The organism is Pedobacter sp. (assembly GCF_046462515.1).
Taxonomy (GTDB): Bacteria; Bacteroidota; Bacteroidia; order Sphingobacteriales; family Sphingobacteriaceae; genus Pedobacter.
This window is the reverse complement of the sequence record NZ_JBKGVD010000006.1, coordinates 57,672-115,342: the sequence shown is the minus strand read 5'-3', so window position 1 is coordinate 115,342 and position 57,671 is coordinate 57,672. Positions and strand designations below refer to the sequence as shown.

50 protein-coding genes (1 of these 50 only partly in view) are annotated in these 57,671 nt (G+C 36.0%); 32 read left to right on the top strand and 18 right to left on the bottom strand.

Annotated features, from left to right (window positions below; all coding sequences use genetic code 11):
- Positions 1-532, top strand: partial view of a LysM peptidoglycan-binding domain-containing protein gene (locus tag ACLHG9_RS06270; RefSeq protein ID WP_410220640.1) — the 3' end only. It extends 1,025 nt beyond the left edge of the window; the window shows 532 of its 1,557 coding nt (coding positions 1,026-1,557); its start codon lies off the left edge, out of view; its stop codon occupies positions 530-532.
- Positions 522-1,160: a uridine kinase gene (locus ACLHG9_RS06265; protein WP_410220639.1), complete on the top strand. Its 639-nt coding sequence runs from the start codon at positions 522-524 to the stop codon at positions 1,158-1,160. The genes ACLHG9_RS06270 and ACLHG9_RS06265 overlap by 11 nt, the downstream gene beginning before the upstream one ends.
- Positions 1,161-1,250: 90 nt before the next feature.
- On the opposite strand, the gene fabF is transcribed toward ACLHG9_RS06265, so the two are convergent.
- The 4 genes from fabF to gatB form a co-directional block, all read right to left on the bottom strand.
- Complete coding sequence (fabF, locus tag ACLHG9_RS06260) at positions 1,251-2,492, bottom strand: beta-ketoacyl-ACP synthase II (RefSeq protein WP_410220638.1); 1,242 nt, start codon at positions 2,490-2,492, stop codon at positions 1,251-1,253.
- Between the two features lie 155 nt (positions 2,493-2,647).
- Positions 2,648-3,337 (bottom strand): response regulator transcription factor, encoded by a 690-nt coding sequence (locus ACLHG9_RS06255; RefSeq protein ID WP_410220637.1) that lies wholly within the window; start codon positions 3,335-3,337, stop codon positions 2,648-2,650.
- A 104-nt stretch (positions 3,338-3,441) separates the two neighbouring features.
- Complete coding sequence (locus ACLHG9_RS06250) at positions 3,442-4,551, bottom strand: redoxin domain-containing protein (protein ID WP_410220636.1); 1,110 nt, start codon at positions 4,549-4,551, stop codon at positions 3,442-3,444.
- A complete protein-coding gene (gene gatB / locus ACLHG9_RS06245) occupies positions 4,551-6,017 on the bottom strand; it encodes an Asp-tRNA(Asn)/Glu-tRNA(Gln) amidotransferase subunit GatB (RefSeq protein ID WP_410220635.1) in 1,467 nt (488 codons plus the stop codon). Before gatB ends, ACLHG9_RS06250 begins: the two co-directional genes overlap by 1 nt.
- Before the next feature lie 136 nt (positions 6,018-6,153).
- Between gatB and ACLHG9_RS06240 the strand changes: the two genes are divergently transcribed.
- The 4 genes from ACLHG9_RS06240 (at position 6,154) to ACLHG9_RS06225 (ending at position 11,001) form a co-directional block, all read left to right on the top strand.
- A complete protein-coding gene (locus ACLHG9_RS06240) occupies positions 6,154-6,573 on the top strand; it encodes a hypothetical protein (protein ID WP_410220634.1) in 420 nt (139 codons plus the stop codon).
- Between the two features lie 146 nt (positions 6,574-6,719).
- The gene (gene rnr / locus ACLHG9_RS06235) at positions 6,720-8,858 is read left to right on the top strand and encodes a ribonuclease R (protein WP_410220633.1); all 2,139 of its coding nucleotides are present in this window, start codon (positions 6,720-6,722) and stop codon (positions 8,856-8,858) included.
- Positions 8,858-10,036 carry a carboxypeptidase-like regulatory domain-containing protein gene (locus tag ACLHG9_RS06230; protein WP_410220632.1) on the top strand — a complete coding sequence of 393 codons (1,179 nt, stop codon included), beginning with the start codon at positions 8,858-8,860 and terminating at the stop codon, positions 10,034-10,036. The genes rnr and ACLHG9_RS06230 overlap by 1 nt, the downstream gene beginning before the upstream one ends.
- Positions 10,037-10,038: 2 nt before the next feature.
- Positions 10,039-11,001, top strand: coding sequence for a polyprenyl synthetase family protein (locus ACLHG9_RS06225; RefSeq protein ID WP_410220631.1), 963 nt, complete (start codon positions 10,039-10,041; stop codon positions 10,999-11,001).
- Between the two features lie 4 nt (positions 11,002-11,005).
- Here ACLHG9_RS06225 and ACLHG9_RS06220 read toward each other — a convergent pair whose 3' ends face one another.
- Entirely contained in the window at positions 11,006-11,470 is a 465-nt protein-coding gene (locus ACLHG9_RS06220) for a DUF5362 family protein (RefSeq protein WP_410220630.1), read from the bottom strand.
- A gap of 130 nt (positions 11,471-11,600) precedes the next feature.
- Here ACLHG9_RS06220 and ychF point away from each other — a divergent pair, with 130 nt between their 5' ends.
- From ychF to ACLHG9_RS06180, 8 genes are all read left to right on the top strand, one after another.
- Complete coding sequence (ychF, locus tag ACLHG9_RS06215) at positions 11,601-12,695, top strand: redox-regulated ATPase YchF (RefSeq protein ID WP_410220629.1); 1,095 nt, start codon at positions 11,601-11,603, stop codon at positions 12,693-12,695.
- 258 nt (positions 12,696-12,953) lie between these two features.
- Positions 12,954-13,832, top strand: a complete 879-nt coding sequence (locus tag ACLHG9_RS06210) for a 1-aminocyclopropane-1-carboxylate deaminase/D-cysteine desulfhydrase (RefSeq protein WP_410220628.1) — start codon at positions 12,954-12,956, stop codon at positions 13,830-13,832.
- A 159-nt stretch (positions 13,833-13,991) separates the two neighbouring features.
- Positions 13,992-15,323, top strand: a complete 1,332-nt coding sequence (gene lat / locus ACLHG9_RS06205) for an L-lysine 6-transaminase (protein ID WP_410220627.1) — start codon at positions 13,992-13,994, stop codon at positions 15,321-15,323.
- 288 nt (positions 15,324-15,611) lie between these two features.
- Positions 15,612-17,228 (top strand): CTP synthase, encoded by a 1,617-nt coding sequence (locus ACLHG9_RS06200; RefSeq protein WP_410220626.1) that lies wholly within the window; start codon positions 15,612-15,614, stop codon positions 17,226-17,228.
- 19 nt (positions 17,229-17,247) lie between these two features.
- A complete protein-coding gene (yidC, locus tag ACLHG9_RS06195; protein WP_410220625.1) occupies positions 17,248-19,044 on the top strand; it encodes a membrane protein insertase YidC in 1,797 nt (598 codons plus the stop codon).
- A 212-nt stretch (positions 19,045-19,256) separates the two neighbouring features.
- Positions 19,257-22,040 (top strand): prolyl oligopeptidase family serine peptidase, encoded by a 2,784-nt coding sequence (locus ACLHG9_RS06190; RefSeq protein ID WP_410220624.1) that lies wholly within the window; start codon positions 19,257-19,259, stop codon positions 22,038-22,040.
- Positions 22,041-22,133: 93 nt separating this feature from the next.
- Positions 22,134-23,288 (top strand): M14 family zinc carboxypeptidase, encoded by a 1,155-nt coding sequence (locus tag ACLHG9_RS06185; RefSeq protein ID WP_410220623.1) that lies wholly within the window; start codon positions 22,134-22,136, stop codon positions 23,286-23,288.
- 39 nt (positions 23,289-23,327) lie between these two features.
- A complete protein-coding gene (locus tag ACLHG9_RS06180) occupies positions 23,328-24,599 on the top strand; it encodes a nucleoside recognition domain-containing protein (RefSeq protein ID WP_410220622.1) in 1,272 nt (423 codons plus the stop codon).
- 58 nt (positions 24,600-24,657) lie between these two features.
- On the opposite strand, the gene ACLHG9_RS06175 is transcribed toward ACLHG9_RS06180, so the two are convergent.
- Entirely contained in the window at positions 24,658-26,091 is a 1,434-nt protein-coding gene (locus tag ACLHG9_RS06175) for a SusD/RagB family nutrient-binding outer membrane lipoprotein (protein ID WP_410220621.1), read from the bottom strand.
- Positions 26,092-26,101: 10 nt separating this feature from the next.
- On the bottom strand, positions 26,102-29,347 hold the full coding sequence (locus ACLHG9_RS06170) for a SusC/RagA family TonB-linked outer membrane protein (protein ID WP_410220620.1): 3,246 nt from the start codon (positions 29,345-29,347) through the stop codon (positions 26,102-26,104).
- Positions 29,348-29,638: 291 nt separating this feature from the next.
- Here ACLHG9_RS06170 and ACLHG9_RS06165 point away from each other — a divergent pair, with 291 nt between their 5' ends.
- Together ACLHG9_RS06165 and ACLHG9_RS06160 are read left to right on the top strand one after the other, a co-directional pair.
- Positions 29,639-30,148, top strand: a complete 510-nt coding sequence (locus ACLHG9_RS06165; RefSeq protein ID WP_410220619.1) for an RNA polymerase sigma factor — start codon at positions 29,639-29,641, stop codon at positions 30,146-30,148.
- Positions 30,138-30,746, top strand: coding sequence for a hypothetical protein (locus tag ACLHG9_RS06160; RefSeq protein ID WP_410220618.1), 609 nt, complete (start codon positions 30,138-30,140; stop codon positions 30,744-30,746). Before ACLHG9_RS06165 ends, ACLHG9_RS06160 begins: the two co-directional genes overlap by 11 nt.
- A gap of 8 nt (positions 30,747-30,754) precedes the next feature.
- On the opposite strand, the gene ACLHG9_RS06155 is transcribed toward ACLHG9_RS06160, so the two are convergent.
- Positions 30,755-31,366: an NUDIX hydrolase gene (locus ACLHG9_RS06155; protein ID WP_410220617.1), complete on the bottom strand. Its 612-nt coding sequence runs from the start codon at positions 31,364-31,366 to the stop codon at positions 30,755-30,757.
- Between ACLHG9_RS06155 and pyrE the strand changes: the two genes are divergently transcribed.
- The gene (gene pyrE / locus ACLHG9_RS06150) at positions 31,365-32,006 is read left to right on the top strand and encodes an orotate phosphoribosyltransferase (RefSeq protein WP_410220616.1); all 642 of its coding nucleotides are present in this window, start codon (positions 31,365-31,367) and stop codon (positions 32,004-32,006) included. The genes ACLHG9_RS06155 and pyrE overlap by 2 nt on opposite strands.
- Positions 32,007-32,030: 24 nt before the next feature.
- Positions 32,031-32,429: an SRPBCC family protein gene (locus ACLHG9_RS06145; RefSeq protein ID WP_410220615.1), complete on the top strand. Its 399-nt coding sequence runs from the start codon at positions 32,031-32,033 to the stop codon at positions 32,427-32,429.
- A gap of 224 nt (positions 32,430-32,653) precedes the next feature.
- Here ACLHG9_RS06145 and ACLHG9_RS06140 read toward each other — a convergent pair whose 3' ends face one another.
- Entirely contained in the window at positions 32,654-33,874 is a 1,221-nt protein-coding gene (locus tag ACLHG9_RS06140) for an MFS transporter (protein ID WP_410220614.1), read from the bottom strand.
- Between the two features lie 254 nt (positions 33,875-34,128).
- Here ACLHG9_RS06140 and clpB point away from each other — a divergent pair, with 254 nt between their 5' ends.
- The 4 genes from clpB (at position 34,129) to ACLHG9_RS06120 (ending at position 39,567) form a co-directional block, all read left to right on the top strand.
- Entirely contained in the window at positions 34,129-36,723 is a 2,595-nt protein-coding gene (gene clpB, locus ACLHG9_RS06135; protein WP_410220613.1) for an ATP-dependent chaperone ClpB, read from the top strand.
- 322 nt (positions 36,724-37,045) lie between these two features.
- A complete protein-coding gene (locus tag ACLHG9_RS06130) occupies positions 37,046-37,648 on the top strand; it encodes an outer membrane beta-barrel protein (RefSeq protein WP_410220612.1) in 603 nt (200 codons plus the stop codon).
- Positions 37,649-37,781: 133 nt separating this feature from the next.
- Positions 37,782-38,684 (top strand): polysaccharide deacetylase family protein, encoded by a 903-nt coding sequence (locus ACLHG9_RS06125; RefSeq protein ID WP_410220611.1) that lies wholly within the window; start codon positions 37,782-37,784, stop codon positions 38,682-38,684.
- Between the two features lie 16 nt (positions 38,685-38,700).
- Positions 38,701-39,567, top strand: coding sequence for a polysaccharide deacetylase family protein (locus ACLHG9_RS06120; RefSeq protein WP_410220610.1), 867 nt, complete (start codon positions 38,701-38,703; stop codon positions 39,565-39,567).
- Here ACLHG9_RS06120 and ACLHG9_RS06115 read toward each other — a convergent pair.
- Together ACLHG9_RS06115 and ACLHG9_RS06110 are read right to left on the bottom strand one after the other, a co-directional pair.
- Complete coding sequence (locus tag ACLHG9_RS06115; protein WP_410220609.1) at positions 39,560-40,012, bottom strand: 3-oxoacyl-ACP synthase; 453 nt, start codon at positions 40,010-40,012, stop codon at positions 39,560-39,562. The genes ACLHG9_RS06120 and ACLHG9_RS06115 overlap by 8 nt on opposite strands.
- 36 nt (positions 40,013-40,048) lie before the next feature.
- A complete protein-coding gene (locus tag ACLHG9_RS06110; protein ID WP_410220608.1) occupies positions 40,049-40,627 on the bottom strand; it encodes a nitroreductase in 579 nt (192 codons plus the stop codon).
- Between the two features lie 116 nt (positions 40,628-40,743).
- On the opposite strand from ACLHG9_RS06110, the gene ACLHG9_RS06105 reads away from it, so the two are divergent.
- Complete coding sequence (locus ACLHG9_RS06105; protein WP_410220607.1) at positions 40,744-41,115, top strand: DoxX family membrane protein; 372 nt, start codon at positions 40,744-40,746, stop codon at positions 41,113-41,115.
- 2 nt (positions 41,116-41,117) lie between these two features.
- Here ACLHG9_RS06105 and ACLHG9_RS06100 read toward each other — a convergent pair whose 3' ends face one another.
- From ACLHG9_RS06100 to ACLHG9_RS06090, 3 genes are read right to left on the bottom strand one after another with little or no spacing between them, the layout of a single operon-like run.
- Positions 41,118-41,666, bottom strand: coding sequence for a hypothetical protein (locus tag ACLHG9_RS06100; protein WP_410220606.1), 549 nt, complete (start codon positions 41,664-41,666; stop codon positions 41,118-41,120).
- Between the two features lie 12 nt (positions 41,667-41,678).
- Complete coding sequence (locus ACLHG9_RS06095; protein WP_410220605.1) at positions 41,679-42,137, bottom strand: MaoC family dehydratase; 459 nt, start codon at positions 42,135-42,137, stop codon at positions 41,679-41,681.
- Between the two features lie 25 nt (positions 42,138-42,162).
- A complete protein-coding gene (locus tag ACLHG9_RS06090; RefSeq protein ID WP_410220604.1) occupies positions 42,163-42,630 on the bottom strand; it encodes a hypothetical protein in 468 nt (155 codons plus the stop codon).
- Positions 42,631-42,822: 192 nt separating this feature from the next.
- Between ACLHG9_RS06090 and sucC the strand changes: the two genes are divergently transcribed.
- Positions 42,823-44,013 (top strand): ADP-forming succinate--CoA ligase subunit beta, encoded by a 1,191-nt coding sequence (sucC, locus tag ACLHG9_RS06085; protein WP_410220603.1) that lies wholly within the window; start codon positions 42,823-42,825, stop codon positions 44,011-44,013.
- Between the two features lie 99 nt (positions 44,014-44,112).
- Here sucC and ACLHG9_RS06080 read toward each other — a convergent pair whose 3' ends face one another.
- Complete coding sequence (locus ACLHG9_RS06080; RefSeq protein ID WP_410220602.1) at positions 44,113-45,450, bottom strand: sensor histidine kinase; 1,338 nt, start codon at positions 45,448-45,450, stop codon at positions 44,113-44,115.
- Between the two features lie 139 nt (positions 45,451-45,589).
- On the opposite strand from ACLHG9_RS06080, the gene asnS reads away from it, so the two are divergent.
- Positions 45,590-47,026 (top strand): asparagine--tRNA ligase, encoded by a 1,437-nt coding sequence (gene asnS / locus ACLHG9_RS06075; RefSeq protein ID WP_410220601.1) that lies wholly within the window; start codon positions 45,590-45,592, stop codon positions 47,024-47,026.
- A gap of 80 nt (positions 47,027-47,106) precedes the next feature.
- Here asnS and ACLHG9_RS06070 read toward each other — a convergent pair whose 3' ends face one another.
- Positions 47,107-48,753: an FMN-binding glutamate synthase family protein gene (locus ACLHG9_RS06070; RefSeq protein ID WP_410220600.1), complete on the bottom strand. Its 1,647-nt coding sequence runs from the start codon at positions 48,751-48,753 to the stop codon at positions 47,107-47,109.
- Positions 48,754-48,851: 98 nt separating this feature from the next.
- Here ACLHG9_RS06070 and ACLHG9_RS06065 point away from each other — a divergent pair, with 98 nt between their 5' ends.
- The 6 genes from ACLHG9_RS06065 (at position 48,852) to coaD (ending at position 55,598) form a co-directional block, all read left to right on the top strand.
- Entirely contained in the window at positions 48,852-49,472 is a 621-nt protein-coding gene (locus tag ACLHG9_RS06065) for an L-threonylcarbamoyladenylate synthase (RefSeq protein WP_410220599.1), read from the top strand.
- A 91-nt stretch (positions 49,473-49,563) separates the two neighbouring features.
- A complete protein-coding gene (locus tag ACLHG9_RS06060; RefSeq protein WP_410220598.1) occupies positions 49,564-52,938 on the top strand; it encodes a T9SS type A sorting domain-containing protein in 3,375 nt (1,124 codons plus the stop codon).
- An 84-nt stretch (positions 52,939-53,022) separates the two neighbouring features.
- Positions 53,023-54,213, top strand: coding sequence for a Na+/H+ antiporter NhaA (gene nhaA, locus ACLHG9_RS06055; protein ID WP_410220597.1), 1,191 nt, complete (start codon positions 53,023-53,025; stop codon positions 54,211-54,213).
- A 94-nt stretch (positions 54,214-54,307) separates the two neighbouring features.
- Positions 54,308-54,508: a hypothetical protein gene (locus ACLHG9_RS06050; protein ID WP_410220596.1), complete on the top strand. Its 201-nt coding sequence runs from the start codon at positions 54,308-54,310 to the stop codon at positions 54,506-54,508.
- Positions 54,509-54,587: 79 nt separating this feature from the next.
- Positions 54,588-55,115: a hypothetical protein gene (locus ACLHG9_RS06045; protein ID WP_410220595.1), complete on the top strand. Its 528-nt coding sequence runs from the start codon at positions 54,588-54,590 to the stop codon at positions 55,113-55,115.
- A gap of 15 nt (positions 55,116-55,130) precedes the next feature.
- On the top strand, positions 55,131-55,598 hold the full coding sequence (gene coaD, locus ACLHG9_RS06040) for a pantetheine-phosphate adenylyltransferase (RefSeq protein ID WP_410220594.1): 468 nt from the start codon (positions 55,131-55,133) through the stop codon (positions 55,596-55,598).
- Here coaD and ACLHG9_RS06035 read toward each other — a convergent pair.
- The gene (locus ACLHG9_RS06035; RefSeq protein ID WP_410220593.1) at positions 55,595-56,038 is read right to left on the bottom strand and encodes a PaaI family thioesterase; all 444 of its coding nucleotides are present in this window, start codon (positions 56,036-56,038) and stop codon (positions 55,595-55,597) included. The two genes, coaD and ACLHG9_RS06035, sit on opposite strands and share 4 nt — an antisense overlap.
- Before the next feature lie 24 nt (positions 56,039-56,062).
- Between ACLHG9_RS06035 and ACLHG9_RS06030 the strand changes: the two genes are divergently transcribed.
- A complete protein-coding gene (locus tag ACLHG9_RS06030) occupies positions 56,063-56,461 on the top strand; it encodes an OsmC family protein (protein WP_410220592.1) in 399 nt (132 codons plus the stop codon).
- Positions 56,462-56,590: 129 nt separating this feature from the next.
- Here ACLHG9_RS06030 and ACLHG9_RS06025 read toward each other — a convergent pair whose 3' ends face one another.
- Positions 56,591-57,586: an LLM class flavin-dependent oxidoreductase gene (locus tag ACLHG9_RS06025; RefSeq protein WP_410220591.1), complete on the bottom strand. Its 996-nt coding sequence runs from the start codon at positions 57,584-57,586 to the stop codon at positions 56,591-56,593.
- Positions 57,587-57,671: the final 85 nt, after the last annotated feature.

The window sequence follows — 57,671 nt, the reverse complement described above, 5'->3', positions numbered from 1 at the left end:
ACATACTGTAAAGGCCGGAGAAACTATCTATGCCATAGCTTCTAAATATGGTCTAACCACCTACCAAGTAAAACAAGCTAATAATTTAACGGATAACGAGCTCAAAATTGGACAGAAACTTATCATTAAAGGTGATAAAATAGCTCATGCTGTAAATGAGGGTGAAGAAAATAATGATACAGATTCTTCTCCATCTACTCTAGTTACCCCCGCGTTAAAACGATCGGCCGCTACTTATGGATTAAATCAGGTAGAAGAAAAAGGTACGGGAGTTTGGATAGCTGATCCTGACCTGGATCCTGCTAAGATGTTAATCTTACATAAAACTGCGCCGGTTGGCACCATTATAAAAATAACTAATCCTATGACTAACCGTTCTACTTTTGCAAAAGTAGTTGGAAAGTTTACTGAAAATGAAACCACCAAAGATGTGATTATTGTAATGACCAAAGCCGTTGCCGATGCAGTTGGTGCTTTAGACAAAAGATTTTTCTGCCATTTAACTTACGGACCTCAAGATAATGACCAATAACAAACCTTTAATAATTGGTATTGCCGGTGGAAGCGGATCAGGCAAAACCTTCTTTTTAAATACTTTTCTTCACCATTTTAAAACCGATGAGGTGACCTTGGTTTCGCAGGATGATTATTATATTCCAGCTGGAGAAATGACCCAGGAAGAAAATAAATTATACAATTTTGACTTGCCGAGTACTATTGATGACCAGCAATTTCTGCTAGATATTAAAAAACTCATCAATGGCGAAACTGTTTACAAAAAGGAATATAATTTTAATAATCCTTTGGCAGTAACTAAAATATTAGAGATTAGTCCTGCTCCCATTTTAATTGTTGAAGGCTTGTTTATCTTACATTTTAAAGAAATCTCTGACCTGTTAGATACCAGAATATTTATTGAAGCAGACGAAGAAGTAGCGCTACAACGCAGAATTAAACGTGATGGTTTAGAACGAGGCTATCCTGAAGACGATGTATTGTACAAATGGCATAATCATGTTGTACCTGCTTACAAACAATATTTAGCTCCTTTTAAAGATACCTGTGAAATCATAGTGGTCAATAATGTAGATGTTCCTGAGGTAATTATTGCAAAAACCGAAGAAATCTCAAACGAGATTAAGACAAAATATAATTTATAGCCTTAATAGGTTCAGTTTATTAAGAATCTTACGATAGCCGTTAGCGTGTTAAATTCGCTAACGGCTTTTTTTATACTGATATTTTTGGTTTTAAACCAGCTCTTTAAAAACAACGGTACTGTTATGGCCGCCAAAACCAAAAGCATTGCTCATAGCGGTTTTTACTTCTTTATGCAGTGCTTTATTAAATACCAGTTGCATACCTGCTGGTATTTCAGGATCAGGTTCTGAAACATTAATAGTTGGAGGTACAACATTATCATTAATGCTCTTAATGGCAATGATTGCCTCTATCGCTGCTGCTGCGCCTAACAAGTGCCCAGTCATAGATTTGGTAGAACTGATATGCAATTTTTTTGAAGCACCAAAAACTAAATTAGCTGCATTAATTTCTGCAAGATCTCCAACTGGTGTAGAAGTAGCATGAAGATTTAGATAGTCTAATTCTTCTGGTTTAACACCTCCTTCTTCTAAAGCCAAAGCCATTGCTTTAGCAGCTCCAATTCCTTCAGGGTGTGGCGAAGTAATATGATAAGCATCGGCAGTCATGGCAGCTCCAACAACTTCAGCATAGATTTTAGCCCCACGAGCTTTCGCATGCTCATATTCTTCTAAAATCAATGCCCCTGCACCTTCTCCCATTACAAAGCCATCTCGGTTTTTATCGAATGGTCTGCTTGCAGTTTGCGGATCATCATTTCTATGCGACATAGCCTTTAAAGCTGCGAAACCACCAAAAGATGCAGGTGTAATTCCGGCTTCTGAACCTCCGGTAACAAATAACTTTGCCTTGCCCATTTTGATGTAGTTAAAAGCATCCATAATGGCATTGTTACCCGTAGCGCAAGCCGATACAGGCGTATAGTTTATACCCTGTAAGCCAAACTTCATTGAAATTAAACCCGAAGCCATATTTACCAATAGTTTTGGTATGAAGAAAGGGCTAAAACGTGGATTATAGTCGCCCTTTACATAATTTTCTACTTCTGTTTCAAAAGTTTGCATTCCACCCTGCCCGCTTCCCCAGATTACGCCGAAATCGAAAGGGTCAATCGTACTTAAATCTATTCCTGAATCTTCCATCGCCTGCGAAGCAGCATACAGAGCATATTGAGTAAATAAATCAGTACGCTTAATTTCGTTTCTATCTAAATGCTCGGCAGGATTAAAGTCTTTAACTTCGCAAGCCATCTGCGAACGAAAACGTGATACATCGAAACGTGTAACATGTTCACCTGCGCTCTTCCCAGATATAATATTATTCCAGAAATCTGCTATGTTATGACCTAAGGGATTAATGGTTCCTAAACCGGTAACTACAACTCTTTTCATTTGCCTGTGTTTTTGAAACTGCAAATTTCGCATTCGTTAGGGTGTGAATTGTCGTTTTTTTCTAATTATTTTAGTTTTAGAGTCATATAGAGTCTTGAATTCATAAAAAAAGCCACTCTATCAAGAATGGCTTTACTATAAAATTTTAATCAATTTTAAGATAGTTCAAACTTGTATCCTACTCCTTTTACAGTAGAAACATAGTTTTCGCCTAGTTTTTCTCTTAATTTTCTGATGTGTACATCAATGGTTCTGTTGGTAACCACTACCGAATCTTCCCAGATGTTTTTCAATATCGATTCACGGGTATAAACTTTGCCAGGTTTAGAAGCTAGCAGATAAAGCAATTCAAATTCTTTTTTAGCCAAGATTACTTTTTCCCCATTTTGGTAAACCAGATATGCTTCTCTGTCGATCACCAGATCTCCTATTTCTAATTTATTTTCAGAAACTTCGTCATTGCTTGCATTGCGACGCAAAATAGCATTAATGCGACTTACTAAAGCTCTTGGTTTAATGGGCTTGGCAATGTAATCATCTGCTCCAACATTAAAACCCGCTATTTCAGAATACTCTTCGCTTCTGGCTGTTAAAAACACCATAAAAGTATTTTTAAACTCAGGAATAGCCCTCATTAAACGACAAGCTTCTATACCATCCATTTTAGGCATCATGATATCTAATATAATCAGATCGGGCTGAACTTTTTTCGCTACGTTAATCCCTTCCTGACCATTACTAGCCAAAAACACCTGATAGCCTTCTTTTTTGAGATTGTATTCTATCAGTTCAAGAATATCCGGCTCGTCATCAACAATTAATATCTTCTGCTTAGCTGTACTCATCGTTGTTTTATTTGTTACGAAAGTAAGTATACAATTGCAACATTTGATTAATTCAAAGTTAATAAATTGTTAATAACCCAGATTAACTTAACATTTACGAAAAATTACTTTAAGGTTTTGCTTAAAAACTGATCCAGTTCTTCGCCCCTAAGGTCTCTGGCAACGATTTTACCATTAGGATCCAACAAGAACGAGCTCGGTATAGCTTCTATCTGGTATAACCTTACTACTTCTCCTTCAAAGTCTTTAAGTTCACCTGCATGATCCCAGACTAAACCATCTTGTTTAATAGCACCTTGCCATGCCTGTTTATCTTTATCTAAAGAAATTCCAAGAATGGTAAAATTCTTGTCTTTAAATTTATGGTAGGCTTTTACTACATTAGGGTTCTCTTCGCGACATGGCCCACACCACGAAGCCCAGAAATCAATCAGCAAATATTTACCCCTGTAATCTGATAACTTAATAGTTTTACCATCTATGGATGGAATACTAAAATCAGGCGCAGTTTCACCTACCTGAACAGCTTTCAGTTTTTCTACTTTACTCACAAAATTGGCTACCATTGGGTTTTTCTTCAATTTTGGATCTACTTTAGCTGCATAATCTACCATAGCTTTTTCATTACCCGCCGGATTAATTAAGCTGATGGCATAAAAACTAACCAGTGAACTGGTGTTACTATTGGCAAAATTGATCATTTGCTGGTTAAGCTCATTTAGAGCTTTGGTAAAAACAGGTGTAAGCTCCTGAATAATCTGTTCCCTTTTGTCAGGTGCTTCTCCAACCCTTTTTTCAAAGTCGGCCTTGATATCTTCTATCTTAGTCTGATATTTAAATTTCAGTGCATTAAACTCTGTAAGCTTATCAGCATCTTCTGCTCCTGTAATTTTATAGCTATGATTTTTATCATTGATATCAGCCGTTAATTTAACCACTTCACCATTTTTAGCCAGAATGATATATTCATTTGTACCAAAATTTACCCTATAAAAATCACTTTCAGGAGCAGAACGTGAAAAGGTAAATTCACCTTTTTCTGATAAGGTGGTTGAATCTATCACGTTCATACCGTTATTTTCCATACCGTACAGGTACACTTTTTTTTCTGCACCGGGATTTTCAAATTTCCCATCGATGATGAATTTAGTTTTGTCTTTACAGGCAAACAGAAACGTTGCTGCAACTAATGCTAATCCAATTTTTTTGTTCATTACTTCAATTTTTCTAAAATTATATCGTTAACTTTTTTTGCGTCGGCCTTACCTTTTGAGGCTTTCATTACTTCGCCTACAAATAATCCTAAAACGCCTTTTTTACCTTTTTTATATGCCTCTACCTGTTGTCCGTATTTATTCAGCACTTCTTCTATAGTAGCCAACAAAGTATCTTGATCTTCGCTGATCAATAGGTTAAGTTTTTCTGCTAAAGTGAATACATTTTCATCTGTATGCTGCTCTAAAGCAGGCAACAAATATTGCAATGCATTTTGCTGGCTTATTTGTTTATCATCTACCAGATTAACAAGCACTGCAAATCTGGACGGAGATACAGGATAAGTGTTAATATCGCATTGCTGAGTATTAAGTACTGCTCTTAAATTACCGATAAGCCAATTGATCAGACTTTTTTCATTTTTAACAATATGCCTGGCCTTATTAAAGTAACTATATAGTGCTTTATCTTCTGCTATTAACATTGCTTCAGAAAGATTTAACCCGTATTTCTGTACCAGTTCATTGGCAATATGACGAGGCAGCTCAGGCATGGCCCCTTTTATTTTACTCAGCCATTCATCTGAAATTACCACAGGTGCTAAATCCGGATCTGGAAAATAACGGTAATCATTGGCTTCCTCTTTGGTACGCATGGGTGAAGTTGTACCTTCATCTGCATCAAAATTTAAAGTACATTGCTGTATGGTTTCGCCACTTTGCATAGCTTTTACCTGCCGGTCAAACTCAAAATCAATAGCCCTCCGCACATTACGGATTGAATTGAGGTTCTTTACCTCGCAACGTGTGCCAAATTCTTTATGTCCGAATGGCCTTATCGAAATATTCGCATCACAACGTAATGAGCCTTCTTCCATATTGCCATCACTCACATCTAAAAAACGAACCAATTGCCTGATTTCTGCAAGCAAGGCCGAAGCTTCTTCAGCACTGCTGATATCAGGTTCGGTTACGATCTCTATTAAAGGAACTCCTGCCCTGTTCAGATCAACAAATGAGTATGCCGCATCCTGATCGTGCATACTCTTACCGGCATCTTCTTCAAGATGAATACGATTGATACCTACACGCTTTTGAACACCATTTGACAAATCAAGCAGTATAAACCCATTTTTGCAAATTGGTCTGTTGTCCTGAGTAATCTGATAGCCTTTGGGCAAATCGGCATAAAAATAATTCTTCCTGTCAAAGAAATTGTATTGATTGATTTCACAGTTTAAGGCTAAGCCTATTCTAATTGCCTTTTCTATTACTTCCTTATTTAATTGAGGTAGTGTGCCAGGCAATGCCAAACTTATAGGCGAAATATGCTCATTAGGCCTTGCACCGAACGCTGCGCTATCTGATGAAAATATTTTAGACTGTGTGTTTAACTGGACATGAATTTCTAATCCGGAAACCAGCTCAAATGAAGTATTGTTATTTTCTGTAGTATATAAACTCATCCAAAAAAACTTAAAATGCCTCGGCTACAGGTATCAAAGATAGCTATTAATGTATAATTAAGGTTACTAAACCATAATTATATAAATTATGGCACAAAAATGGTTTTGTATCAATAACACACAAATTATAATTGTTATGAAAAAGTTAGTTTTATTAGCAGGTTTAGTTTTAGCTCTAGGTAGCTTTAAACCCGTTAACGCTCAAGTTAGTCTAAATATTAATATAGGCTCACAACCTAACTGGGGTCCGCGTGGATATGATTATGTAGAGTATTATTACATGCCCGAAATTAACACTTACTATTACGTACCATCTAAAAGCTTTATCTATTTAGAGGGCGGTCACTGGGTGCACAGAAAAAGCTTACCAAAACGATATCATTCTTATAATTTATACAGCGGACGTAAAATTGTAATTAACGAACCTAAGCCTTACTTACGCCAGGTACGTTATGTAGATAACCGTTATTACAAAAAAGATAATGGAAACCATTATGGACATTATAAAAATGGCAAAGCCTATAAACATGGTAAAGGCAGAGGTGATAGAGATTAATATTTTCCTTTAATGCAAAAGCGGCCTGTTTAAGCAAATTTAATAAAATCTTAAACAGGCTTTGTTATTTTAGCTGCCTTGCATATTTAATGTTTAAATTAGCACAAAAATCTACCATCTAAATCCTTAACAACAGAAAAACACTTATGGCAAAAAATAAAAATGCACAGTTTAAACAGGTTCTTACCCAGTTAATAACTGATATTTTTGAAAAAAATCGAAATATAGCCTTAAATCACAAACAGGTTGCCTCACGCTTAAATTTGAGCGACAAGGCATCTGTAGAAACCATACTTGAAGTTTTGGTAGAACAAACCGAAAAGGGTTTATTCATCAGACCTGAACGCGGCAAATTCAAACTTAAAGAACAAAAAACCTTTATTACCGGAACGGTAGATATGACTGCCAGTGGTTCTGCTTTTGTAATACCTGATGATGAATTTGAAAAAGATGTTTTTATTGCTCCGCGTAAATTAGGTAATGCTTTAGATGGCGATAAAGTTAAAGTTTATGTTTTTGGTAAGAAAAGCGGCCGAAGAAACGAGGGCGAAATTGTTGAGATCTTACAAAGAGCAAAAACAGATTTTATAGGTATAGCCAAAATATCAGAAAAATTTGCTTTCGTTATACCAGACGACCGCAAGATGCTCCACGATATTTTTGTTCCTCTGGCAGATATTAACGGGGCAAAAAATGGCGAAAAAGTAATGGCAAGCATTACAGACTGGCCAGAAGGCGCCAAAAATCCGATCGGGAAAATAACGTATGTTTTAGGCAACACAGGCGAGAACAATACCGAAATGAATGCCATATTAGCCCAATACGGTTTTCCTCTTTCATTTCCTACCGAAGTAGAAAACGAAGCTAATACCATTCCAGACAATATAGCTCAATCAGAACTGAACAACAGAAAAGATTTTAGAAACACTATAACTTTTACCATCGATCCTATTGATGCCAAAGATTTTGATGACGCCATTTCTTTCAAGAAACTGGGAAATGGCAATTATGAAATAGGTGTACACATTGCCGATGTTTCTCATTATGTAACGCCCAACTCGGCTTTAGATAAAGAGGCTTACCAAAGGGCAACTTCTGTGTACCTAGTTGATAGAGTAATACCTATGCTGCCCGAACATTTATCTAACGGTGTGTGCTCTTTAAGGCCAAATGAAGATAAATTGTGCTTTTCTGCGGTTTTTGAAATGAATGAAAAGGCACACATACTTCACCAATGGTTTGGGCGCACCATTATCCATTCTAACAGAAGGTTTACTTATGAAGAAGCGCAGGAAATCATCGAAAACAAAACAGGCGATTTTGCAGAAGAGATCTTAAAATTAAATGAACTGGCTCATATTTTAAGGGTTGAAAAATTTAAAAACGGCGCAATCAGTTTTGAAAGCGCAGAGGTTAAATTTAAGCTCGATGAGTTTAGCAGACCTATTGGTGTATATGTAAAAGAAAGAAAAGATGCACATAAACTGATAGAAGATTTTATGCTGCTGGCCAATAAAAAGGTTGCAGAACATGTGGCTAAAATGGGTAAAGGTAAAAAGCAATATACATTTGTATATAGAACCCACGATTCGCCTAATACCGAAAGCTTAAATAGTTTTGCCACATTTGCTTCAAGATTTGGTTATAAAATCAATACCCGTTCTGATAAAGAAATAGCAAGGTCATTAAATCATTTAATGGAAGATGTTGAAGGTAAAAAAGAACAGAATATATTAACTCAACTGGCCATTAGATCTATGGCTAAAGCTGTTTATACCACTAAAAAAACCAGCCATTATGGTTTAGCCTTCGATTATTATACTCATTTTACTTCCCCTATACGCCGTTATCCCGATATTATGGTACATCGTTTACTGGCACAGTACCTGGAAGGTGGAAAATCGGCCAGTGCAGAAGAATATGAAAAAGCCAGTGAGCACTCTTCAGCAATGGAGAAAAAGGCTGCCGATGCCGAAAGAGCATCTGTAAAATATAAACAGGCCGAATATCTTGAAGATAATGTAGGCAGGATTTATACTGGAATTATATCTGGTGTTACCGAATGGGGCATGTATGTAGAAATTATAGAAAATAAGTGCGAGGGCATGGTGCGTTTACGTGATATTACCGACGATTTTTATGTTTTGGACGAAAAGAATTTCTGTATTATAGGTCAACGCAAAAAACACAAATACCAGTTAGGGGATGAAGTAAGCATTAAAGTAAAAAAAGTGGATCTTACAAAGCGACAGATAGATTTTACGCTGATCTCTAAATTTGATTAATGAGGTTTTACATCTTTATTCTTTGCTGTTTCTTTTATCTCAATACATCTGCACAGACCATTCGTGGTAAAGTTAGAGATCCTGATTATAATGGGATCCCCTTTGTTTCGGTAGGCATTACAGGAAGTAATGCGTTTACAATAACCAACAACAATGGAGAGTTCGAATTAAAAGATGTAAGCAAGAGCGGTAAGCTAAGATTTAGCCATGTAAACTACCAAAGCCTTGATACGTTGATTAAAGATTATGCGGACGAATTGGTTGTGAAACTTGTTCCTGCTCGTATTACCTTAAAAGAAGTTACTGTAAAGACTGTTTCCGCAGAACAGTTTTTAAAAAACGCTTTAGAAAAAGCTGCAAAAAATGTAGCTTTTCATCATTATGGAAGCGCATTTTACAGACAGCTTACTTCTTTAAACAACAAGCCTTTTCAAATTTACGAGCTGTTTTATGATATAGATTTCAATCCTCAGAAAATACAAGGATGGATAGCCAGACAAACACGCTTTGCTCAAGAAAATCAGGATGTAAATTTTGCTTTTGACAATCTTTCTTATTTAACTTTTTCGCTGGCAGGATATCTGTTTACTGAAAAACCGGGAAAATTTATATCCTTAAATTCTATATCTGATTACCATGTTAAGCTTATTCATTATATTGAAAAAGATGATCGGTCTATAGCTGTAATCAGTTGCATATTGAAATCACCCAAAAAGAATGAGTTTTATGGTAATAGTATATTTTACATTGATTTAGAAGATTTTTTGATCTATCGTGTAGAAAATCAGATTTATCATATTCCTATGAAATTTGATCGTTCAGTGAGCCATAAGGCCCCTCAGCTAAGTACTATTGCTACCTTTAAAAAAACCTCTTCTGCTATTTCCATTTTAGAAAGTGTTTCAACAAAGCTATTTTTGCCGCTAAAAATTAAAAATACCGATTTAAATGTAAGCGCAAGTTCAATGCTTTTGGTATATCAGCTTAATGATGAACTAAAGACACAGCAATTTAATGAGGTGGTTAAAAATACAACAGATAGTAAAACCATTAATTCGATAACTTATAATGCTGATTTCTGGAAAAACAATCAGACAGTAAAGCAAACTTTTTTAGAAAGCAGCTTTATTAAACTGATGGAAAGCAAAGCAGCATTTGGAACCATGATAAACCCTTAACCATGCATACACCGGCAGAATTACTACATATTATAGAAGAAGCTATCACAAAAATCCCGTACCCTAAACATCCGGCAAACCTGTATGAACCCATCAGATACATCATGAGTTTGGGTGGAAAACGCATCAGGCCCGTCATGGTTTTAATGGCAACCGAACTTTTTACAGAAGATGTATTAAAAGCAATTGATGTAGCCTTAGCTATCGAGACTTTCCACAACTTTACTCTTGTACATGATGATATTATGGACAATGCACCTTTACGCAGAGGTAAACAAACCGTACACGAAAAATGGGGCAGCAATAACGCCATATTAAGCGGAGATGTAATGATGGTTGAATCGAACAAACATTTGTCTAAAGTTGATATATCTGTACTTAAACCCGTTTTAGACACTTTTAATCAGACCGCCCAGGGCGTATGCGAAGGACAGCAACTGGATATGGAATTTGAACAGCGTAACGATGTAAGCATTGCAGAATACATAGAAATGATTCGCAAGAAAACAGCAGTTCTGTTAGGTGGCGCAATGAAACTGGGTGCTATTGTAGGTGGTTCATCAGATGAAAACGCCGAACTACTCTACCAATTTGGCGAAAATTTAGGTATAGCTTTCCAATTACAAGACGATATCCTCGATGTATATGCTGATCCCAATAAATTTGGCAAAAAGGTAGGCGGAGACATCGTAGCCAATAAAAAAACATTCCTGCATCTCAAAGCATTAGAATTGGCAAATCAATACGAAACCGCTTGTTTAATGAGCACCAATCAGGATGAAAATAATAAGATCAGTCAGGTTACAGCCCTTTACGATCAATATCAGATCAAAGAACTGGCTACCACACAGATGGAAACTTTTTTAAATAGGGCAAACCATGCACTTAATAAATTGAGCGTTGCTGATGAGCGGAAACAGAACTTTAGGCTGCTGGTACAGCAAATATTAGAGCGGGAAAGCTAAAAAGCTATCTCGCTCCCAATAAAATACCTGATGCAATGGCAAAAATGTAAAAAACAATGATCACAATAGTGAGTATTCCCCAAAATCTGAATAAGGTTTTTAATCTCGAGAAAGCATCAGAAAGACTTTCTTGATTACCATATAATACTCCGTTCTTAGCTTTGCCAGCATACTGTACCAATAATAAACTGGGTACAAAAACAATAACAGCCTGTACAAAGAACATGATGCCAAAAACAGAGGCACCTACCCCTCCCATTGGTCCCATTAACTTACCCAGTTCGGGATTAGCTGTCATTGCAGCGCTCATACCCATCGCTGTAAGTACCAACAAAGCCGACACAAAAAAGCCTACAATAGCTAAAAAATTAGCCCATTTAGCCATATCATAAATATAACTGCGCATATCTTCTGTTACGATAAGTTGCGGAAAACCCTGCTCTTGTTTTTCGTCTGTTTGATTATCCATATTTATTTTTCTATTTTACCTAAGGCGAAACTAATAATAATTTATCTCTGTACAAACTACTATGTAAAGGCCTTAAAAATTAATATCTTTGCCGCCTAATTTATCCAAGTAATAAGAAAATCTAATATAAATGGCATTACAATGTGGTATCGTAGGTTTACCAAACGTAGGTAAATCTACCCTATTTAACTGTTTATCAAATGCAAAAGCACAATCGGCCAACTTCCCGTTTTGTACAATTGAACCTAACGTAGGTGTAATAACCGTACCTGATGAAAGACTGAACAAGTTAGCAGAATTGGTTAAACCACAGCGCTTGGTTCCTAACACCATAGAAATTGTAGATATTGCAGGTCTGGTAAAAGGCGCTTCAAAAGGTGAAGGATTGGGTAACCAGTTTTTAGGAAACATCAGGGCTACCAATGCTATTATTCACGTATTGCGTTGCTTTGATGATGGAAATATTATTCATGTTGATGGTTCGGTTGATCCCATAAGAGATAAAGAGATTATTGATACCGAATTACAGCTAAAGGATCTTGATACAGTTGTAAAGCGCATACAAAAAGTAGAAAAACAGGCCAAGAATGATAAAGATGCCAAGAAAGAGTTTGATGTTCTAAGTGCTATCAAAACTCATCTTGAAACGGGTAAATCTGTACGTACCGCAGTTTTAGAATCCGAGGATTTTGAACTGATCGAAGGTTTAGGTTTGCTAACCCAAAAACCGGTAATGTATGTATGTAATGTTGACGAAGCATCGGTAATTAGTGGAAATAAATATGTAGAACAGGTAAAAGAAGCAGTAGCTGATGAAAAAGCAGAAGTATTGGTTATTTCTGCCAAAATCGAATCAGAAATTGCTGAACTGGAAAGCTATGAAGAACGCCAGATGTTCTTAGCTGACTTAGGCTTAGACGAATCAGGTGTGAACAAATTAATCAGGGCGGCCTATACTTTGTTAGATCTGTATACTTATTTTACTGCTGGTGTACAAGAAGTAAGAGCATGGACTATTACAAAAGGTTTTACCGCGCCACAAGCTGCCGGAGTAATACATACCGATTTTGAACGTGGTTTTATCCGTGCAGAGGTGATCAAATACAATGATTTTATTACTTATGGTTCTGAGAATGCCTGCAAAGAAGCGGGTAAACTTGGCGTTGAAGGTAAAAGCTACGTTGTTGAAGATGGAGATATTATGCATTTCAGATTTAACGTTTAATCACTGAATATATTGATTGCAAAAAGCTACTCTAAGAGTAGCTTTTTGTTTTTTATATCCTGACCGTCATACTTACATAGTCGTCATGCTGAACTTGTTTCAGCGTCTAAATAGAAGAGCACAAAGACCCTGAAACGAGTTCAGGGTGACTATCATCATCACGTAATAGGTCTCATTAAAATAAAGACCTTTTTAAATAAATTCAGCATGATCCAGTATTTAAAACATTAAATAACTTTGCAAAGTTTAACCCATCATATGAACATTTACAGTCCCATTCAACAAATCAGGTTTAAAAACTATCAGAATATCGATGTTAAACGAGACGATCTGATAGACCCCTACATATCAGGCAATAAATGGCGTAAGTTGAAATATGTTTTAGAAGATGCATCAAACCAACAAAAAAAGCATTTGGTAACTTTTGGTGGAGCGTACTCCAACCACCTCCTCGCCACGGCTGCCGCAGCCTCACGTTTTGGTTTTAAATCAACTGCTTTTGTACGTGGCGATCAGGTTGAAAACGAAACACTGTTATTATGCAAGCTTTTTGGTATGCGGCTCATTTTTATAAGCCGCGGATCTTACCTCAACAAACAGGCCTTATTTACACTTCATTTTGAAAAAGATAAGGATGCTTATTTCATTGATGAAGGCGGAGCAGGCTTGCTGGCAACCAAAGGCTGTGCAGAAATTATTGCAGAATTACCTCAACCTTATACACATCTGTTTTGTGCCGCTGGAACCGGAACAACTGCCTCAGGTTTGTTAAGAGGCCTACAGCAATACCACCCCAACACCCAATTGCATGTTATACCAGTTTTAAAAGGTGGAGATTTTATCAAAGATGAGATTGCCAAATACCATGAAAATTTAACCGGTTTGCATATTCATACTGATTACCATTTTGGAGGCTATGCCAAAACCACCACAGAATTGCTCACATTCATGAAAGATTTTATCCAAGAAACAGGTTTATTGATAGATCCTGTATATACCGCAAAAATGATGTACGCAATTTATGACTTGCAGCAACAAAACTATTTCAAGGAAAATGATCAGATATTAGCTTTACATACTGGAGGTTTAAATGGCATTTTTGGGAAAAAAGAAAAAATTAGCCAGATACTTATGTAACTTTTCTTTGACAAACAGAGTACTCATTCTGGTTTCAAGTTCAGAATCATGGTTTAAACAGTTTAAACCTATTTTTTAACCGAAAAGGCTCAAAAACGCCTCAAATTTGAAAATTAGGCACATTTATTTAAATTTGGTGCCAACCAAAACCCATAATATATGTACCAATTAAACATCGAACCGAGCCGTGTTAATGAGACTTTGAAGAAGCATATTTTAGCCGACGGTTATGACATCACTTACGATATGGAAAAAAGTAGTGGTGCTTATATGTACGATTCTAAAGGCAACAGAAAACTATTAGATTTCTTTACCTGTTTTGCCTCTGTACCCTTGGGCTATAACCATCCAAAAATGATTAATGATGAGAGCTTTAAGCACAATCTGCTTTTAGCTGCAATTGCCAATCCCTCAAACTCAGATGTTTATACACAGCAATACGCTCAGTTTGTTGATACTTTCTCTAAAGTAGGCATTCCTTCATATCTACCTCATGCGTTTTTTATTGCGGGAGGTGCATTAGCTGTTGAAAATGCTATTAAAACTGCTATGGACTGGAAAGTTCAGAAAAACTTTGCCAAAGGATACAAAGAAGAAAAAGGATTTAAAGTAATCCATTTTGAAAAAGCATTTCATGGTCGCAGTGGCTATACACTAAGCTTAACCAATACCTTACCCGATAAAACCAAATGGTTTGCAAAATTTGACTGGCCGCGCATTAGCACACCTCAGCTTAAATTTCCTTTAACAGAAGAAAATTTAAATCAGGTTAAAGCAGAGGAAGCCCGCTCAATTGAACAGATCAAAAAAGCATTTGCCGATAATAAAGACGATGTTTGTGCCATTATCATAGAGCCTGTACAATCTGAAGGAGGCGACAATCATTTCAGAGAAGATTTTTTGATTCAGTTACGCCAGCTTGCAGATGAAAACGAAGCCATGCTAATTTATGATGAAGTACAAACCGGTGTGGGTTTAACAGGTAAATTCTGGTGCCACCAGCATTTTAGTGAACAAGCTCAACCAGATATCATTTCTTTTGGTAAGAAAATGCAGATCTGCGGTATTCTTGTAGGTAAAAAAGTAGAAGAAGTAGAAGGGAATGTTTTCAATGTTCCTTCACGTATCAACTCTACATGGGGCGGTAATCTGGTAGATATGGTACGTTCTACTCAGATCTTAAATATTATTGAAGAAGACAGACTGGTAGAAAACGCTCAGAGCGTAGGTAAGTACCTACAAGATGAGTTAACCAAACTTGCTCAGAAACATGATAAAATGAGTAATATCCGTGGTCGAGGTTTATTAACTGCATTCGATTTTCCTAATAAAGAAATGCGTGATCAGTTTGTAGCAAAAGGTATGGAACATAATGTAATGTTCTTAGGTTGCGGTAACCAAACCATCCGTTTCAGGCCTGCGTTATGTATAGAAAAATCCCACATCGATGAAGGTATAAGTATCATGGAAAAAATACTTCCAGCATTATAATATTCTCTTTTTTTTCTATCTGTAAAAGGGTCTTTAGTTATTGCTATTTTGCAAACTAAAGGCCCCTTTTTTATTGTATTTAGCTATAAAGACCCAGTTATAATCTCTAATTTCTTTCAATCTTTTTTTGTTTCTGCTATTCATAATAGTGTAAGCCAGTTCTTTATCTCGCGTATTGTGGATATTAAATATCTTTTCAACAAAAGCTAAACATCCGTCTTTTTTTATTACCTTTGTATCCCGTACAAAAAGCAACAAAAGCATATTTGTTGCACTAAAAATTCATCCATGACTAAGTATATTTTTGTTACGGGCGGTGTTACTTCCTCATTGGGAAAAGGCATCATTTCCGCTTCATTAGCTAAACTTTTACAAGCCAGAGGTTACAGAGTAACCATTCAGAAATTCGATCCTTATATTAACATAGACCCGGGAACTTTAAACCCATATGAACACGGCGAATGCTTTGTTACAGAGGACGGAGCAGAAACAGATTTAGATTTAGGTCATTATGAGCGTTTCTTAAACACCCCTACTTCACAGGCCAATAACATCACTACCGGTCGTATCTACCAAAATGTAATCAATAAAGAGCGTCATGGCGATTATTTAGGAAAAACTGTACAGGTTATCCCTCACATTACCGACGAGATCAAGCATAATATGCGTATACTGGGCGATAGCGGTAATTACGATATCGTAATTACAGAATTGGGGGGAACCGTTGGTGATATTGAGTCTTTGCCTTTTATAGAAGCCGTACGCCAGTTTAAATGGGAAGAAGGTGCAAACAATGCCATTGTGATCCACCTTACTTTAATTCCTTTCTTAGCCGCTGCAGGCGAATTAAAAACCAAGCCTACCCAACACTCTGTAAAAACATTATTAGAATACGGCATACAGCCTGATATTTTAGTATGCCGTACAGAACACCGCATCAGTCCCGATATCCGCAAAAAAATAGCTTTATTTTGTAATGTAAACGTAAATGCAGTAATTGAATCTATTGATGCATCATCAATCTACAGCGTTCCGTTGTTAATGATGAAAGAAAATCTGGATAAAACCGTTCTTTCTAAATTAAAATTACCTACTAAAAATGAGCCTGATATGGAAAGTTGGAAAGACTTTCTGGGCCGTTTAAAAAACCCTACTTCTGAAGTAAAAATTGGTTTGGTAGGTAAATATGTTGAACTACCTGATGCTTATAAATCTATTAACGAAGCTTTTATTCATGCAGGCGCAAAGAATGAGTGCAAAGTCCGCATAGAATATATTCCCTCAGAAACAATATATGCAGATAACGTAAAAGAAAAATTAGGTCATTTAAATGGTGTATTGGTTGCACCGGGCTTTGGTAGCAGAGGTGTTGAAGGTAAAGTTGATGCCATTAAATATGTACGTGAAAACAATATTCCTTTCTTTGGTATATGTTTAGGTATGCAGTGTTCAGTAATTGAGTTTGGACGTAATGTATTGGGCCTAACCAATGCAAATACAACCGAAATAGACGAGCATACGCCATATCCTGTCATCAATATGATGGAAGAGCAGAAAAATATTACCGCAAAAGGTGGTACTATGCGCCTTGGCGCTTACCCTTGTGATATTAAAAAGGGAACAAAAGCTTATTCTGCCTATGGAAAAACACATATTTCTGAACGTCACAGACATCGTTACGAATTTAATAATGCGTATCTAAAACAATACGAAGAAGCTGGTTTAATGGCTTCAGGGATCAATCCAGAAAGCAATTTAGTGGAAATTGTAGAGCTAAAAAACCATCCTTTTTTCGTTGGTTCTCAATTTCATCCAGAATTAAAATCAACAGTTGCTAATCCTCACCCACTTTTTGTTAAATTTGTGGCCGCCGCAATTGAGCAGGCCAAAAAGAAAACAAGTTAAGAAAGAATAAAATAGTAAAATGGATAAAAACACCTTTACAGGTTTATTCCTGATAATGATCATATTAGGAGTATCTGTATTTTTTATGAAGCCTAATGAGGCTGAGATCAAAAAGGAAAGAGAAAGAATTACCGCCGACTCGCTTAAAAAAGCAGGCGTTACCCCAAATACAACCGAAACAAAACAAATTAATGCCAAACCAGCCATAGATTCTGCCGCATTAAAAGGTCCTTTTGGTGCAAATCTTGCCGGTAATGCACAGACGCTTACAGTTGAAAATGAAAAACTGAAAGTTACTTTCAGCAACTTAGGTGGTAAAATTGCTTCAGTAGAAATTAAAGGCGAGAAAGCCTATAATGGTAAGCCTGTAACCTTATTTGAAGGAGATCAGAACAAATTTGGTCTTAATCTGAATATAGGCGGGCAAATTGTAAATACCAACAATTTGTATTTTACAGCTACACAAACTGGCAACACGGTAAATATGAAAGCCAGTTATGCAGAAGGTAAAGACATTGAGTTTGCTTATACTTTACAGCCTGATAGCTACAATGTAGATTTCAACATCAATCTAAAAGGCTTAAACCAGGTTATACAAGGCAATACAGTAGCTTTAAACTGGGAAAGTACACTTTTAGAACAGGAAAAAGACCCTAAAAAAGAGCAGGAACACTCTGCACCATATTTCAAATATGTAGATAAAACACCCGATCACTTAAATCTTCGTAAAGACGAAAAAGAAGAATTAAAAGAAGGAAAAATTGAGTGGATCTCTTTTAAACAACATTTCTTCTCTGCGGTGTTAATGAGCAACACCCCATTTGAAAAAGGCGATTTAGAAGTTAAGATATTAACAGAGCCTGGAACCATTAAATGGTACGGAGCTAATATGCAATTACCTTTTAACCAGCTTGCTGCTCAGAATTACGGTTTTAAATTCTATTTCGGGACCAATAAATTCTCTACGCTAAAAGCACAAGGACATGAGCTTGAAAAACAGGTTGATTTAGGTTACTGGCCTTTAAAATACATTAACAGGTTTATTGTATTGCCAGTTTTCAACTTATTGGAAAGCTTCCATTGGGGTTATGGATTAATCATTTTAGTTTTAACAATCCTGTTAAAACTGGCTATGTCGCCATTAACTTATAAGTCATACGTGTCTATGGCTAAAATGAGGATTTTAAAGCCAGAAATGGATGAAATTAAAGCTAAAGTAGGCGAAGATAACCCTACTCTTTTACAACAGGAATACTTAAAGCTATATAAACAAGTTGGTGTAAACCCATTGGGAGGTTGTTTACCTATGGTATTACAATTACCTTTTGTAATGGCATTCTTTTTCTTCTTTCCTAACTTATTTGAGCTTAGAGGCGAAAGTTTCTTATGGATGAAAGACCTTTCCACGTATGATAACTTTATCAGCTTTGGTTTTAACATTCCTTTAATTGGTAATCACTTGAGTTTAATGTGTTTATTAATGACCATTTCTACATTGATTTATACTTACTTTAACAACCAGATATCGGGCGCTACAGGTCAAATGAAATACATTGGCTATATTATGCCTTTAATTTTCTTTGGAGTGTTAAACAGTTATCCTTCTGGTTTGAACTATTACTATTTCCTTGCTAACATGATTACTTTCTTACAACAGTTTATCATCAGAAAAATGGTAAACGATGATAAGATACATGCTATCTTACAGGAAAATAAGACCAAACCAAAAACAGAAAAGAAGAAATCGGGTTTCCAATCCCGTTTAGAAGATTACATGCGCCAGCAACAGCAGGCCGCTAATCAAAAGAAAAAATAAATAATAAAAGCATCCTTAACCGGATGCTTTTTTTGTTTTAAGAGATATTATCAATCTGAAAAATCTTTCTGTTCAGCTAAATTCAACCTTAAGAAATCTTTCAATATCAGGCCTCATTTGTAAAATTTGATTGATAATGGCCTGAATGCTTAATATTTTACTTTTTTTAAGTTAAATTAATCCCGCTAAAAATAAACTTATCAAAATTTAACATGCAAAAGAAACTTACCTTATTCTTTGCATTGCTAACCTCAGTGGTTTTTGCACAGAAAAAACCTTTAGACCATTCGGTTTATGACGGTTGGCAAAGCATTGCCAGTAAACAGATTTCAAACAATGGTGTATGGGCCAGTTATATGATTGTACCCCAGGAAGGAGATGGAGACCTGTATTTTAACGAAACACTTTCGGCCAGAAAATTAAAGATCAACCGCGGTGCGGGCAATAGCTTTTCTAACGATTCGAAGTTCGCGGCATTTTTAATCAAACCTTTTTTTAAAGATACCCGTCTAGAAAAAATCAAAAAGAAAAAACCGGAAGAGCAACAAAAAGACACTTTAGGTATTGTAAACCTCACCACCTTATCCGTTACAAAGATTCCAAGAGTAAAATCTTTTGCATTTCCAGATAAAGGCGCTTCAATCCTGGCCTATTTACTTGAAAAGCCTATTGATACTTCAAAAAAAGCCAATGCAGCTGCTTCTGCTAAAGAAGGAACAGACTTTATTGTGAAAAATCTGACAACTGGAACAGAAACTACGTATAAATATGTTACTGATTATAAATTCAGTAAAGATGGTAAATTATTGGTTTTCACAGCTTCGGGATCTAAAAAAGATAAAGATGCCAAAACAGGTGTATTCTTGTTAAATACAGAAAAAGGTACGCTAAAAACCTTGGTAAAAACCAAAGGCAATTACAAAACTTTTGTATTTGATGATGAAGACGAACATCTTGCATTCTTAGGCGAGACCAGCCCTGAAAAAGACGAAATTAAAGACTACAACATTTACTTTACTTCTATAAACTTAGATACAGCACAGGTTCTGATCGATAAAGAAGCAGAAGGTATGCCTGCAAATTTTGTGGTAAGTGGCGATGCCCGTTTAAATTTCAGTAAAGATGGAAGCAAACTTTTCTTTGGTATTGCTCCAGAGAAAAAACCAAAAGATACCACTTTAGTAGAGTTTGAACATGCCAAGCTTGATATCTGGGGTTACAAAGACGATTATTTACAGACCGTACAGTTAAAAAATGTAGACAGAGATTTAAAGAAAAATTTCCTGTCTGTGATCAATGTTTACAGTGCAGATGCTAAAATCATTCCGCTTACCGATGAGAAATTACCTGATGCAGCATTGGTAAATGAAGGCAACCAATCTTATGTATTGGCTTCTACAGATTATGGTAATCGTATAGCCTCTCAGTGGACAGGAAGCACCCTACGTGATTATTATTTAGTTGATGTAAAAACAGGAAGTCGTAAAAAAATCATTGAAAATCTCCAAGGAAATGCAATGGCATCTCCAAATGGAAATTATATCCTGTATTTTAACAGAGTTGATGGCAACTGGTACAGTTACCAGGTAGCAACTGGTAAAACCATATCTCTCACCGCAAATCTTAATGTAAAATTTGCCGACGAAGAAAATGATGTTCCAGACTATGCCAATTCTTACGGACTTGCAGGATGGACTGAAGAAGATAAGAGTGTTCTTATTTACGACAAATATGATATCTGGGCTTTATCTCCTGACGGTAAAGACAAACCTAAAAATATTACCATTGGTTTTGGTCGCTCAAATAATCTTACTTTCAGGGTACAAAGAACCAGTACAGAAGCGCGTTTTTTTAAACGTAATGAAACTTTATTATTAAGTACCTTTAACAATGCTACTAAAGAGGATGGTTTTTATACCAAAAACATCAACGATAACAAGTTACCTGAGCTTTTGGTAATGGACAAAGCAAAATTCTCTTCTGTAACCAAAGCCCGTGATGCTGTTTACTACATTTACGATAAAGGTAGCTATATCCAATCGCCAGATGTTTATATCTCAAAAGATATGAAAACGGCCGTAAAATTAAGTAATACCAATTTACAGCAGGCCAATTATATTTGGGGTACAACAGAACTTGTAAAATGGACTACGCCAAAAGGCTATAAATCTGAAGGTATCTTATATAAACCGGATAACTTCGATCCGAATAAGAAATACCCTATGATCGTTTATTTCTATGAAAAACTTTCAGATGGATTATACACTTATCAGGCTCCTTCTCCTACACCTTCACGCTTAAATATTCCGTTCTTTGTGAGTAATGGATATTTAGTATTTACCCCTGATATCAGTTATGAAACCGGTCATCCGGGTAAATCTGCTGAAGAATTCATCAATTCAGGAGTTGAATATCTGAAAAAAAATGCCTGGGTTGATGGTAGCAAAATTGGTATTCAGGGACAAAGCTGGGGCGGTTACCAGGTAGCGCATTTAATTACAGCTACCAACATGTATGCTGCTGCATGGGCGGGTGCTCCTGTGGTAAATATGACATCAGCTTATGGCGGTATCCGCTGGGAAAGCGGTATGAACCGTCAGTTCCAGTACGAAAAAACCCAAAGTCGCATAGGCGCTACTTTATGGGAAAAACCTGAATTGTATATTGAGAACTCTCCTTTATTCAAGTTACCAAATGTAACCACACCTGTGGTTATTATGGCTAATGATGCCGATGGAGCTGTGCCATGGTACCAAGGTATAGAAATGTTTACGGGTTTAAGACGTTTGGGCAAACCAGTTTGGATGCTTAACTATAATAATGAAGCACATAATCTGGTTCAGCGTCAAAACAGAAAAGATATCCAAATTCGTGAACAACAGTTCTTTGATTACTATTTAAAAGGAGCTAAGGCACCAGAATGGATGGTTAAGGGTATTCCTGCAACCGAAAAAGGTAAAAACTGGGGCTTTGGACTTACCGATGAAAAACCATAAACATTACAGAAAGGTTTAAAATATACTTAGTGAGAAATCTGTTTATTATTTTCAGGTTTCTCACTTTTTTGTTTAGACACAGTTTTATTCACTATGTATATTAAAGATATTCTATCTCTTCACTCGTCTTTTAAAGAAGTTAGGCTTAACAACCGCTTTTTTAAACATGAAGATATTATTGCTCTTATTAAAAAATTACCTGCTACGTTTAAAGTTAAAGAAGCAGGCAAGTCTGTTAAAGGCTTGAGTATCCATACCATACAATGGGGAAACGGACCAGTAAAAGTTATGCTTTGGAGCCAAATGCACGGCGATGAAGCTACAGGTACCATGACTTTATTTGATCTGTTTAATTTCTTACAGAGCGATCATGAAAGCGTAACACTGCTGGCAAACAACTGTACATTATTGTTTATGCCAATGGTAAATCCCGATGGAGCTACTGTATTTACCAGACGGAACGCCCAGCAAATAGATATTAACCGCGATTACCTGCAAACGCTTACACCGGAGGCCAAGATTTTAAAGCAATGCCGAGATGATTTTGAACCACATTTTGGTTTCAATTTACACGATCAGAATACTTTATGGAGTGTAAAAGGTTCACGAAAACCGGCTACACTATCTTACCTCGCCCCTGCTTATGATGAGGCGTTGAGCGTAAACGATACCCGTAAAAATGCTATGCTGGTAATTACAGAGATGTTTAAACATTTAAACCTTGTTCTGCCACAACAGATCAGCCTGTTTGACAATGAGTTTGAACCACGTGCTTTTGGCGATAATTTCCAGAAAAAAGGTACTTCAACTATATTAATAGAAGCCGGCGGTTATCAAAATGATTTTGAAAAACAGGAAATCAGATCATTCTATTTTGCCTCTATCTTAACCGGATTGATCTCCATAGCTTCCAGCAGTTACCAGAATCAAAATACAGATTCTTATTTCAGCATACCGCAAAACACCAAACAGATTTTTCATATCCTGATTAAAAATATAGCAATAAATGGAATTAAAACCGATATAGGAATAAATTACGAAGAAAAGCCTTATCTCAATGGTTTAGGCACTGAAAAGACCTATTTTATTGAAGATATTGGTGATCTTTCTTATTGTGATGCTTATACTGTTTATCACACAGAAAATCAATCTATTGAAGGAGATATTGTGTTTAACCAAAATGCCTCGTTCAAATTATATAGCGATCAAAATTTAATTTTATCATTTACGGATGGTAAATTGCAGTAATAAACTTCTTTAAGAGATTTTAATAAATAAAACAAACAAATGGCATTAAGCAGAATTTGGTCGGCATTTATTATTGTGGCTATTGTAGTAGCCTGTATTAAATGCTTTTTTTTAGGTCAGACAGAAATTTTTAGCTGGATGATAATTGGTAAGGCCGATGATCCAACCAACTTAACCAAGGTTGATGGTGTAATACAAACTTGCTGGAACGCAGTAGAAATGTGTTTAAAACTAATTGGTGTCTTAGCTTTTTTCATGGGCTTAATGAGCATTGCAGAAAAAGCAGGAGGCATTCGTTTACTGTCTAAGATAGTTGGTCCGTTCTTTTCTAAATTATTTCCCGAAATTCCTAAAGGGCATCCTGCCACAGGGCACATGGTAATGAATTTTTCTGCCAACTTATTGGGATTAGATAATGCGGCAACCCCTTTTGGTCTTAAAGCCATGGAAAGTTTGCAGGAACTTAATCCTCACAAAGAAACAGCAAGTAATTCTCAAATCATGTTTTTATGCTTACATGCTGCCGGTTTAAGTTTAATTCCTGTAAGTGTGATTGCTTTAAGGGCTTCGTCCAATGCATCAGATCCTACCGATATTTTCATTCCTTGTTTAATCGTAACTTTTGTGGGCACACTTACGGCCATGCTCATTGTTTCCTTTAAACAAAGAATCAATATTTTTCAACCCGTAATCTTAGGTTGGGTTTTAGGCATTAGCGCCATTATAGGCTTACTTGTTTGGTATATCACCACATTAAATTCTAAAGATATAGCTTCATTTTCTGGAACACTGAGCAGCGGTGTAATCTTATTTATTGTTTTGGTTATTTTATTAGGTGGCGTTTATAAAAAGATAGATGTTTTTGATGCCTTTGTTGAAGGGGCTAAAGGAGGTTTTGAAACCGCTGTAAAAATTATTCCTTATTTAGTAGGTATGCTGGTAGCCATTAGCATGCTACGTACAAGCGGAACGTTTGATGTGGTTATTTTAGGTATTAAGAACTTTTTTACCTTTTTTGGAGCCGATACCCGTTTTGTAGAAGCATTACCAACAGCATTAATCCGTCCTTTAAGTGGCGGCGGTGCCCGGGGAATGATGGTTGATACCATGACTGCATACGGCCCTGATTCTTTTGCAAGTAAGTTATCCGGTGTTTTTCAAGGTGCTGCCGATACAACTTTCTATGTAATTGCGGTTTATTTTGGCTCGGTTTCTGTTAAAAATACCCGTTACGCCGTTGGTACGATGTTATTAGCAGATTTAGCAGGGGTATGTACTGCTATCGGTTTAGCTTATCTGTTTTTTGGGTAAAAGAAAATTTTCACAAATAAAAAAGCCGCTTAAAGCGGCTTTTTTATTTGGTATCAGTTTATGGTTTATCCCACCACACTCTGGTGTTCAGACCATCTGTGCCTCCATAAGGGAAAGCGGCAACCGCAGCGTCATAATTTGCTTTATTGATCTGTGGCTCGTTTGTTGGATAGCCTTCTCTTCTTGGGATTAAATTATTGTTAGCTCCTGGAGCAACCACTAAAAAATTTGGGAAACCGGTTCTTCTCCACTCTGCCCAGCCTTCGTAACCGTGCATAAACAAATGAATCCATCTTTGATTTCCAATTTTTTCAAGTGCATTTAGAGGCGAGTAAGCAACAGCCGGTTGTAGTAAATAATTTGCTGCACCAGTTGTACTTCCTGTCCATTGACTTATTGATTGGGTAATTGCATTATTATAATTGGTTTCTGCAACAGCATCTCCTCCAGTAATCCAATTGATCTTAGCAGCTTCTGCCAATGCAAATAACGCCTGCGCGTAGGTTACCAGATAAACAGGTGAATTTTGCTGGCGAATGGCAGAACCTAAAAGAGAATAATTTCCAGGAACCACCTCTGTAGCCAAACCGTAATCCAAGCCTACATAATCGTTAGTATTTGTCGATTTATTGGCAAAAATGGGTAAACGCGGATCATTTAAAGGTTTCATATAATCTACAACAGGTTTACTTACGGCATACCAGTTTCTTCCCAATACTGTAAATGAATTGTACCAAAAATTCTGATGATCTGTTTGCGCTAAATGAGGATAGGAAAGATTATCTGAGTTTGATGTCATAATGCCATTAGTCAGCGCTTTATTAAACTCATCTTTACCTTTAGCTGGATCTACTTTAGATAATCTCAAAGCCATTAACATATGTATGGTATTTCCCAGCTTTTTCCACTTGGCCATATCTCCTTTATATATGATATCATTTTTGATGTTTCCTGCAGCTGTAGTTACGGTAATTAAAGCATTTGCTTCATCTAATAACTTAAACATAGCATTGTAGATATCCTGTTGCTTGTCATATTTAGGCACATAATTATTATCTCCTTTCAAAGCTTCGCTAAAAGGCACATCTCCCCATCTGTCTGTAACATGCCAGATGAAATAAGCTTTCAGAATTTTAGCTACCGCCAACTGGTTTTGCACAGGCCCCTCGTTTGCATTCAATGTAGAGTTAATTGCTGTTTCCAGATTATTTAGCGGGCCAGTATACCATGTAGAGAAAGAAAAATTAGTTGTAACATATCTCGCATTATCCGGGTATAAGGTTAACGACAAATATTGAGGGTAATGTACTCCGTATGCATTAGAACTAATACTTGGTAGATAAAATTCAGAGTTAGCAATTAACTGTGTGCCTGATGCCTTACTTGGGTTATTAGGATCTTTGTTTAAGTTTTCATCAAATTTAGTACAGCTTGACCATAATGCTGCTGTCCCTAATAATAATGAATATGATATTTTTAAATATTTTTTCATGTTGTTATTTTTAGAAAGTTACACTCAGATTTAATCCAAATGATCGTACAGTTTGCAATTCACCTTTTTCAATCCAGCTAACATTTGCACTGCCAGCTGATAGTTCAGAAGGATCTAATCCTTTAGGTGCTTTTTGCCAGATCATTAATGGATTACGAGCAATAGCAGATATTTTTAATTTGGTAAAAGGTGTTTTCGCTAATAATTTCTGATTAAAACTATAACCTAACGATACTTCTCTCAATTTAATATAAGAAGCATCATATAACCACTCTTCATATATTCTGGTTCCTAAAGAAGTTCTGTAATAAGCTTTTGCATCTACATAACCATCAAATGACTGGCCACTTACATCAGTTGAAACACCTCCAATTATTTTTTTAGTTCCCGGAGCATAAATACCGCTAACTTTTACCCCTCCTCCATTTGCTAAAGGCTCACGTACATTTACACCTTTATCATTTAAAGCAGCTGTAATATCAGCCTGACCTGATTTAACAGCTAACATTTGTGTCCAGCTAAAAAATTGTCCGCCTTTCTGAAAGTCGATCATTGCGCCCAAATCAAAATTACCATATCTGAAAGTGTTTCTAAAGCCTCCTGTAAATTTTGGTAAAACCGATCCAAAATTGGTATTCAGCTTTTGTGTTGGTAAATCAGAAGCATCTAATAACAATTTGCCTGTAGCTTGATCTCTCGCATAACCAGGACCTATTAAAGTACCAAAAGCTTCATTTTCTCTGGCATATAAATAAACTGTTTGCGAAGAATAGGTATTACTCCCCAGTGTTAAAGACTTCACATCTTTGTGCAATTCTTCTATCATACTGGTATTTCTTGCAAAGTTTAATGAAGAGTTCCATTCAAAATAACCGGTTTTTACAGGAGATCCGTTTACAGATAACTCAATACCTTTATTTCTGATTTTACCTGCATTAATAACAGTAGAGCTGTACCCACTTGCCGGAGATACCGTTAAATTGATAATCTGATTTTTATTAAGCTGATTGTAATAAGTTACATCCATGCCTAATCTGTTATTAAAAAACTTCAGCTCAGTTCCTATTTCAAATGAATTTGCATACGATGGTTCAATATTAGGATTTCTTAAAGTGCTTGGAAGTGTCATTGTATTGATGGTATTGGTTCCATCAGCATATACAGCTCCTGCAACAAAAATCGGATATATATCATAAGCTGCTAAATCAGATCCGGCAATAGCATAAGAAGCTCTCAGTTTACCAAAGCTCAATGCTTTCCAATTTAACAATTCACTAAATAATATACTTCCAGATACAGAAGGATAAAAGTAAGAGTTATTGTTTTTAGGCAAGGCTGAAGAAATATCATTTCTTATTGAAGCATCAATAAAATAAATATCCTTATAACCTAAAGATGCCATTGCATACATGCTTCTAACCTGTTTTTTTCTCAGGTAATTACTCACACTCGGTCTGTCAATAGAAGCTGCAATGCTATAAAAACCCGGACTTGACAACCCCCCAACAGTTGCTTGAGAAAGAGAAGAATACTCTTGTGTAAGCAAGTTAGCTCCGGCATTCACATTTACAGAAAAATCACTTATGGTCTTATTATATTGCGCTAAAAACTCATAATTATTCTCTGTATTCTGGTATTTGCCTTCAAAGTAGCCGTCTAAAGAACGCCCGCCTAAAGCCGTATAGTTTCTTAAGCGTTGTACATACATATCTGAACGTACAAAACCCGAAAGTTTTAAATCACTATATACTTGGTAACTCAGATTAATATCTCCAAAAAAACGATCTCTGTTATCCATATTCAGATTTTCATAAGCATCAAAATAGGGGTTATTCCAATCTGATGGTTTATTATTCAGAATAATACCTGCTGTTGCTGCAGCTGTACTTGGGCTAACATTCCAATTTTTTATAGTTCCATCAGCATATTTATAATTTTTTAATTCATTAATATCCAGATTTCTTTGAAACCATTGTGTTGCACCTGTAAATGATCCCTGATAACCCTGAACAGGTCTCAATCCGTCGTTATTCGCGTAATTTAAATTTGCTCCAGCTGTTAACTTAGATGTTATATTTATGGTTGAGCTTAACCCTAAGTTATTTCTTTTCAAATTTGTATTAGGGTAAGTACCTTTAATATAAGTGTTATTATAACTTAACCTAAGCGTTGCTGTTTCATTACCTCCAGAAACAGTAATGCCGTTATTGGTATTAAAACCTGTTTCATAAAAATCTTTAATATTATTAGGTTGAGGTACAAATGGTGTAAGCTGCCCAAATCTTGGATCTTGTGGATAGAAAGAAAAATACATTCTTACAGGAGTTCCGTCCATTTTAGGTCCCCAACTCTCATCATAATCATTGATATACTTTTGTCCAGCAATTGGAGTTGCCGATCCGAATGTATTAAAAGTCTGGGTTCCTCCCGCTCCGTATATATTTTGAAGTGGCAGAAAGTTTCCAACTTTCTCAATCATATTAGAACTGCTAAATTCTACTTTTACTTTTCCCTTAGCACCCTTCTTGGTCGTATATAAAATAGCCCCATATTGTCCTCTTGATCCATACAAAGCAGAAGCAGCAGGTCCTTTTAAAACACTTACACTTTCTATATCTTCCGGATTAATATCCTGGGCTAAGTTTCCTAAATCTACACCATTTGCATCAGAACCGCTAAAGTTTCCATTATTAAATGGTGTACCATCAACCACAATTAAAGGAGAACCTCCCCCTGTTACCGAATTGATACCTCTCAATTTAATCTTCTGTGTTCCTCCAAGGTTTGCACCCGAAGAGCCCGTTACCTGTGCTCCGGCAACTTTTCCTGCTAATGAACCTATTGCATTATTATCACCCGTCATGGTAAGATCGTTGCCCTTTACCACCTGTAATGAATAACCTATTGATTTCTCTGCACGTTTAATACCCAATGCAGTAACCACAACACCTTCTAAGGTCTGTGTACTTGTGCTCAACGTTGCATTAATTGTATTTTGTGTACCAACTGCAATTTCTTTAGTTTCGTATCCAATAAATGTAAATACTAAAACAGCATTATTTGAAGGCACCACAATAGAATAGTTTCCATCCTGATTAGTTGATGTTGCAGTACTGGTGCCTTTAACCTTAACTCCAACACCGGGTAATCCTATTTTGTCTTCTGCGTCTATAACCTTACCCGTTATGGTTCTTTGGGCAAAAGCTATTGCAGAAGAAAACAAGATTACTACTAGTAGTAAAATTTTTCTTGTCATAGTTCTTTTGATTTTAGGGATAATTTGTTTTAAGTAATTGTAAACTGTAAGTTAATAATTTTTATTTCATTTTATTATTTTAAAAGCAAAAAGAAAGAAGAATAGGTAGTTTTTTCGCAAAAACAAGGGCACTTACTTAACAAAGTAAAAAACAATAAACTCATGATCAAACCTATAAAAGTTTACTTTCTTTTTATTTCGACATTTGATGTAACATTTTGCAAATACTTATACCAATTACACAGAAACATATAAATCAGATTAGTATTTAACCATTCTACAATTTCAAAAATGCAATCGGGTAACAGTACGCAGGTATTTCTGGAACTTATCAATCAGCACAAAGGTATTATACATAAGGCAGCTAAAATGTATATGAACCAGCCTGAAGACCAAGAAGATTTGTTTCAGGAAATTGTAGGACAATTATGGAAAGCATATCCCACATTTAAAGGCAACAGTAAATTCTCTACATGGATGTACCGGGTAGCTTTAAATACAGCTCTTGTTTTCTTCAAGAAAGAACATAAAAAGCCTGATAAGGTAAGCTTAAATCATGAGTTTGATATAGCAGATATTAACGACAGCCACGAGAAAGAAGAAAAGCTGACTTATCTCTATAAAGCTGTACAGGAACTTAACCAGATAGAAAAAGCCCTGATCTTCTTATATCTTGAAGATTTATCACACAGAGAAATAGCTGAAAATTTAGGGATAAGTGAAATTAACACCCGTGTAAAATTAAACAGAACCAAAGAAAAATTACAGCAAATCATAAAAAACAACGGTTATGAATTTTGATGAACTAAAAAAGCAATGGAATAACGAAGACAATGAATCTTCTGTGCAGATATCAGAGAGCATGCTGAGGATTAAACAAGCGCATACCCCTGTAGATCAGATCAGGAAAAAGATGAAACATGAATTTTATATACAAATCTTAAGTCTGGCAGCAATGGCTTTTACACCTAAGTTATTTAGCTTCTCTCCTGATCTTAAGCTGATATTCTTTATTTTCTACGCTATTGCCTGTGGCTTTACGGCCTACTATTTTTTTAAATTCTATACCTCTTATAAACACTCTTATGACCTGAGTCTGGATAGCCGAAAAAACCTGTTATGGTTCTACTACGAAATGAAAATGAACCTGGAATTATACAAAGCATTAACTTACATTATTGGTTTTATAGCGCTGGCCTTTGGCTGCATCTATTTATTGGTCATTAAGAATATGGCTTTAACAAAACTTATTTCAGAGTTTCCAGTGTTCTATATGGTCTTGAACTGTTTTGCATCTATTCTTCTGTTGGGTTTCATTACAGAGCTCTGGTCAAAGTATTATTATGGAAAATACCTTGACCAGATCAAAAAGATACTTGACAGCCTTGATATGGAATAAATCCGGGCTCATAACATATTATTTTCTCTTAAAACATCTATGATCAAAGGATAGGTGTTTTTTATTTTATCTCCAAATTTGGCTAAAGGCACCCAGCAGGCTTCCGTTATACCCTCTTCTAACTGTGGTATAAGTATAGGGTTGTTTTTTACAGTCATTTTATACCAGTTGGTATGTTTTAAAACCAGTTTATCTCCCATTTCATATACATGAAAGGTCTTACAGATTTTAGCTTTAAGCCGATCAACTTTAATTCCACATTCTTCTTCTACCTCTCTCACAGCTGCTTTTTTCATCTTCTCTCCTTTCTCAACTTTTCCTTTAGGCAAATCCCATTTGTTGTTCCTGTAAATAAACAAATATTCTCCATTGGCATTACTAACCAAACCACCCGCAGCTTTAATCAAAATGAGCTTTTTTTTAATACTTTTAAATGCTTTTTTAGGTTCGTGGGCAAGCAAGAAATAGTGCTGAGGTTTTTTACCCTTTAAACTTTTATAAAAGTTACCAAAATCAAATAATTCATTCTCAAATTGTTGATTTTTTTCTACTCCTTCTGGGGCTTGGTTACTTATTAACAAAGTATTGTCATTAATATAAATTCTGTATTTTTGCGACATGTATAATAAAAGTGATATTGAATTAAAAGTAGCTGAATTTTTATTACAAATAAAAGCAATTAAATTGCAACCTACTAATCCTTTTACATGGGCTTCGGGTTGGAAATCTCCAATTTATTGCGATAACCGTATTACCTTATCTCATCCGGCTGTAAGAACTTACATACGCCAAAAACTTGCTCAACTTATTCAGGAAGAGTATGGTGCAGTTGATGTAATTGCCGGTGTAGCAACTGCGGGCATACCTCAAGGTGTGCTGGTAGCTCAAGAATTAGGCTTACCTTTTATTTACGTTCGCTCAAAAGCTAAAGAACATGGCACTGGCAGTTTAATTGAAGGCGAGATCATTGAAGGACAACGCGTTGTAGTTGTAGAAGATTTGGTTTCGACCGGAAAAAGCAGTTTACAGGCTGTAAATGCCTTACGTGAAGCCGGTTTATCTGTTGCCGGTTTAGTTGCTATTTTTACATATGGTTTTAAACAGGCTGATGAAAATTTTGCTGCTGCGAAATGCCGTTTTTCTACCCTTTCAAACTATTCGGCACTTATTGATTATGCCGTAGAACAGGGGCTTATTGCAAAAAATGATTTAGAGCTGTTGAGCACATGGCGTGAAAATCCTGCCGAATGGGGAAAATAATCTACCAATCAATTTTTATTGAATATGACAAACATAGAAAGTACTACCATTATAAACTTACCCATTGAAAAGGTTTATACTTTTTTAGATGATTTAAACAATCATCAGCAATTAATGCCCGAAAATATTTACAACTGGTCATCAACCAAAGACGAAGCTCGTTTTACTATACAAAATATGGCTAAGCTTGCTATTAAAATTACTGAGCGTGTTGAAAATCAGAAGTTAATTGCTACTCCAACAGAAAAGCCACCCTTTGATGTATCTCTTCAATGGGCCGTAGCTGATTTAGGTAACGGTACCACAAAAGCTACCTTAACCATATCTGCAGACCTGAACATGATGATGAAAATGTTGGCCTCGGGTCCTTTACAAAAACTCACCGACTTTCAAACCCAACGTTTAAAAGAAGTTTTAGGATAATTTATCCTTATTTAAGAGAGCTATCTCAAAAATGGGTCATCCTAACCTGTAGCGAAGCGAAAGCTACGCAGTAAACCGAACCGAAGCGAGCTTACCGAAGGTAATTTATTTCAGGGTCTATTTGTAAGATGGTACAATAATGTTTCAGATTCTGAAACAACTCGTCCCGAATTCAATCGGGAAGTTCAAAGTGACGAATCTCAAGAATTTGAGATAATCCCTTTTTATGTGGTTTTAGATTTATCGAGTCGCATTCGTTTCTTCAACAGAAAAAAACCAAGTGCCGTAAGCAACATTACTATTCCCGTACCCATCCACAAAATATCAAAACCTAATTTAGCGGCTACTTTAGTACCTAAAAAAGGTGCAAAAATCAAACCTGCCGAAAGCGACAAAGAGTTTAATCCCATATAAGCTCCCCTGTAAGTTTTGTTTGACCGTTGCAAAGTTACCGTTGCCATAAAAGGCATAGCTAATATTTCAGATATGCAAAGCATGAACATAGATAGGTAAAGCAGCCACAAGCCTTTTGTGAGCAATAAGGATAAGAATGCCGCAGCACAAAAAATCACTCCATATATAATCGCTTTTATAGCTGTCATTTTCCGTTCTGCCCAATGCACAATCAGCATTTCCAAACTAAAAACTACTACTCCACTATAAGCCAGTATTATTCCTATTTGTGTTTCTGTTAAAGCATATACTGTTCTGTAATAAAGAGGTACCGTATTTAGCAATTGAAAAAAACAGATTGCATAAATAATACTCAGGAAAGAGAATACCAAAAACGGAACATCCTTATAGGGTGATACATGTTGGAAATTACTACACTCTTCTCTTACCTCTTTGTTCTTTGTACCTTTCTTATTTCTGAAATACAAGAAAAAAACAGCGGCCGACAAAAAAGCCGCAACAGCATTGCCATAAAATAACCAGTTATAAGATATGGCAGCAAGGAAGCCTCCCAAAGCAGGTCCTATAGAAAATCCAAGATTTAAAGCCATTCTGTTCAATGTAAAACTACGTATTACATTTTCTGGTTTTGAATAATAAGCTATTGAAACCGAATTAGCAGGTCTTAACGCATCAGCTATCATGCTCATGATAAATATACCCGTTGCCAAAGAAGCTTCTGTTTTTAACTCAGGTAAGACTAAAAACATAGGTACCGTAAGCAGGAGACTAAAAAATTGCACCTTAAAATGCCCTAATTTATCAGTTAACCAGCCACCTACTGAAGAACCTAAAACAGAACCAATACCAAAACAACTCAATACAACACCAGTTGCCTCCAGATCAAAATGCAATTGGTTAACCATATATACACCTAAAAAAGGTACTACCATAGCACCGCTCCTGTTTACCAACATTACCAAAGCCAGCATCCAGGCAGGAGTTGAGAGCCCTTTATAAGCTTCTAAATAAAGTTTAATAAATGATTTCATGGTTTAAGGTATTCGTTCTGCAAATATAGATTTATTATAGGAGGCATTCAGGCAGATTACCAAATCTTTACCCTACCTATCAAGTTTATGATTCACCAAGAAAAATATTTTTTAATAATTCAAACAACAGACAATATTTCAGCACAAACAACTAAAAATCAGACATTTATTCATTAAAAACTAAAACAACAGGACAAAATTTCCGATTCGTAAAATCAATTATGCATGGCATTTGTTTTGATTAAAAAGTTAATATGAACTTCAACAATTTTACAATAAAAGCCCAGGAGGCTGTTCAGAAAGCCTCAGAAATTGCACAGGGCAATCAACAACAGGCCATTGAGCCTGCACACCTTTTAAAAGGCTTACTTACTGTTGATGAGAACGTAATTTCTTATGTTTTAAAAAAACTCAATGTTAACCTCAATACCTTAAACCAGAAACTTGATGAAGAAATTGCCAGATTTCCAAAAGTGAGCGGCAGCAACATATATCTTTCATCAGGCGCAAATAATGCCTTACAAAAGGCACAATCTTTTTTAAAAGAATTTAAAGATGAGTTTGTTTCTGTTGAGCATATGCTCTTAGGTATTTTGGCAGTAAACGATCAAACCTCAAAGCTTTTAAAAGAGCAGGGTGTAAATGAAAAAGATCTTAAAAAAGCCATTACAGAGTTACGCGGCGATAGACATGTAACTGATCAAAATGCTGAAGCGACTTATCAAGCATTAGGTAAATATGCCCGTAATTTAAATGAATATGCAGAAAGTGGAAAATTAGATCCGGTTATTGGTCGTGACGAAGAAATCAGACGTGTGATACAGATTTTATCACGCCGCACAAAAAATAACCCTATTCTGATTGGCGAACCAGGTGTAGGTAAAACCGCTATAGCAGAAGGCATTGCCTTTAGAATTATCAAAGGCGACGTACCCGAAAATCTGAAATCTAAAGTGGTTTATTCATTAGATATGGGTGCGCTTATTGCCGGTGCCAAGTATAAAGGTGAGTTTGAAGAACGTTTAAAAGCAGTAGTTAAAGAAGTTACCCAGAGTGATGGTGAAATCATTTTATTTATTGATGAAATCCATACCTTGGTTGGTGCTGGTGGTGGCGAAGGTGCCATGGATGCAGCAAATATTCTTAAACCGGCTTTAGCCAGGGGCGAACTAAGAGCCATTGGTGCCACCACATTAGATGAGTATCAGAAATATTTGGAAAAAGACAAAGCATTAGAGCGCCGTTTCCAAAAGGTAATGGTTGAAGAACCTGATACCCAAGATGCCATTTCTATTTTGCGTGGATTGAAAGAACGTTATGAAACCCATCATAAAGTACGTATCAAAGATGAAGCTATTATTGCCGCTGTAGAAATGAGCCAGCGCTACATTTCTGATCGTTTCTTACCAGATAAAGCAATTGACCTAATGGATGAAGCTGCGTCTAAATTGCGTATGGAAATGGATAGCGTACCGGAAAACGTAGATGCCTTAGAACGTGAAATCATGCGTTTAGAAATAGAACGCGAAGCCATTAAACGTGAAAAAGATGATAAAAAGGTTAAAGAACTAACTGAAGAAATTGCCAATCTGGCTGCAGAACGCGATGAGTTCAAGGCCAAATGGCAGAGCGAAAAAGACCTGGTTGATTCTATAAACCATCAGATAGAGCAAATTGAAAGCTATAAATTAGAGGCTGAACAGGCCGAACGTGCAGGAGATTATGGCAAAGTAGCCGAACTTAGATATGGTAAAATCAAAGAAGCACAGGATAAAGTAGAAGCATTAAAAGCTGATCTGGCATCTCGCCAAAGCGATAGCAGAATGCTAAAAGAAGAAGTTACTGCCGATGATATTGCAGGTGTTGTAGCTCGCTGGACAGGTATTCCGGTTACAAAATTGGTAGCCAGCGAAAGAGAAAAACTATTGCATTTAGAAGAAGAGCTGCACAAACGTGTAGCCGGACAAGATGAAGCGATTGAAGCGATATCGGATGCCATACGCCGCTCGCGTGCAGGTTTACAGGACAAACGTAAACCAATAGGTTCTTTCATATTCTTAGGTACTACAGGTGTGGGTAAAACAGAGCTGGCAAAAGCACTTGCCGAATTCTTATTCAATGATGAGAACGCGCTTACCCGCATAGATATGAGCGAATATCAGGAAAGACATGCCGTTTCACGCTTAATAGGTGCTCCTCCGGGATATGTGGGTTATGATGAAGGTGGACAACTTACAGAAGCCGTACGACGTAAACCCTATTCGGTTGTACTATTAGACGAAATCGAAAAAGCACATCCTGATGTATTTAATATTTTATTACAGGTTTTAGATGATGGAAGACTAACTGATAATAAAGGCCGTGTAGTTAATTTTAAAAACACCATTATTATAATGACCTCCAATATAGGTGCTCATTTGATCCAAGATAATTTCAAGGATCTGAATGATATTAACCACGATGAAGTGGTAGCCAAAACTAAAAACGAGTTATTTGAGCTATTAAAACAGACCATTCGTCCGGAGTTCTTAAACAGAATTGACGAACTGATCATGTTCACCCCACTTAACAGAAGCGAAATCAGAAACATTGTTGATCTACAGTTTAAACAAATACAACATACACTTGCAGAAATGGGAATAGACATTACCGCAAGTAACGAGGCTTTAGATTGGCTTGCTCAATTAGGCTATGACCCTCAGTTCGGAGCCCGTCCTTTAAAACGCGTTATACAGAAACGTATTTTAAATGAATTGTCTAAAGAGATTTTAGCTGGTAAGGTAGATAAAGACAGTAAAATCAGGCTAGATATGTTTGACAATAAATTTGTATTTCTTAACGAGAAATAAAACATAAAAACTCACATATTACAAAGCCCCGGATTTACCGGGGCTTTTGTATTTTTGTCAGTACATTTTGGCACACATGGTGTCATATGTACACTTATCTAAAAATCAAGAAAAATCAGTGTTTTGTCATCAAAAGCCAGTTTTGTCATTCCAAAATAATATACTGCAAGCATAACAAAAAGCTATCTCACTATAACTTAAAGCTTTACGCAAAACAGCTATTTTTTGGCATGCAAGTGTGCTTTAAAGAGGTACAACGTTTGTATTTAAAGACACAAATAGCGGTTAAATGTATAACTGTTATTCTTAATTAACACTGAAAATGAAAAAAGTATTATTATCATTAGTAGCTGTAGCAGCTATTACTTTTGGTGCTAACGCACAAACAGAAAAAGGAAAAATTATGTTAGGTGGTAACCTTGGTTTTAACAGTACTAAAGTTGAGGGTGCTACAAAATCAGACGTTAACTTTAGCATTGTCCCTAATGTTGGTTATTTCGTAGCTAACAATGTAGCTATTGGTACGGGTGTAGGTTACACTTATAACAAAGCTGTTAGCAGTTCTAAACAAAATGAAGCTTTCGTAGTAGCTCCTTTTGGTCGTTACTATGTAGGTTTATCAGATCAGTTCAAATTTTTTGGACAATTAGCTGTTCCTATGGCGTTTGGTACAAACAAAGCTGTAGATGCTAACGGAGATACTGGTGCTAAATTAGGTACAAGTACGTCTATAGGTGCAAATCTTGCTCCTGGTTTTGCTTTCTATCCAACTAAAAAAATTGGTATTGAATTATCAGTTAATGGCTTAGGGTACGCATATCTTGAAAATAAAAACGAATTGACAGGTGCTAAAACAAAAGTTAACAGCTTTGGTTTAAATGCTGATACTTTTGCTCCAAAATTAGGCGTGCAATTTCACTTTTAATCTTTAAAGATTTATACAAAAAGCCCTGTAAAATTTGCAGGGCTTTTTTATTTTCCACCTATTAAATCACTATTTATCAACATCAATATAAATCTTCAGGTTTATGCTTAGTTTTGCTTCATATCAACATAATATGAAAAAACTTTTCTTGTCATTTTTAACAGCAGCTATCTTATTTAACAGTGGCTGTCAAAGCAAATCTCAATCAGTTACGGATAGCAAAAGTACCGATTCAACCCAAACCGAAGAAAGTGTACAAACCGGAAAAACAGCATCTGGAAAACAGGACGCCAGTCCGGTAGATGTTAGTAAAGTAAGAGTTGCTGATGCAAAGACCATACTTGAACGTCCACAGGTACCTATTTTATGTTATCATCAGGTACGTAACTGGAAACCAACCGACGGTAAAGTAGGCAAAGATTATATTGTTGAAATAGAGAATTTTAAAAACCACATTAAAATGTTGGTTGATAGTGGTTATAATACCATATTACCTGACCAGCTTTATGCTTATTTAAATGAAGGTAAGGCTCTACCTAAAAAACCTATCATGCTTACTTTTGATGATACTGACTTAGATCAGTATACCATTGTTAACCCTTTGCTTAAAAAATATGGTTACAAGGCGGTATATTTTATCATGACCGTATCTATTGGTAAGAAAGGAAAATTTGTGGATTATATGAGTGCCGACCAGATCAAGCAACTTTCTGATGAAGGTAATGTAATTGGCAGCCATACTTATGACCACAAGAACTTTAAAAAATATGAAGGTAAAGATTGGGAAGAACAGTTAGATAAACCAACCAAAAAGTTAGAACAGATCACCGGTAAAAAAATAGATTATTTTGCTTACCCGTTTGGTTTATGGAATGCAGAAGGCATACCTCAGCTTAAAAAACGTGGGTTTAAAATGGCTTTTGCTTTAGCAGATAAGCGTGATCCAAATGAGCCTTTATATACTGTACGCCGTATTATTGCCAGTGGTTACTGGAGCCCAAAAACATTGCATAACGCCATTGTTAAAAGTTTTTAACCGGAACATTTCTTAAATGAAAAATATACTTGCGCTTGCAATATTTATGCAGGCGCTTTTTATTTCGTGTGTTTCTAAAGCACCGGGTCAAGAAACAGAAGCAACTGTTAAGCCTACTCAAATAGAAAAGAAGAACGATAACCAAGAAAAGCCAACCAAAGCTACTGCTGCTGATATTGCAGTCATTCTGGCCAGAAAAGAAGTGCCTGTATTGTGCTACCATCAAATTAGAGATTGGGCACCCATAGATGGTAACCGGGCTAAAGATGACATTATATCTCCCGCTCGTTTTAAAGAACATATTAAAATGCTGGCCGATAGTGGCTATCATTCTATTTTACCCGATCAGCTTTACGATTACTTGGTGTATGGAAAAGATTTGCCAACTAAACCCATCATGTTTACGTTTGATGATACTGACCTTGACCAATTTACGGTAGCCTATCCTACCTTAAAACAATATGGCTTTAAGGGTGTGTATTTCATCATGACCGTTGCCATTGGCAAAAAGGGACGCATTGATTATATGAATGCCGAGCAGATCAAAACTTTAAGCGACGATGGGAATGTAATTGCCAGCCATACATATGACCATAAGAATTTTGCCCGTTTCAATGAAAAAGACTGGTTGATACAAATAGAAGAGCCTAACAAAAAATTAGAAAGAATAACAGGGAAAAAGATTGAGTATTTTGCTTATCCTTATGGAGTATTTAAATCATCTAACCTACACAGGTTAAAAGATTATGGTTTTAAAATGGCTTTTATCTTATCTACCAAACGTGATGAACAATATCCTTTATTTACAATAAGGCGTATTATTGATCCGGGATATTATACAACAAGAGGTTTAATGAACAGTATCAAAAAGAGCTTTAAATAAGTTCTTTTATCTGGTAATTTCTTTGGTTAAAAGTAAAAGCATCACCTTTTCTTTTTCCCATCAATAACTTACCTAAAGGTGCAACCGCCGATATGGCAAAATAGCTTGTTCCATTGACCATAAACTGCCCTGCGCTAATAGAAAGGTAAAAATTGCCATTATTGGTCAATACCAGGCTACCGTTCTTAACTACATCAGTAATTGCATTAGTGCTTAAGCCCATTAATAAAGCTTTTTGTTGTTTCGCATCTATTAAAAGCTGCATATTACGGTTGATATCCTGCTGGGCCATTTCTCGTCCGGTTTCGTATTTATCACCTGCACTGCTCTTGGTGTCATCTATACTGGCTTGCTGAGCCTGTTTTAGCGCTTCTTCAGCATTTTGTATGCGGTCATTGATAAAACCAGTACAAAGCTGGTAAAGTTCTTCTTTTATTTCCTGCACTTAAAGCTTGAGTTTGTTATGTGTTCTTGTTTAACCTTAACCCTCCATCCATGTTACTTTTTCAGCTATCGGTGTACGGTTAGCTTCACGTGGTTGCTCATTATGGTAACCCATATAAAAAAGTCCGTAGCATTTTTCATTTTCTTTTAACTCCAGAAACTCTCCTAAATGTTCGATCATACCAGGTGAACTCCAGTAGGCTCCAACATTTAAGCTCTCTGCTGTAAGCGCCATATTTTGCACTGCACAGGCCATAGATGCCAGTTCTTCCCAAGCGGGCAGTTTATCAGGATGATATTGCACATTTAAAGCTAAAATACAATCGGCTTTTTGCGTTTTAAGAACTAAACTATCATATTTCTTTTGCAGAAATTTTTCTGGTGCAACCGTATTTTTATACAGAGTGGCCAATTCTTCACCCAGCTTTATTTTTGCTGTTTTTCTAATTACCGTAAATCTCCAGGGTTGTGTTAATTTATGTGTAGGTGCATAATTTGCGCTCTCCAGTATCTGCTCAATAACTTCTCTTGGTATTTCTTTCTCAATATAACTATCGGTAAAAACACTTCGCCTGTTTTTAATGATCTGTGCTAAAATTTCGCTGTTTGAACTCATTCAGCAAAAATAACAGATAAAGCCATAGCTTTTCCCCTGCTTTTGTAAAATTGACCACTTATTTTTTCAAGCAAAAAATCTTATTTTTAATAATCTAAAACCAATAACTTGAAATTATGAAAATCGTAAAATTTATCTTGTGCCTTTTATTTGGCCTTACGTTTATTAATGCAGGGTTAAATAAATTCTTTAACTATATGCCCACACCCCAGCTCACAGAAACTCAGCAAAAGTTTTTTGAAGCGTTTATGCAAATCACATGGTTAATGCCCTTAGTGGCAACTATAGAAATTTTAGGTGGTTTGCTGTTTATAATTCCTAAAACCAGAGCATTGGGCGCTATAGTCATTTTACCAGTTATGGTTGGTATTCTGATACATCATTCTGTTATTGATCCATCAGGGCTTGCCATGGCATTAGTGCTCTTTGTCATTAACTTATGGATCATTATAGACAATTATAGGAAATATAGGGTTTTGATCAGTTAAGCCTACTTTTTCAACTGTTTTCTGATTTGTTTTGCCTTGGCAAAAAAGGCGATGCTTTCTTTATCTATCAAATAATCTATGGTGTTGAGTAATTCTTCTTTTACCCAAGGATATTTGATAGATAAATTAGCCAGTATATTTAAGCAATGTGATTTTATAGCTACGGGAGTATCATCATCTATCAACCATGTAAAAACCGTTTCAAGTAAAGGCTCTGCATCATAATCTTCTATTATAGCTTTAACAGCCTTAGGCTGTCGTTTACCTGTAATTAAAGCCAGTATTTTAGAGAAATGTCTTTTTGCAGATAAGTTCTTTTGCTTTGAAAAAATAGCTAAAAAATAAGCGATATGTGGTAAAAAAACTTCTGTATGATTTACATAAATATTTTCAAGTATCCACGCCGCCCTGAAACCAATTTTCTGATCGGCGTGAAAGGTAAGATCTATAATATCTTTTAATTGCCATTTATTTTGCAGGGCTATGGCCGCAAGCTTTTCTACTTTATGTTTTTGTAAAGTTGTTTGTATCTGCTCCAACAGCTCCTGCATACAGTAGATTTTTTAACTAAAATGGTATAAGAACACTAAATCGCCAATAAAAGCAGGTTTAATCTGATCTTTAATTTCAAGAACGGTTTCCAGTATAGCTTTTGTAGTTCCTCTCAGGTTAACAATAGATTTAAGTGTGGCTTTAAGTCTGATCTGACTGTCAACCGTTACGGCTTGCCCAAACTTCAAATTTTCTATGCCATAATTAATCTCCATTTTAAGGTTATGGATCTCTACTATTTGCTTCCATAAATATGGAACTAATGATAAAGTCAAATAGCCATGTGCTATGGTTGTACCAAATGGACTTTCTTTTGCAGCACGTTCTTTATCGATATGTATCCATTGATGATCCAAAGTAGCATCTGCAAACTGATTGATCTGATTCTGATCAATAGTATGCCATTCTGAAATACCTATTTCTTTGCCTAAATATGATGCAAATTCATCATAATTATTAATTACCGTCATTGTATAATCTTATTTCTGGTTAAAATTATTTTAATATGGATTCTAAGTCAGCAGCAGAATACGCTACAGATTTCAGTGTTTTATGATCGTTACTGCGATATACCAAAAACAACCCGTCTATTTCTTTATAGTACGCATCTACATTATCCTTACGTTTGTAATGCGCTATAGTTTCCTCAGCTTCTTTAGCGGTTTTACAGGCTTTGCTCATGTTAGAACGGTGCACCTCATCAAACAAAGTTTTAAAATGATTGCTTAAACCAAATTCATGTACAGCACCCGCCAAGACATATTGTATATCGCATAAGGCATCAGCAATACCAATCATATCTTTTTGAGCTACAGCTTCTCTTAGTTCATCTAATTCTTCTGCTATTAAATCTATTCTCAGTTGACAACGTTCTGCAGAAGGTATGGTCGGTTGTTCTAAAATAGGGTGTTTAAAAGTGGTGTGAAACTCAGCTACCTGACTCAATGCATTTAAATCTTTCATATCTGTATTTTCAATAAGCTAAGATTTAACATTAATTGCTAAACACCAAATTTTATTATCAACAACAAAAAAGCGGTTATATGTGGGCTTTATATTCAGAATACTTTATATTCAGAATACTTTATGACTAAATATTTTTTTATGTTGATATAAAGGTTTATGATTTGTAGCTTTGGGCAAATTTTTGATCAAATGAATATCCACGAATATCAAGGTAAACAAATTCTTAAGGGCTTTGGCGTTGCTATACAAGAAGGTATCGTTGCTGATACAGTTGAACAAGCTGTAGAAGCCGCTAAAAAAATGAAAACTGACTTTAACTCTGACTGGGTTGTGATTAAAGCACAGATCCACGCTGGAGGTAGAGGAAAAGGTGGCGGTGTAAAGCTTGCCAAAAATTTAGACGAAGTAAAGCAAAGAGCTACAGATATTTTAGGAATGCAGTTGGTTACCCCACAAACTGGTCCTGAAGGCAAAAAAGTAAACAAAGTGTTGGTAGCACAAGATGTGTACTATCCGGGCCCATCGGCAACCAGCGAGTTTTACATGAGTGTTTTATTAGATCGTGCTAAAGGTAGAAACATCATCATGTATAGTACCGAAGGCGGTATGGATATTGAAGAAGTTGCTGAAAAAACACCTCATTTGATTTTTAAAGAAGAAATTGACCCTAAAGTTGGTTTGCAGGGTTTCCAAGCACGTAAAATTGCTTTTAATTTAGGTTTAAGTGGTGCTGCCCATAAGGAAATGGTAAAATTTGTTTCGGCTCTTTACAAAGCTTATGACCAGACCGACTCTTCTATGTTTGAAATTAACCCTGTGTTAAAAACCAGTGATGATAAAATTATTGCAGTTGATGCTAAAGTAAATTTAGATGAGAATGCATTATACCGTCATCCTGATTACGCTGCAATGCGTGATATTACTGAAGAAGACCCAACAGAAGTTGAAGCTAGTGAAAGTAACCTTAACTATGTTAAATTAGATGGTAACGTAGGCTGTATGGTAAACGGTGCTGGTTTGGCTATGGCTACCATGGATATCATTAAAATTGCAGGTGGTGAGCCGGCTAACTTCCTTGATGTAGGGGGTACAGCTAACGCGCAAACTGTAAAAGCGGCTTTCAACATCATTCTAAAAGACCCTAATGTTAAAGCTATTTTAATTAACATTTTTGGCGGTATTGTTCGTTGCGATAGAGTTGCTCAAGGCGTTATTGATGCTTACAAGGAAATTGGTGACATCAGAGTTCCAATTATTGTACGCTTACAAGGAACAAATGCAGAAGAAGCTAAAAAATTAATTGACGAATCGGGATTAAAAGTTTACTCGGCAATCTTATTAAAAGAAGCCGCCGACCTAGTAACTAAAGTTTTGGCTTAATCAATTTTTATTAAGATAACGGAAAGCCGGCTTTTATAAAAGCCGGCTTTTTTATTTCTTCCTGGCTTAATAGTTAAGAGAGGTTTAGCATTTTTGCTCTTAAGCTCCATAAAGCTTAAAAGATACTATAAAGCAGCTTCCCTCCCCCTCGTCGTTGGCTTCATACCAGATTTCACCGCCTTGCAGTTCTGTAAATTCCTTACACAATAACAAGCCCAATCCTACACCTTTTTCGTTATTGGTACCAAAGGTAGAAAGTGCCTTAAGTTTAAAGAGCTCATTTCTATTTTCTTGCTTTATGCCTAATCCATTATCTTTTACCTTAATCAAACAGTATCTATCATCATGCTCTACAGAAATCCAAACCTTTCCTCCTTCAGGTGTAAATTTTATAGCATTATTTACAAGATTTCTCACCACAATTAAAAACATATTTAAATCGGCGGCAATTACCACTTTTTGCTTAATATTTAATTTAAATGAGATATTCTTCTTAGCGGCAATATTTCTTTCCAAACTCAGCCCTTTTTCCAGCTCAGTATCCACATCTATTTCCACAATATCAACCCTTGTACCATCCAATTGAGATTTTGACCACATCAGTACATTGGTTAACATTTCTGAGGTATCTTTGGTAACCTGCAGTAAACTCTGCTTAACCAGCTGGTTTTCCTCTTCGCTCATATCAGTTTGTGCCAAAATTTCAAGATAACCCAGTATTGAACTTAAAGGTGATCTGATGTCATGTGCAACAATAGAAAAGAGTTTGGCTTTTTCAAGATTAAGTTTTTCCAAACTTTTATTCTGTTCCAATATTTTAACATGCTGTTCCTGTACCTCAAGATTTTTCAGAAATACTTTATTTCTCTCCTTATCATAATTATTTCTTATGAAACTGATAGTAAGACATATTAACAAGGCTGCTACTACATAGGTAATACCAAAATCTATTACTTTAGATAGGTTATCATGGTATGCGTTAGGAATAAATTCAGGGTATTGATATTCAAAAACAAGCACTCCAAACACCGTTACCATATTTAAGGTTATCCAGATGGCAAGTTCATTTTTGGGTACTACTACTATAGTTATAAGCAATATCAGACAAAAAAGCACCAAATTAGGCCCATAAATACCTGAATTAAAAAAGTAATTGAGCAAAAAAGTAAAATTGGCTACTATGCCTAAACTACGAATAGCCCATTTGGTATTCCGTTTATATCTTGAAAGATAATAAAGTCCTATCGAAAAAATTGTTCCGAATAAACAGATTAAGGCCACAGCTTTTAAACCAATATAATAGTTAAAAAAGATTTCTAAGAAAAGTGCTACAATGGCTATTATGCAAAATGTGTTAAATATCCTTTCTTCTAACGAATGTTTTTCGGGATCACCTATGATATAACGGGCACTTAGCCACGAATTTAAATTTGCCACAGATTTATTTGGAATAAGATTAAACAAACATACCCATATTCAATGAAAAACAAACATCCTTAGTTTAAATTTTACACATTAAGATGTTAAAAATTAGGTGGTAAATCTTTATTTTTACGGCTTTTATAATTAGATCGATATGATTAGAAGACAACAAATTAATGATTTATTAAAATCTACTGCATTTAACACTGAGGTAAAAGTTATGGGATGGGTAAAAACTTTCCGTAATAATCAGTTTATAGCCTTAAATGATGGTTCTTGTATGGCAAACATTCAGGTTGTAGTTGACTTTAATAATACTCCGGAAAATTTGTTGAAAAGGATTACTACAGGTGCAGCTATTGCTGTAGAAGGTGTTTTAGTAGAATCTTTAGGCAAGGGCCAAACAGTAGAAATAAAAGCTTCTAAAGTTGAAATTTTAGGGGATAGCGATGCTGAAAAATACCCTTTACAACCTAAAAAGCACAGTTTAGAGTTTTTAAGAGAAATTGCGCACCTGCGTTTCAGGACCAATACCTTCAATGCCGTTTTTAAAGTACGCCATGCACTGGCTTTTGCTATTCATCAGTTTTACAATGAACGTGGCTTTGTATACATGCATACCCCGGTAATTACCGCAAGTGATGCAGAAGGTGCAGGCGAAATGTTCAGGGTAACTACTTTAGATTTTGATCATACACCCCGTACTGAAGATGGCAAAGTAGATTTCTCAGCAGACTTTTTTGGCCGTTCTACCAATTTAACCGTATCTGGCCAATTAGAAGGCGAACTGGCAGCTACCGCATTTGGCAAGATTTATACTTTTGGGCCAACTTTCAGGGCTGAAAACTCAAATACTACCCGCCATTTGGCCGAGTTCTGGATGATCGAGCCCGAAGTAGCTTTTGCTGATCTGGAAAACAACATGGAATTGGCTGAAGATATGATGAAATATGTAATCAGCTACGCTAAAGAACATTGTGCAGAAGAACTGGCTTTCTTAAATAACCGTTTACTGGAAGAAGAAAAGCAGAAACCCCAGAACGAGCGCAGCGAACTTTCATTACTTGAAAAATTAGATTTCTGTCTAAATAACGACTTTCAACGCTTAACATATACAGAAGCAATTGATATCTTAAAAGCATCGAAACCTAACCAGAAGAAACAATTTAAATATCTGATTGAAGATTGGGGTGCAGATTTACAAAGTGAACACGAGCGTTACCTGGTAGAAAAACACTTTAAAAAGCCAGTTATCTTAACAGATTATCCTAAAGATATCAAATCGTTTTATATGCGTTTAAATGACGATGGCAAAACCGTGGCAGCAATGGATATCTTATTTCCGGGCATAGGTGAAATGATAGGTGGTTCACAACGTGAAGAACGTTTAGATGTGCTTACGAAGCGTATGGAAGAAATGGGCGTACCTCAGGACGAATTATGGTGGTATTTAGATACACGCCGCTTTGGTACCGTACCTCATGCCGGCTTCGGGCTAGGTTTCGAACGTCTGGTACTTTTTGTTACCGGTATGACCAATATCCGTGATGTAATTGCATTTCCTCGTTTTCCAAAAAGCGCTGAATTTTAATTGCATAAATTAATCTTATAAAAAAATCCCGCTAAAGTGTTTAGCGGGATTTTTTTATAAGCATATTTAATAATCACATTTTAACTGTGATCAGAAAAAGGATTAGCCTTTTTATAGTCTTCCTGAGAAACTACATAATCTGTAGGTAAAAAGCTTTCGGGCGTGCTTAAAGCCATACCGAGCTCAAATCTGGAAGGATAAGGTGTTTTCAATAATGAACCAGCCGGTATATAAGGATAGGTCTCTAAATAAGACTGAATTACATTTTGCGTTACTCTTCTGTTGATATATGCACGGGTTAACTGGCTTGGCTCTTTTAAGCCTGCAGCACCTAATAATTCTACTGCACTGGCAACGGTCAGGTTATGGAAATTTTTAACCCTTACTTTCTTATCTTCAACAACTAAGCCTTTCATTAAGCTCGGATCCTGAGTAGCCACACCTGTAGGACAAGTATTACTATTACATTCCAAAGCCTGTATACATCCCAGCGCAAACATCATTCCGCGGGCAGCATTACACATATCTGCACCTAAAGCAATATTTTTAACTATATCAAAACCACTTGATACTTTACCCGATGCAATAATTTTAATGTGTTTTTTCAGATCAAAACCAACCAAAGAATCATATACAAAAGCGATACCATCACGTAAAGGCATACCCACAGAGTTAGAAAACTCTTGTGGTGCTGCACCTGTACCACCTTCTCCACCATCTACAGTAATAAAATCTACATAGATGCCGGTCTCTATCATCGCTTTACAAATTGCTAAGAACTCACTGCGACGACCAATACATAATTTGATACCTACCGGTTTACCGCCCGACAGTTCTCTTAAGCGTTTTACAAATTGCATCAGTTCTAATGGTGTAGAAAATGCTGAATGCGATGGCGGCGATAAGACGTCTTTACCTTCAGGAACCAAACGGATACGGGCTACTTCAGGTGTTACTTTCTTACCCGGAAGCATACCACCATGACCTGGTTTTGCACCTTGTGATATCTTAATCTCAACCATTTTAACCTGATCACTTTGCGATCTCTCAGCAAAAGCCTCATCATTAAAAGTACCATCTAAGTTTCTACAACCGAAATACCCAGTTCCTATTTGCCAAATCAAATCTCCACCCATTTGACGATGGTAGTCACTGATTCCACCTTCACCTGTATTATGTGCAAAGCCACCCAGTTTAGCACCACCATTTAATGCCAATACCGCATTTTGACTCAGTGAACCAAAACTCATTGCTGATATATTATATATACTTGCAGAATAAGGCTGTTTACAATCAGGCCCTCCTACTTTTACACGAGGGTGTAGATTTAAATCATGATGGCTTATGGCCATAATGCTATGACTTAACCATTCGTAACCGTTATCATAAACATTTAACTGCGTTCCAAAAGGAATGGTATCTAATTCTTTTTTTGCCCTTTGGTAAATCAAAGATCTGTTTAGGCGATTATAAGGCGTACCATTGGTATCGCTCTCCACAAAATACTGATACACTTTAGGCCTCATATTTTCCATAAAATATCTTAACCTACCAAACACCGGATAGTTTCTTACAATACTATGTTTCGGTTGGTAAAGGTCATAAATACCTAATAAAACAAACGGACCTGTAAAAATAGCAGTCCACCATAAAAATGGCTGATACAACCCTAACATTACGGTAAAAGCAACCAAGAAAGCTGCGATTGCAATAAATGCCTTTCTCATCTCAAAATACTTTAAAAAATCATCTAAATTTTGTGCTAAGGTAGCAATATAAACTTGATAGATAAAACAAGTGTAATTTCATTTTGTTAATTTTACATATGCTAATCAAAATATATCCCGAAAATCCAAATGAAAGGGCTTTAGACCAAGTAGTTGATGTTTTAAGAAAAGGAGGTATCATTATATATCCTACAGATACTATTTATGGTATGGGCTGCGATATAACCAACCATAAAGCTGTTGAAAAGATCTGTAGAATTAGGGGGATAAAACCAGAAAAGGCCAATCTGTCATTTGTATGTTCTGATCTGAGCAATATCGCTGATTATATTAAACCTATAGACAATACTGTGTTCAGAGTGCTCAAAAAGGCTCTTCCCGGTCCTTTCACTTTTATTTTCAATGCCAATGGCAACGTACCTAAATTATTAAGCTCCAATAAAAAAACAGTAGGTATACGCGTTCCTGATAATAACATTGCAAGAGAAATTGTAAAGTTATTGGGTAACCCTATTTTATCCACATCTATTAAGGATGATGATGAAATCATAGAATACTCTACCGACCCTGAACTGATCCATGAAAAATATGAAGATTTAGTGGATTTAGTAATTGACGGAGGCTACGGGGGCAATGAAGCCTCAACTGTAGTTGATTGCACACAAGGTGATTTTGAAGTGATCAGAGAGGGAAAAGGAAATCTGGAAGATTATATCTGATTCAAAAAAGAAATTTGTTAACTTTCTGTTAATCTTAAAACTTATTTGTTTTCTTAGCTTTGCACAAACTATAACTATAATAAATACGCGTATGAGAAAAATTTTACTCTTAAATCTTTTATTCTTCCTATTTATACTCCCTGTAGTAAAATCTCAAATAATTTTACCTCAAAATGGTGTAGCATATACAGAAGACTTTAATTCATTAGGAACATTAGGCACAACAAATCTGCCTACAAACTGGAAAATGACCGCAGCAGGAGTTTCCACAGTTAGTTATACAGATGTAAATAATTTAACGCAGGTAAACATAGCTGCAAGCTCTGGAAGCCCAACAACCGGTGGCAGATATAATTGGGGTTCTTCAGCTTCCGAAAGAAGTATAGGTTTTATGACATCAGGAGGTTATGCAAACCCCAATAGTATAATGACTGCATTTGTGAATAAAGCTGCAACTGCTCTTAACAAAGTAACTATTTCGTTCAATATAAAAAGATATAGAACAAATGTTTCAAATGCATCTGTACAATTTTACTACTCTTTAGATGGTACAACATGGGTAGCTGTTTCTTCCGGTGAAGTACTTACTACCGAACTGCCAACGGGTGCTAATACATATTCTTTTGCCTCCCCATTAACAGTGTCTAAGTCATTTTCTATTACATCTTTAGACATACAGCCTGAAGATAAGATTTATTTTAGATGGAATTTTAATACTACTGGATCAAACTCGCAGGGCATTGGTTTAGATGATTTTATTATAACCCCAACTTATAGAAATCCAACAGACCCTCTAATTTCGGCAACATCCTCTTCTTTAGCTTTTGGAAATCAAGGCATCAATATATCTTCAAATGAAAAAAGTTTCACTTTAAATTACACTTATTTAGATGGAACAAACATAGCATTAAATACCAACGCTCCTTTCTATATTTCAAAAACAAGTGGTGGAAATTTTCTTACCAATTTAAGTTATACGCAAGCTGAGCTAAATGGCACAAATACTACCGTTTATGTGAAATACTTACCTACAGTTATAGGTAGTTCTGCTGATAATATAACCATTTCAGGTGGAGGTATTTCCAATAATTTAACCATAGCCCTATCAGGATTTGGCGTATTACCAAATAATACAAGTTTTAATTTTGAAAATTGCACTCCAGCGAACAGTACAACATTATCTGAAGGTTTTATTCAATACAGTGTAACTGGGCCACAAACTTGGGCTTGTACAACAAGCTATGGTCATGATTTAAATGACCCTACTGGTAAAGCTAGTACAGGTAATGCTGTTCAAATTAATGGTGGCACAACATCTTCAAGCACTGAAAATGAAGATTGGTTGATTTCCCCTTCAATGGATTTAAGTTCAATGAATTATCCCTTACTTTCTTTTTGGAGCAGAACGGATTTTAACGGACCAGTACTACAACTTAAGGTTTCAACCAATTATACTGGCAGCGGAGATCCTAAATTAGCTACATGGGTTGATCTAGATGGACGTTTTCCTGAAATACTATCAAACACTTGGACAAAATCTCAAAATATTGATTTGAGTAATTTTAAGACCACAGGAGTTTATATTGCGTTTGTATATACATCAACCACATCAAACCCTCCAAATGGTGCACGTTGGACTATTGATGATATTGATATAACAAATTCATCTACACCTGCCCCGTTAGAAGTTAATTTGTTAGCCAGCTCAATTAATTTTGGCTACCAGGCGCCAGGTGCAAGTTCTCCAGAAAAAACCTTTAAATTCTCAGCTACAAGCACAACAGATAACGTAGTTTTAACAGCTCCTGCTAATTTCAGCATCTCAAAAACGAGTGGAGGCTCATTCTCCCAAAATATTAGCTACACATCAGCAGAAGTTAATGGTAAAACAACAACTGTTTATACTCAATTTACCCCTAATACTGCTAACATTAATTATAATCAAAATCTGACCCTAAGTACCACAGGGATTACAGATAAAAATCTAAACCTTACTGGGAACTCTTTTAATACAACTAATACCCTTGAAGTGGTTAATTGGAATATTGAATGGTTTGGCTCTACAGTATCGGGACAGGGGCCAACTGATGTTACAAAACAGGCCCAAAATGTAAGAACTGTTTTTAATAACATCAATGCAGACATCTATGGTTTAGCCGAAGTAGTAGATACTTTACTTTTCAGAAATACGGTACTACCTCCAGGATATAATGTAATTTTCAGCGATTTTGGTTCATATGCTGATGATAAAACTAGTTCAGGATACGACGGAACACAGAAACTTGCATTTGTGTACAGAACAGATATTATTAAACCTAAGAACTGGTATGGTGTTTTAAGAGATACTTATTATCCTAATAACCTTAGTAACAACGCTGCCGGTTCACCTTTTAAAAACTGGTCATCAGGACGTTTCCCTTTCTTAATGGAAGCAAAAGTATTGATTAATGGCGCTGAGGAAACCATATATTTCATACAAATCCATGCAAAAGCAAATACGGGTGATTTAATTGATTCTTACGACAGAAGAAAAGGGGGTGCTATTCAATTAAAACAATATATTGATGCCAATCTCGCCGACAAAAAAGTAATAATCTTAGGCGATTTTAATGATGTATTAAATCCAGACAAAACTATTGCCCCAATGCCTGCAAATACACCAACATCTTACATCGATATTACATCAGACAACACCAATTATGTCCCCATTACTCTTCCATTAAGTCTTGCCGGAAAAAGGTCTACTGTTAGTTTTAATACAGTAATAGACAATGTCATCATCAATAAAAACTTAAATAATAATTACCTAATTAATACGGCCGAGGTATTAGATAATGTGGCTACATTGGTTACCAGTTATGGCACTACCACAACAGACCACTATCCTATCCAAACAAGATACTTTTTTGAACCTACGCCTCTTAATGTGAACTTTGTTAGTTTTATTGCCACTACAAATAAAAATGTAGTTAATTTAAAATGGAGCACTGCAACGGAAACAAACAATAGTTATTTTACCATTGAGCGCTCTGTTGATGGTAAAAAATTTACATCAATTAAAACCATTACAGGTGCGGGCAACAGTAATGAACCTAAATCATATGCAACAATAGATAACAATGCGCCAAAAGGAACAATTTACTACCGTTTGAAACAAACCGATTTCAATAATGATTATACTTATTATCCTGAGGTAAAATCAGTAAATATTTTTGGAACTGAAGCTTTTTCGGTATATCCTAACCCGGTAAAAAACCAGCTGTTCCTTAACTACGAAAGCACGAGTACCAATGATAAATTAGTAATGAGTGGTGTTGATGGTAAAGTAATTTTAACCGCAACTGGTACAAATGAGCAGATTACTTCAAAAGTAAACAGTAAACTCAATACACTTACCACAGGTGTATATATATTAAAACTTACCACAGGTAATAAAACTTACCAGAGCAAATTGATCAAACAATAATCTATTCCTGATCAATACATCTTTAAGGTGTTCAAAGTATAGCTTTGAACACCTTATTTTTTGCATTTTTTTGTAAATTCGGGCATGTCAAAGTATAATAACAGCACTATTTTTCAAAAATTCTTTAACTCTGAAAAAACGGGGGGCATACTCTTATTATGTTGTGTGGTCATCTCCTTATGTATTGCAAATTCATCATGGGCAGCTGGTTTTGCAAATCTTCTTAATCAAACCCTAGGATTTAGCACTGCCTCAATAGACCTGAATTATAGTATTTCATTATGGATCAATGATGGGTTAATGGCTGTATTCTTTTTGCTGGTAGGACTTGAAATTAAACGTGAAATTTTAACCGGAGAATTATCTGATATTAAAAAAGCCAGTTTACCTGTTTTAGCTGCCCTTGGTGGTATGATTGTGCCGGCCCTGATTTATTTCATAATCAATAAAAATACCGAAACGGTACATGGCTGGGGAATCCCAATGGCTACTGATATCGCTTTTGCGCTCGCCATTATTGCTATGTTAGGTAAAAACATTCCATCTTCTTTAAAAATCTTTTTAGCTGCCCTAGCTATAGCAGATGACTTAGGGGCTATTCTAGTTATTGCTGTATTTTATACATCCGAGATACATTTCAACTATCTTTTCATGGCCTTGGGCGTATTTTGTGTATTAATGCTTCTCAATTTTTTAAAGGTTAAAAAGCTGTACTGCTATATTCCTTTAGGTATCGTTTTGTGGTATTTAGTTCATCATTCGGGTATTCATGCAACTATTTCGGGTGTACTTTTGGCCTTTACCATACCCAACGAGAGTAAAGAAGATACTTCTCCTTTAATTAAACTGGAACATTTACTTACTACACCTGTAAACTTTGTTATTATGCCTTTATTTGCATTAGCAAATACCAACATTACATTTAAGCAGGAAATGGTTAATGGATTGGGTACACCACTGGGTTTAGGTATTTTATTAGGTTTATTAGCAGGTAAAACCTTAGGTATAACTATTTTCTCCTATTTAGCTGTTAAACTTAAATGGGCCCAACTACCTGATAAGGCTAAATGGATACATATGGTTGGAGTAGGTCTGTTGGCCGGTATTGGCTTTACCATGTCAATTTTTATTGCTATGCTGTCATTTAATGAACCTGTATTTATAAACGAAGCTAAATTTGCCATACTGATTACTTCTGCTATTGCAGGTCTGGGTGGTTATGTTTTCTTAAAATACACGAGTAAAAAACAGGCTTTTGCAGCTAAAACAAATTAAGAATACGATTTTTTACATTTTTTGAAACGCTTAAACAATAAAACCCTGCAATATGTGTTTATGTATGTGAGAGCGTTAATTTAGATTAGCGGGAATGGTCGGGATCGATCATTTCCGCTTTTTTGTTTTTATACCTTCCCAAAATAATCACCGTTACCCTGAACTCGTTTCAGGGTTTATCTTATACGGTACATCTTATAAAACTGCTGGACAGAGTGAAGTAGAAAACCATGCAGTAGAATATAGCAGCTTATTAAATAGAAAATTAAACGATTTCTCTATAAATCGCTATTAAAATAAGTTTACAAAATGATACATTTGGATGTTCTTAACACATTGAATAAAACAAGACTGATCAAATTAGATTTATAGAAATGAAAAAATCTTATGTTCTGCTACTGATATTGGTTTTAACCACTTTATGGAGCAAAGCTGCTGATATCAATAATTTTCTATTAAAAGAAAGTCTTTTAAAAAACAGCAAACTATCTATAATTGCTGCTGATAGCTTAGACCATGCCAGCGAAGAAATTAGCGGCAGTTACATGTTCAGCATCAGTGGTTTTTCACAACAGCTTACTTTTAATAATGGTATCGCTACTATTCCGTCGCAGATAGATAAATCAACCTTTGTTTACATCAAGCACCAGAACCAAGTAAAAACAATCAGCAAGCTGTTTTACGTCTATAAAGCTGGCGAAGATTTAAAAATCATTCAGATCAGCAAAATATTCTTTGTAATTATGCCTCTTATCATAATTATTTTAACCTTTGCCTTCAGAAAGTTCATTTATCTTGCTGTTTTCATTCTTTTGGTAATGGCCTATTTTGGATATAGCAATGGTTTAAACATTTCTACATACTTTGAGACTATATTTGATTATCTAAAAAATCTGGTCTAACCAATCTTATTTATCATGAAAATAGCACTATTTCCCGGTTCATTTGATCCTATTACCATTGCTCACGTGGATATTGTGATCAGATCCCTACCCCTTTTTGATAAAATCGTGGTAGGTATTGGCTTAAACAGCTCAAAACAAAACCTACTTTCTTCAGATAAGAGAGAAGAAATCGTGAAAAGTGTTTTTGCTTCTTATCCAACTATTGAAGTACAAGCATATGAAGGCTTAACAATAGATTTCTGTAAACAGATCAAGGCTTCATATATGTTACGCGGCATCAGATCAACAGGTGATTTTGAATATGAACGGGCAATAGCACAGATCAATAAAACCATGTTACCCGGTGCAGAAACCATTTTATTGCTAAGCCAGCCTGAGTATTCAGCTATAAGTTCTACCATTGTAAGAGATATTTTAAGAAATAATGGCGATGTGAGCCAGTTTGTACCCAAAGAGGCTTTGCCCTTTTTAAAAGCTTAGCTCAAGCGTAACATATTGGAGTAACCTTTGGCAATTAACCTGCTTTTATGCGGTAAATAAATTTCACACTGCAGGTTGATAATGGCTCTTCCTTGTTTTATAATCGTTGTTTTTGCAGTAATGGTATCTCCTTCATTAGCAGGCGCAAAATAATCTATGTAATTATTTACTGTTGTATATGCTTGAGATAAACCTAAAGTGTAAACGGTCGCACCAATCAGATCGTCTATAATTCCAGCGGTAATACCACCATGTAAAATACCATGAGGATTGGTCATTTCTTTGCGAACCACGTAACTGCAATGCAAGCTACCTTTTTCAGCCTCAATAACAACCGGTTTTAGCCAGTTCATAAAATGTGAAGGAGAATCTGTAACTTCCTTCCCTGTAAAAGACTGAAAAAAAGCTAGTCTTTTTTGTATGTTTTCCTGTTCTTCCATCTAGATATAAAGCTAAAAATTAAAATGAATAATACTAAAATTACCGCAATTGCCAACATAGGTCAATCTACCTATAAAACACAGATATTTTCTGAGGGTCATATGATATATGCCGATGAACCTGAAGATTTAGGGGGTACCGATGAGGCCATGCAGCCCACAGCACTTTTATTGGCCAGCTTAGGCAGTTGTACGGCCATTACGCTCAGAATGTACGCCAACAGGAAACAATATGATCTGCAACATATCAAGGTTGAATTAGCAATTGATAACAGTGACCCGGCTTTAACAAATATTACCCGTAAAATTACATTTACAGGTAATCTTAGCAGCGAAGAACATACCCGCCTCATGCAAATTGCTGAAAAATGTCCTGTACATAAAATCCTTTCAAATCCTATTCATATAACCACTACTTCTTGATCATATGATAAAAGTTATATCAATAATGGACGTTACCTCCGAAAATCTATTCACATCTGGAACTCGTTTCAGGGTCTTATCTTTTTCTGATGCGAACCTTGAGCAAGCGTAAGACATGACAAATAGCCATTACAGCTTTCTTAAAACGTCTGCAGCAATCGTATAAGATTTTAGCCTGTCCGCATGCTCATAAATATGAGAAGTAATCATAATTTCATCAATTTTTGTCTTATCGATAAAAGTGTGCAAACTTGCCTTTAACCATTCCTTTCCGCCTATAAACGCATAAGTCAGCATTTGCTCAACAGCAGCTTCTTCCATATCTGTCCACTCTCCTTCCATGCTATCTATTGGCGGTTGCAACAGCATTCTTTTATTACTAACGATACCCAAAAACAAGCGTTTTAACGAGGTTGCCAGTCGTTCGGCTTCTTGATCCGTATCTGCAGTTACCACATTTACGCAGGCCAGAACATAAGGTTCTTTTAGCGCAGCCGAAGGTCTGAAATTACGTCTGTAAATATCAATAGCTTCTAAAAAATAAGTAGGTGCAAAATGACTGGCAAAAGCATAAGGCAAACCATAAGAAGCTGCTAAATGTGCACTCTCGGTACTCGAACCCAATATCCAGATGGGCACGTTTGTTCCTTCTCCAGGTATAGCCCTAACCCTTCCTTCATAATTATCATCACCCAAAAAATACTGTAATTTCAATACGTCCTTCGGAAAATTATGCTGTGCATGAAAACGTTCCCCTCTTATTTCAAGTGCTGTGGCCTGATCTGTTCCGGGCGCTCTGCCCACACCTAGATCTATCCTATCGGGATACAAAGTAGCCAAAGTACCAAATTGTTCAGCTATGATCAATGGGGTATGGTTAGGCAGCATAATACCTCCCGATCCAATACGCATACTTTGCGTTTGTCCGGCAATATGTCCAATTAAAACAGCGGTTGCCGAACTGGCTACGGCCGGCATATTATGATGTTCTGCCAACCAGTAACGCTTATACCCCAATTGTTCAGTATGTTTTGCTAAAGCTACACTATTTCTAAACGTATCAGCTATGGTATTACCCTGTATAACACCTGCCAGATCCAATACTGAATAAGGTATTTGTTTCATATTGTAAATTCTTATAAAAAGCAGATTTGAGCTAAATATCTACTGCCCGGGTAAATTTACTCCTCATTTTTATAAACTTTTGGTT

Bases quoted from the DNA above. Each gene is read 5' to 3' on its own strand.
- ACLHG9_RS06265 (WP_410220639.1), top strand. From the start codon at position 522: ATGACCAATAACAAACCTTTAATAATTGGTATTGCCGGTGGAAGCGGA.
- fabF (WP_410220638.1), bottom strand. From the start codon at position 2,492: ATGAAAAGAGTTGTAGTTACCGGTTTAGGAACCATTAATCCCTTAGGT.
- ACLHG9_RS06255 (WP_410220637.1), bottom strand. From the start codon at position 3,337: ATGAGTACAGCTAAGCAGAAGATATTAATTGTTGATGACGAGCCGGAT.
- ACLHG9_RS06250 (WP_410220636.1), bottom strand. From the start codon at position 4,551: ATGAACAAAAAAATTGGATTAGCATTAGTTGCAGCAACGTTTCTGTTT.
- gatB (WP_410220635.1), bottom strand. From the start codon at position 6,017: ATGAGTTTATATACTACAGAAAATAACAATACTTCATTTGAGCTGGTT.
- ACLHG9_RS06240 (WP_410220634.1), top strand. From the start codon at position 6,154: ATGAAAAAGTTAGTTTTATTAGCAGGTTTAGTTTTAGCTCTAGGTAGC.
- rnr (WP_410220633.1), top strand. From the start codon at position 6,720: ATGGCAAAAAATAAAAATGCACAGTTTAAACAGGTTCTTACCCAGTTA.
- ACLHG9_RS06230 (WP_410220632.1), top strand. From the start codon at position 8,858: ATGAGGTTTTACATCTTTATTCTTTGCTGTTTCTTTTATCTCAATACA.
- ACLHG9_RS06225 (WP_410220631.1), top strand. From the start codon at position 10,039: ATGCATACACCGGCAGAATTACTACATATTATAGAAGAAGCTATCACA.
- ACLHG9_RS06220 (WP_410220630.1), bottom strand. From the start codon at position 11,470: ATGGATAATCAAACAGACGAAAAACAAGAGCAGGGTTTTCCGCAACTT.
- ychF (WP_410220629.1), top strand. From the start codon at position 11,601: ATGGCATTACAATGTGGTATCGTAGGTTTACCAAACGTAGGTAAATCT.
- ACLHG9_RS06210 (WP_410220628.1), top strand. From the start codon at position 12,954: ATGAACATTTACAGTCCCATTCAACAAATCAGGTTTAAAAACTATCAG.
- lat (WP_410220627.1), top strand. From the start codon at position 13,992: ATGTACCAATTAAACATCGAACCGAGCCGTGTTAATGAGACTTTGAAG.
- ACLHG9_RS06200 (WP_410220626.1), top strand. From the start codon at position 15,612: ATGACTAAGTATATTTTTGTTACGGGCGGTGTTACTTCCTCATTGGGA.
- yidC (WP_410220625.1), top strand. From the start codon at position 17,248: ATGGATAAAAACACCTTTACAGGTTTATTCCTGATAATGATCATATTA.
- ACLHG9_RS06190 (WP_410220624.1), top strand. From the start codon at position 19,257: ATGCAAAAGAAACTTACCTTATTCTTTGCATTGCTAACCTCAGTGGTT.
- ACLHG9_RS06185 (WP_410220623.1), top strand. From the start codon at position 22,134: ATGTATATTAAAGATATTCTATCTCTTCACTCGTCTTTTAAAGAAGTT.
- ACLHG9_RS06180 (WP_410220622.1), top strand. From the start codon at position 23,328: ATGGCATTAAGCAGAATTTGGTCGGCATTTATTATTGTGGCTATTGTA.
- ACLHG9_RS06175 (WP_410220621.1), bottom strand. From the start codon at position 26,091: ATGAAAAAATATTTAAAAATATCATATTCATTATTATTAGGGACAGCA.
- ACLHG9_RS06170 (WP_410220620.1), bottom strand. From the start codon at position 29,347: ATGACAAGAAAAATTTTACTACTAGTAGTAATCTTGTTTTCTTCTGCA.
- ACLHG9_RS06165 (WP_410220619.1), top strand. From the start codon at position 29,639: ATGCAATCGGGTAACAGTACGCAGGTATTTCTGGAACTTATCAATCAG.
- ACLHG9_RS06160 (WP_410220618.1), top strand. From the start codon at position 30,138: ATGAATTTTGATGAACTAAAAAAGCAATGGAATAACGAAGACAATGAA.
- pyrE (WP_410220616.1), top strand. From the start codon at position 31,365: ATGTATAATAAAAGTGATATTGAATTAAAAGTAGCTGAATTTTTATTA.
- ACLHG9_RS06155 (WP_410220617.1), bottom strand. From the start codon at position 31,366: ATGTCGCAAAAATACAGAATTTATATTAATGACAATACTTTGTTAATA.
- ACLHG9_RS06145 (WP_410220615.1), top strand. From the start codon at position 32,031: ATGACAAACATAGAAAGTACTACCATTATAAACTTACCCATTGAAAAG.
- ACLHG9_RS06140 (WP_410220614.1), bottom strand. From the start codon at position 33,874: ATGAAATCATTTATTAAACTTTATTTAGAAGCTTATAAAGGGCTCTCA.
- clpB (WP_410220613.1), top strand. From the start codon at position 34,129: ATGAACTTCAACAATTTTACAATAAAAGCCCAGGAGGCTGTTCAGAAA.
- ACLHG9_RS06130 (WP_410220612.1), top strand. From the start codon at position 37,046: ATGAAAAAAGTATTATTATCATTAGTAGCTGTAGCAGCTATTACTTTT.
- ACLHG9_RS06125 (WP_410220611.1), top strand. From the start codon at position 37,782: ATGAAAAAACTTTTCTTGTCATTTTTAACAGCAGCTATCTTATTTAAC.
- ACLHG9_RS06120 (WP_410220610.1), top strand. From the start codon at position 38,701: ATGAAAAATATACTTGCGCTTGCAATATTTATGCAGGCGCTTTTTATT.
- ACLHG9_RS06110 (WP_410220608.1), bottom strand. From the start codon at position 40,627: ATGAGTTCAAACAGCGAAATTTTAGCACAGATCATTAAAAACAGGCGA.
- ACLHG9_RS06105 (WP_410220607.1), top strand. From the start codon at position 40,744: ATGAAAATCGTAAAATTTATCTTGTGCCTTTTATTTGGCCTTACGTTT.
- ACLHG9_RS06100 (WP_410220606.1), bottom strand. From the start codon at position 41,666: ATGCAGGAGCTGTTGGAGCAGATACAAACAACTTTACAAAAACATAAA.
- ACLHG9_RS06095 (WP_410220605.1), bottom strand. From the start codon at position 42,137: ATGACGGTAATTAATAATTATGATGAATTTGCATCATATTTAGGCAAA.
- ACLHG9_RS06090 (WP_410220604.1), bottom strand. From the start codon at position 42,630: ATGAAAGATTTAAATGCATTGAGTCAGGTAGCTGAGTTTCACACCACT.
- sucC (WP_410220603.1), top strand. From the start codon at position 42,823: ATGAATATCCACGAATATCAAGGTAAACAAATTCTTAAGGGCTTTGGC.
- asnS (WP_410220601.1), top strand. From the start codon at position 45,590: ATGATTAGAAGACAACAAATTAATGATTTATTAAAATCTACTGCATTT.
- ACLHG9_RS06070 (WP_410220600.1), bottom strand. From the start codon at position 48,753: ATGAGAAAGGCATTTATTGCAATCGCAGCTTTCTTGGTTGCTTTTACC.
- ACLHG9_RS06065 (WP_410220599.1), top strand. From the start codon at position 48,852: ATGCTAATCAAAATATATCCCGAAAATCCAAATGAAAGGGCTTTAGAC.
- ACLHG9_RS06060 (WP_410220598.1), top strand. From the start codon at position 49,564: ATGAGAAAAATTTTACTCTTAAATCTTTTATTCTTCCTATTTATACTC.
- nhaA (WP_410220597.1), top strand. From the start codon at position 53,023: ATGTCAAAGTATAATAACAGCACTATTTTTCAAAAATTCTTTAACTCT.
- ACLHG9_RS06050 (WP_410220596.1), top strand. From the start codon at position 54,308: ATGGTCGGGATCGATCATTTCCGCTTTTTTGTTTTTATACCTTCCCAA.
- ACLHG9_RS06045 (WP_410220595.1), top strand. From the start codon at position 54,588: ATGAAAAAATCTTATGTTCTGCTACTGATATTGGTTTTAACCACTTTA.
- coaD (WP_410220594.1), top strand. From the start codon at position 55,131: ATGAAAATAGCACTATTTCCCGGTTCATTTGATCCTATTACCATTGCT.
- ACLHG9_RS06035 (WP_410220593.1), bottom strand. From the start codon at position 56,038: ATGGAAGAACAGGAAAACATACAAAAAAGACTAGCTTTTTTTCAGTCT.
- ACLHG9_RS06030 (WP_410220592.1), top strand. From the start codon at position 56,063: ATGAATAATACTAAAATTACCGCAATTGCCAACATAGGTCAATCTACC.
- ACLHG9_RS06025 (WP_410220591.1), bottom strand. From the start codon at position 57,586: ATGAAACAAATACCTTATTCAGTATTGGATCTGGCAGGTGTTATACAG.